This is a genomic window from Streptomyces silaceus, from assembly GCF_001419745.1.
GTDB classification, from domain to species: Bacteria; Actinomycetota; Actinomycetes; order Streptomycetales; family Streptomycetaceae; genus Streptomyces; species Streptomyces silaceus.
Genome location: NZ_LIRJ01000193.1, coordinates 1 through 54,630, shown reverse-complemented (window position 1 = coordinate 54,630; position 54,630 = coordinate 1). Strand labels below are relative to the sequence as shown.

At 71.4% G+C, this 54,630-nt stretch carries 52 protein-coding genes; 12 read left to right on the top strand and 40 right to left on the bottom strand.

Annotated elements, in window-relative coordinates:
* The 6 genes from AOK22_RS19335 to hisI all read right to left on the bottom strand — a co-directional run.
* Nucleotides 1-546, bottom strand: a 546-nt coding sequence (locus tag AOK22_RS19335) for an indole-3-glycerol phosphate synthase TrpC (protein WP_055699933.1), incomplete at its 3' end; no start/stop codon positions are given.
* A 144-nt stretch (nt 547-690) separates the two neighbouring features.
* Complete coding sequence (locus AOK22_RS19330) at nt 691-1,116, bottom strand: DUF2752 domain-containing protein (RefSeq protein WP_055699932.1); 426 nt, start codon at nt 1,114-1,116, stop codon at nt 691-693.
* A 158-nt stretch (nt 1,117-1,274) separates the two neighbouring features.
* Nucleotides 1,275-1,496, bottom strand: a complete 222-nt coding sequence (locus tag AOK22_RS19325) for an HGxxPAAW family protein (protein ID WP_055699931.1) — start codon at nt 1,494-1,496, stop codon at nt 1,275-1,277.
* A 106-nt stretch (nt 1,497-1,602) separates the two neighbouring features.
* Nucleotides 1,603-2,250, bottom strand: a complete 648-nt coding sequence (locus tag AOK22_RS19320) for a TIGR02234 family membrane protein (protein WP_055699930.1) — start codon at nt 2,248-2,250, stop codon at nt 1,603-1,605.
* Between the two features lie 7 nt (nt 2,251-2,257).
* Complete coding sequence (locus tag AOK22_RS19315) at nt 2,258-3,766, bottom strand: anthranilate synthase component I (protein WP_055699929.1); 1,509 nt, start codon at nt 3,764-3,766, stop codon at nt 2,258-2,260.
* Between the two features lie 11 nt (nt 3,767-3,777).
* On the bottom strand, nt 3,778-4,164 hold the full coding sequence (hisI, locus tag AOK22_RS19310; RefSeq protein WP_055699928.1) for a phosphoribosyl-AMP cyclohydrolase: 387 nt from the start codon (nt 4,162-4,164) through the stop codon (nt 3,778-3,780).
* Nucleotides 4,165-4,246: 82 nt separating this feature from the next.
* Here hisI and AOK22_RS19305 point away from each other — a divergent pair, with 82 nt between their 5' ends.
* Complete coding sequence (locus tag AOK22_RS19305) at nt 4,247-4,882, top strand: TIGR03085 family metal-binding protein (RefSeq protein ID WP_055699927.1); 636 nt, start codon at nt 4,247-4,249, stop codon at nt 4,880-4,882.
* Nucleotides 4,883-4,918: 36 nt separating this feature from the next.
* On the opposite strand, the gene AOK22_RS19300 is transcribed toward AOK22_RS19305, so the two are convergent.
* The 10 genes from AOK22_RS19300 to hisD all read right to left on the bottom strand — a co-directional run bounded on the left by AOK22_RS19300 (nt 4,919) and on the right by hisD (nt 12,630).
* Nucleotides 4,919-6,169: an MFS transporter gene (locus AOK22_RS19300; protein ID WP_055699926.1), complete on the bottom strand. Its 1,251-nt coding sequence runs from the start codon at nt 6,167-6,169 to the stop codon at nt 4,919-4,921.
* A gap of 11 nt (nt 6,170-6,180) precedes the next feature.
* A complete protein-coding gene (locus AOK22_RS19295) occupies nt 6,181-6,780 on the bottom strand; it encodes an ArsR/SmtB family transcription factor (protein WP_055699925.1) in 600 nt (199 codons plus the stop codon).
* Between the two features lie 126 nt (nt 6,781-6,906).
* Nucleotides 6,907-7,662 carry an imidazole glycerol phosphate synthase subunit HisF gene (gene hisF / locus AOK22_RS19290; protein WP_055699924.1) on the bottom strand — a complete coding sequence of 252 codons (756 nt, stop codon included), beginning with the start codon at nt 7,660-7,662 and terminating at the stop codon, nt 6,907-6,909.
* Nucleotides 7,659-8,057 carry a RidA family protein gene (locus tag AOK22_RS19285; RefSeq protein WP_055699923.1) on the bottom strand — a complete coding sequence of 133 codons (399 nt, stop codon included), beginning with the start codon at nt 8,055-8,057 and terminating at the stop codon, nt 7,659-7,661. The genes hisF and AOK22_RS19285 overlap by 4 nt, the downstream gene beginning before the upstream one ends.
* On the bottom strand, nt 8,054-8,779 hold the full coding sequence (gene priA / locus AOK22_RS19280) for a bifunctional 1-(5-phosphoribosyl)-5-((5-phosphoribosylamino)methylideneamino)imidazole-4-carboxamide isomerase/phosphoribosylanthranilate isomerase PriA (protein ID WP_055699922.1): 726 nt from the start codon (nt 8,777-8,779) through the stop codon (nt 8,054-8,056). Before priA ends, AOK22_RS19285 begins: the two co-directional genes overlap by 4 nt.
* A complete protein-coding gene (hisH, locus tag AOK22_RS19275; protein WP_055699921.1) occupies nt 8,776-9,417 on the bottom strand; it encodes an imidazole glycerol phosphate synthase subunit HisH in 642 nt (213 codons plus the stop codon). Before hisH ends, priA begins: the two co-directional genes overlap by 4 nt.
* A 17-nt stretch (nt 9,418-9,434) precedes the next feature.
* Nucleotides 9,435-9,599, bottom strand: a complete 165-nt coding sequence (locus AOK22_RS41920; protein ID WP_055699920.1) for a hypothetical protein — start codon at nt 9,597-9,599, stop codon at nt 9,435-9,437.
* Between the two features lie 3 nt (nt 9,600-9,602).
* Nucleotides 9,603-10,196, bottom strand: coding sequence for an imidazoleglycerol-phosphate dehydratase HisB (gene hisB, locus AOK22_RS19265; RefSeq protein ID WP_055699919.1), 594 nt, complete (start codon nt 10,194-10,196; stop codon nt 9,603-9,605).
* A 5-nt stretch (nt 10,197-10,201) separates the two neighbouring features.
* The gene (locus AOK22_RS19260; RefSeq protein ID WP_055699918.1) at nt 10,202-11,308 is read right to left on the bottom strand and encodes a histidinol-phosphate transaminase; all 1,107 of its coding nucleotides are present in this window, start codon (nt 11,306-11,308) and stop codon (nt 10,202-10,204) included.
* On the bottom strand, nt 11,305-12,630 hold the full coding sequence (hisD, locus tag AOK22_RS19255; RefSeq protein WP_055699917.1) for a histidinol dehydrogenase: 1,326 nt from the start codon (nt 12,628-12,630) through the stop codon (nt 11,305-11,307). Before hisD ends, AOK22_RS19260 begins: the two co-directional genes overlap by 4 nt.
* A gap of 253 nt (nt 12,631-12,883) precedes the next feature.
* Between hisD and AOK22_RS19250 the strand changes: the two genes are divergently transcribed.
* The 4 genes from AOK22_RS19250 to ybaK all read left to right on the top strand — a co-directional run bounded on the left by AOK22_RS19250 (nt 12,884) and on the right by ybaK (nt 16,956).
* Nucleotides 12,884-14,398, top strand: coding sequence for an oxidoreductase (locus AOK22_RS19250; protein ID WP_244164881.1), 1,515 nt, complete (start codon nt 12,884-12,886; stop codon nt 14,396-14,398).
* 320 nt (nt 14,399-14,718) lie between these two features.
* Entirely contained in the window at nt 14,719-15,690 is a 972-nt protein-coding gene (locus AOK22_RS19245; protein ID WP_055699938.1) for a hypothetical protein, read from the top strand.
* Nucleotides 15,691-15,701: 11 nt separating this feature from the next.
* The gene (locus tag AOK22_RS19240) at nt 15,702-16,439 is read left to right on the top strand and encodes an LON peptidase substrate-binding domain-containing protein (protein ID WP_055699915.1); all 738 of its coding nucleotides are present in this window, start codon (nt 15,702-15,704) and stop codon (nt 16,437-16,439) included.
* Between the two features lie 16 nt (nt 16,440-16,455).
* A complete protein-coding gene (ybaK, locus tag AOK22_RS19235) occupies nt 16,456-16,956 on the top strand; it encodes a Cys-tRNA(Pro) deacylase (protein WP_055699914.1) in 501 nt (166 codons plus the stop codon).
* A gap of 232 nt (nt 16,957-17,188) precedes the next feature.
* On the opposite strand, the gene AOK22_RS19230 is transcribed toward ybaK, so the two are convergent.
* The 4 genes from AOK22_RS19230 to AOK22_RS19215 form a co-directional block, all read right to left on the bottom strand.
* Nucleotides 17,189-17,875 carry a DUF2567 domain-containing protein gene (locus tag AOK22_RS19230; RefSeq protein WP_079036673.1) on the bottom strand — a complete coding sequence of 229 codons (687 nt, stop codon included), beginning with the start codon at nt 17,873-17,875 and terminating at the stop codon, nt 17,189-17,191.
* A gap of 34 nt (nt 17,876-17,909) precedes the next feature.
* The gene (locus tag AOK22_RS19225) at nt 17,910-18,731 is read right to left on the bottom strand and encodes an ABC transporter permease (protein ID WP_107101973.1); all 822 of its coding nucleotides are present in this window, start codon (nt 18,729-18,731) and stop codon (nt 17,910-17,912) included.
* 99 nt (nt 18,732-18,830) lie between these two features.
* Nucleotides 18,831-19,865, bottom strand: a complete 1,035-nt coding sequence (locus tag AOK22_RS19220; protein WP_237773198.1) for an ABC transporter ATP-binding protein — start codon at nt 19,863-19,865, stop codon at nt 18,831-18,833.
* A 63-nt stretch (nt 19,866-19,928) separates the two neighbouring features.
* Nucleotides 19,929-21,167, bottom strand: coding sequence for an NYN domain-containing protein (locus tag AOK22_RS19215; protein WP_055699912.1), 1,239 nt, complete (start codon nt 21,165-21,167; stop codon nt 19,929-19,931).
* A gap of 318 nt (nt 21,168-21,485) precedes the next feature.
* On the opposite strand from AOK22_RS19215, the gene AOK22_RS19210 reads away from it, so the two are divergent.
* On the top strand, nt 21,486-21,665 hold the full coding sequence (locus tag AOK22_RS19210; RefSeq protein ID WP_055699911.1) for a hypothetical protein: 180 nt from the start codon (nt 21,486-21,488) through the stop codon (nt 21,663-21,665).
* An 81-nt stretch (nt 21,666-21,746) separates the two neighbouring features.
* Here AOK22_RS19210 and dnaE read toward each other — a convergent pair whose 3' ends face one another.
* Nucleotides 21,747-25,289, bottom strand: coding sequence for a DNA polymerase III subunit alpha (gene dnaE / locus AOK22_RS19205; protein ID WP_055699910.1), 3,543 nt, complete (start codon nt 25,287-25,289; stop codon nt 21,747-21,749).
* A 205-nt stretch (nt 25,290-25,494) separates the two neighbouring features.
* Here dnaE and AOK22_RS19200 point away from each other — a divergent pair, with 205 nt between their 5' ends.
* The 4 genes from AOK22_RS19200 (at nt 25,495) to AOK22_RS19185 (ending at nt 30,301) form a co-directional block, all read left to right on the top strand.
* A complete protein-coding gene (locus AOK22_RS19200; protein ID WP_055699909.1) occupies nt 25,495-26,823 on the top strand; it encodes a DUF2252 domain-containing protein in 1,329 nt (442 codons plus the stop codon).
* 76 nt (nt 26,824-26,899) lie between these two features.
* Nucleotides 26,900-27,586, top strand: a complete 687-nt coding sequence (locus AOK22_RS19195) for a hypothetical protein (RefSeq protein WP_055699935.1) — start codon at nt 26,900-26,902, stop codon at nt 27,584-27,586.
* A gap of 41 nt (nt 27,587-27,627) precedes the next feature.
* A complete protein-coding gene (locus AOK22_RS19190) occupies nt 27,628-28,446 on the top strand; it encodes a thioredoxin domain-containing protein (RefSeq protein WP_055699908.1) in 819 nt (272 codons plus the stop codon).
* 133 nt (nt 28,447-28,579) lie between these two features.
* On the top strand, nt 28,580-30,301 hold the full coding sequence (locus tag AOK22_RS19185) for an alkaline phosphatase D family protein (protein WP_055699907.1): 1,722 nt from the start codon (nt 28,580-28,582) through the stop codon (nt 30,299-30,301).
* Nucleotides 30,302-30,371: 70 nt separating this feature from the next.
* Here AOK22_RS19185 and AOK22_RS19180 read toward each other — a convergent pair whose 3' ends face one another.
* Entirely contained in the window at nt 30,372-30,941 is a 570-nt protein-coding gene (locus tag AOK22_RS19180; RefSeq protein WP_055699906.1) for a dienelactone hydrolase family protein, read from the bottom strand.
* A gap of 44 nt (nt 30,942-30,985) precedes the next feature.
* On the opposite strand from AOK22_RS19180, the gene AOK22_RS19175 reads away from it, so the two are divergent.
* A complete protein-coding gene (locus tag AOK22_RS19175; RefSeq protein ID WP_055699905.1) occupies nt 30,986-32,083 on the top strand; it encodes a mechanosensitive ion channel family protein in 1,098 nt (365 codons plus the stop codon).
* Between the two features lie 18 nt (nt 32,084-32,101).
* On the opposite strand, the gene AOK22_RS19170 is transcribed toward AOK22_RS19175, so the two are convergent.
* From AOK22_RS19170 to AOK22_RS19150, 5 genes are all read right to left on the bottom strand, one after another.
* On the bottom strand, nt 32,102-33,688 hold the full coding sequence (locus AOK22_RS19170) for a Na+/H+ antiporter (RefSeq protein ID WP_055699904.1): 1,587 nt from the start codon (nt 33,686-33,688) through the stop codon (nt 32,102-32,104).
* A gap of 141 nt (nt 33,689-33,829) precedes the next feature.
* Nucleotides 33,830-34,327: a GNAT family N-acetyltransferase gene (locus AOK22_RS19165; protein WP_055699903.1), complete on the bottom strand. Its 498-nt coding sequence runs from the start codon at nt 34,325-34,327 to the stop codon at nt 33,830-33,832.
* Nucleotides 34,324-35,265, bottom strand: a complete 942-nt coding sequence (locus AOK22_RS19160; RefSeq protein WP_055699902.1) for an RluA family pseudouridine synthase — start codon at nt 35,263-35,265, stop codon at nt 34,324-34,326. The genes AOK22_RS19165 and AOK22_RS19160 overlap by 4 nt, the downstream gene beginning before the upstream one ends.
* A 60-nt stretch (nt 35,266-35,325) precedes the next feature.
* Nucleotides 35,326-36,027 (bottom strand): signal peptidase II, encoded by a 702-nt coding sequence (gene lspA, locus AOK22_RS19155; RefSeq protein WP_055699901.1) that lies wholly within the window; start codon nt 36,025-36,027, stop codon nt 35,326-35,328.
* Nucleotides 36,028-36,105: 78 nt separating this feature from the next.
* A complete protein-coding gene (locus AOK22_RS19150; protein ID WP_055699900.1) occupies nt 36,106-37,143 on the bottom strand; it encodes a TraR/DksA family transcriptional regulator in 1,038 nt (345 codons plus the stop codon).
* 594 nt (nt 37,144-37,737) lie between these two features.
* Between AOK22_RS19150 and ileS the strand changes: the two genes are divergently transcribed.
* A complete protein-coding gene (ileS, locus tag AOK22_RS19145; RefSeq protein WP_055699899.1) occupies nt 37,738-40,881 on the top strand; it encodes an isoleucine--tRNA ligase in 3,144 nt (1,047 codons plus the stop codon).
* Nucleotides 40,882-41,132: 251 nt separating this feature from the next.
* Here ileS and AOK22_RS19140 read toward each other — a convergent pair whose 3' ends face one another.
* The 13 genes from AOK22_RS19140 to AOK22_RS19080 form a co-directional block, all read right to left on the bottom strand.
* On the bottom strand, nt 41,133-42,230 hold the full coding sequence (locus AOK22_RS19140; protein ID WP_079036670.1) for a DivIVA domain-containing protein: 1,098 nt from the start codon (nt 42,228-42,230) through the stop codon (nt 41,133-41,135).
* A gap of 52 nt (nt 42,231-42,282) precedes the next feature.
* Nucleotides 42,283-42,573, bottom strand: a complete 291-nt coding sequence (locus AOK22_RS19135; RefSeq protein ID WP_055699898.1) for a YggT family protein — start codon at nt 42,571-42,573, stop codon at nt 42,283-42,285.
* An 80-nt stretch (nt 42,574-42,653) separates the two neighbouring features.
* On the bottom strand, nt 42,654-43,289 hold the full coding sequence (locus AOK22_RS19130; RefSeq protein ID WP_055699897.1) for a cell division protein SepF: 636 nt from the start codon (nt 43,287-43,289) through the stop codon (nt 42,654-42,656).
* Between the two features lie 124 nt (nt 43,290-43,413).
* Nucleotides 43,414-44,133: a YggS family pyridoxal phosphate-dependent enzyme gene (locus AOK22_RS19125; RefSeq protein ID WP_055699896.1), complete on the bottom strand. Its 720-nt coding sequence runs from the start codon at nt 44,131-44,133 to the stop codon at nt 43,414-43,416.
* Nucleotides 44,134-44,139: 6 nt separating this feature from the next.
* Entirely contained in the window at nt 44,140-44,850 is a 711-nt protein-coding gene (pgeF, locus tag AOK22_RS19120) for a peptidoglycan editing factor PgeF (protein ID WP_079036672.1), read from the bottom strand.
* A 17-nt stretch (nt 44,851-44,867) separates the two neighbouring features.
* Nucleotides 44,868-46,097 (bottom strand): cell division protein FtsZ, encoded by a 1,230-nt coding sequence (ftsZ, locus tag AOK22_RS19115; RefSeq protein WP_055699894.1) that lies wholly within the window; start codon nt 46,095-46,097, stop codon nt 44,868-44,870.
* A gap of 275 nt (nt 46,098-46,372) precedes the next feature.
* Nucleotides 46,373-47,164 carry a cell division protein FtsQ/DivIB gene (locus AOK22_RS19110; protein WP_055699893.1) on the bottom strand — a complete coding sequence of 264 codons (792 nt, stop codon included), beginning with the start codon at nt 47,162-47,164 and terminating at the stop codon, nt 46,373-46,375.
* 14 nt (nt 47,165-47,178) lie between these two features.
* Entirely contained in the window at nt 47,179-48,273 is a 1,095-nt protein-coding gene (murG, locus tag AOK22_RS19105; RefSeq protein ID WP_055699892.1) for an undecaprenyldiphospho-muramoylpentapeptide beta-N-acetylglucosaminyltransferase, read from the bottom strand.
* A 6-nt stretch (nt 48,274-48,279) separates the two neighbouring features.
* Nucleotides 48,280-49,590, bottom strand: coding sequence for a putative lipid II flippase FtsW (ftsW, locus tag AOK22_RS19100; protein WP_055699891.1), 1,311 nt, complete (start codon nt 49,588-49,590; stop codon nt 48,280-48,282).
* Nucleotides 49,591-49,639: 49 nt separating this feature from the next.
* Nucleotides 49,640-51,079, bottom strand: coding sequence for a UDP-N-acetylmuramoyl-L-alanine--D-glutamate ligase (murD, locus tag AOK22_RS19095; protein ID WP_055699890.1), 1,440 nt, complete (start codon nt 51,077-51,079; stop codon nt 49,640-49,642).
* Nucleotides 51,061-52,131: a phospho-N-acetylmuramoyl-pentapeptide-transferase gene (gene mraY, locus AOK22_RS19090; RefSeq protein ID WP_055699889.1), complete on the bottom strand. Its 1,071-nt coding sequence runs from the start codon at nt 52,129-52,131 to the stop codon at nt 51,061-51,063. The genes murD and mraY overlap by 19 nt, the downstream gene beginning before the upstream one ends.
* Nucleotides 52,128-53,543, bottom strand: a complete 1,416-nt coding sequence (locus tag AOK22_RS19085) for a UDP-N-acetylmuramoyl-tripeptide--D-alanyl-D-alanine ligase (RefSeq protein WP_055699888.1) — start codon at nt 53,541-53,543, stop codon at nt 52,128-52,130. Before AOK22_RS19085 ends, mraY begins: the two co-directional genes overlap by 4 nt.
* A gap of 4 nt (nt 53,544-53,547) precedes the next feature.
* On the bottom strand, nt 53,548-54,630 hold a 1,083-nt coding region (locus AOK22_RS19080), incomplete at its 5' end, for a UDP-N-acetylmuramoyl-L-alanyl-D-glutamate--2,6-diaminopimelate ligase (RefSeq protein WP_055699887.1).

Genomic DNA, 54,630 nt, shown 5'->3' with positions numbered 1-54,630 from the left:
GACGCGGGCGCCCGCGTCCACGGCCCGCTCGGCCTCGTCCTCGTCGTGCACCTCGACGATCGGCGTGAGGCCGATCGACTCGGCGCGCTCGATGAGCGATTCGAGGGCGGGCTGCTCCAGGGCGGCCACGATCAGCAGCGCGAGGTCGGCGCCGTACGCCCTGGCCTCCCACAGCTGGTACGAGGTGACGATGAAGTCCTTGCGCAGCACCGGGATGTCGACCTTGGCGCGGACGGCCTCCAGGTCGGCGAGCGAGCCGCCGAAGCGGCGCTCCTCGGTGAGCACGGAGATGACGGCGGCGCCGCCCGCCTCGTAGTCGGCGGCGAGGCCGGCCGGGTCGGCGATCGCGGCGAGCGCGCCCTTGGAGGGGCTGGAGCGCTTGACCTCACAGATGACCTTGACGCCGTCGCCCCGCAGGGCCGCCGCGCCGTCCTTGGCCGCGGGAGCCTTGGCCGCACGCTCCTTGAGCTCGTCGAGGCTGACGCGCGCCTGCCGCTCCGCGAGGTCGGCACGGACTCCGTCGATGATCTCGTCGAGCACACTCACGCGAGCGGCCCCCTTCCCTGACGGTTGAAGAAGCTGACGTTCAAGCTGGTCACTGCGATGGTATCCGCAGGAGGGCGAAGGCCCCGCATCCGGTTGACGCCCGTCCCACGAAATGGACATCCATCGGGCTCGCAGCCTGCGGATTCAAGGGTGCAGCCACGACCCGAACGGCAGGTTGCGGACGAGCGTGAACAGCGCGACGACCACCCCGACGGCCCACAGCTGCGCCGTGCCCAACTCGATTCGCACCGGCCTCCCTCGCACCAGCCGGACCACCCACGCGGTCCACACGACCGCGAACAGGCCGTACCCGACGACGGCGAGCGCGTTGGCGCCGAGGGCCGCCGTGACGTCGCCGTGGATGAAGGCGTGGGCGCTGCGCAGACCGCCGCAGCCGGGGCAGTAGATGCCGGTGAGGCGCAGGAGCGGGCAGGCGGGATAGTGGCCCGGTTCGTTCGGGTCGACGGCGCCGACGTAGGCGAAGGCCCCGGCGACCGCGGCGAGCACACCGGCCGGCACGAGCAGGCGGGTCAGGACGGCGGGCGCGGCGCTCTCGGTGTCGGCGGTCACCCGTGCATTCTGCCCCGCGCGGGGGCGTGTCGCCCGATGGACGCGGGCGCCGGACGGCGGAGCCACACGACCGGACGGCGCGGCCACGCAGCCGGACGCGGACGCACGAAAGAGGCGGCCCGGCTGTCGCCGGACCGCCTCTTCGCGTACGAGGAAGGTCAGCTCTCGGAGCCCGCGACCTGGCGCTGCGGGCGCTTGGCCTGGCCCAGGCCGGCCATGCGCATGGCGCCGCCCACGAGGCCGCCGATCGCGATGATCGCCATGCCGGCCCAGAAGCCGGGCACGTTGGCCATCACCATGAAGGCACCCGCGACGCAGAAACCGATGAAGGCGATGATGACACCGGTCCAGGCGGCCGGGGTGTGTCCGTGGCTGGCCATGACTTGCTCCTCGTTGCTGTATGCGGGGTGATGGGTGGATGGCCCATCGCGAGTCGGACGCTCGGCTCCATTGTCCCGTACTCGGGCGTATGCCTTGAGCGCGGGGTCACGCTTCGCGCGTCGGGTCCTCGCCCCGGTCGAGGGCCTTCCACAGCTCCTCGGGCCGGTCGGGGTCGGGGGCGCGGCGGGCCTTGCGGGGCGTCGGCGTGCCGTCGCGTTCGTAGCGCCCCGACATGGCGGGCCAGGAACGGCCGCAGGTGAGCGCGACCACCCCGGCGACCAGGAGCAGCGCGCCCGCGGCGGCCGCCGCGTAGGGCCAGCCGGTGTGGCTGAGGTCACCGATGGTGGCGGCGGCGTCGCCGGAGGCCGTCGCGGCCTTCTCGTCGAGGGCGTCGCGGTCACCGGCGCCGAGCAGGGCGGCGGCCACCGTGCCCGCGCCGCTGAGGGCGAGCAGCAGGGAGACCAGGACGCGGCCGGCGCGGCGGACCGCGAAGACCGCGACGAGGGCGGCGAGGCCCACGACGGCGAGCGCCGCGGGCACGCCCGTGACGTCGCCGCCCTTGGCGGTCAGCGGCAGGTCGCCTCCGGCCACCGAGACGGTCCCGTGGGCCCAGGCCTGGCGGGACGCGAGCAGCGCGAGGGCCGCGCCGACGGCGCCGAGCAGCAGCGCGACGGCGATGCTGCGCCGGCTGCCGCGCCGGTCCGGGCTCTCCGACGGGTTCTCGGTACGGGGCGGTGGTACTGCAGAAGTCACCCGTCCACTATCCCTCACGGGTCGAACCGGTGTGCAGGCGGTTCGCCGTGTGGATGGCGCGGAGCACGGCGGCGGCCTTGTTGCGGCACTCGGTGTCCTCGGCGACGGGGTCGGAGTCGGCGACGACCCCGGCCCCGGCCTGCACGTATGCCGTGCCGTCGCGGAGGAGGGCGGTGCGGATGGCGATGGCGGTGTCGGAGTCGCCGGCGAAGTCGAGGTAGCCGACGCAGCCGCCGTACAGGCCGCGCCGGGACGGCTCCAGTTCGTCGATGATCTGCATCGCGCGCGGCTTGGGGGCGCCGGAGAGCGTGCCCGCGGGGAAGCAGGCGGTGAGCACGTCGAAGGCGGTGCGGCCCTCGGCGACCTCTCCGGTGACCGTCGACACGATGTGCATGACGTGGGAGTACTTCTCGATGGACATGAAGTCGACGACCTCGACGGAGCCGGGGGTGCAGACCCGGCCCAGGTCGTTGCGGCCGAGGTCGACGAGCATCAGGTGCTCGGCGCGTTCCTTGGGGTCGGCGAGCAGCTCGTCGGCGAGCGCCTGGTCCTCCTGCGGGGTGGCGCCGCGGTGCCGGGTGCCGGCGATGGGGTGGACCATCGCGTGCCCGTCCTCGACCTTGACGAGGGCCTCGGGCGAGGAGCCGACCACGTCGAATCCGTCGAGGCGGAAGAGGTACATGTACGGCGAGGGGTTGGTGGCCCGCAGCACGCGGTAGACGTCGAGCGCACTGGCCGTGCACGGGGTCTCGAAGCGCTGCGAGGGCACGACCTGGAAGGCCTCGCCGGCCCGGATGCGCTCCTTGATGTCCTCGACGGCCTCCTGGTACTGCACGCCGCCCCACAGCGCGGTGTACTCGGGGAGTTCGGAGGGCGGCAGGGCGGCCGGGGGCTGGGAGACGGCGCGGGAGAGGTCGGCCTCCATGGCGTCGAGGCGGGCGACCGCGTCGGCGTAGGCCTCGTCGACCCCGGTGTCGAGGTCGTTGTGGTTGATCGCGTTGGCGATCAGGAGGACCGAGCCGTCCCAGTGGTCGAGGACGGCGAGGTCGCTGGTGAGCAGCATCGTCAGCTCGGGGAGCCTCAGGTCGTCGCGCTCCCCCGGGCCGATCTTCTCCAGGCGGCGCACGATGTCGTAGCCGAGGTAGCCGACCATGCCGCCGGTGAAGGGCGGGAGTTGGTCGGCGCTGACGACGTCGCGCGGGGTGTGCAGCATCTCGACGGTGGCGCGCAGCGCGGCGAGCGGGTCGCCGGAGGTGGGGACGCCGACGGGCGGGCTGCCCAGCCAGTGGGCCTCGCCGTCGCGGACGGTGAGGGTGGCGGCGCTGCGGACGCCGACGAAGGAGTAGCGGGACCAGGAACGGCCGTTCTCGGCGGATTCGAGGAGGAAGGTGCCGGGGCGCTCGGCGGCGAGCTTGCGGTAGAGGCCGACGGGGGTGTCGCCGTCCGCGAGGAGCCTGCGGCTGACGGGGATCACGCGGCGGTCGGCCGCCAGCTTGCGGAAGGTCTCGAGGTCCATGGCGTCAGACCCTACTGACCGGGCGACGGCACGCCCGACACCGGAAGCACGTCGGAGTCGAAGCAGGTGCGCGTGCCGGTGTGGCAGGCCGGGCCGACCTGGTCGACCTGGACGAGGACGGTGTCCGCGTCGCAGTCCAGGGCGACCTCCTTGACGTACTGGAAGTGGCCGGAGGTGTCGCCCTTGACCCAGTACTCCTGGCGGCTGCGCGACCAGTAGGTGCAGCGCCCCGTGGTGAGGGTGCGGTGCAGCGCCTCGTCGTCCATCCAGCCGAGCATCAGCACCTCACCGGTGTCGTACTGCTGGGCGATGGCGGGGAGGAGGCCGTCGGCGCTGCGCTTGAGGCGGGCGGCGATCTCCGGGTCGAGGCTGCTGCTGGGCGGGGGCACGCTGGTCATGGGCCCATTGTGCCGCGCCCGCCGGGGCCCTCCCGAAGGCGTCCACTGTCCGGACGGGGTGGGCGGTCGTAGGCTGGCCGGCATGTCGACCCATGCGAAGCGTGAACGACTTCTGCTCGCCGATCTCCTGGAGGCGCAGGGCCCGGAGGCCGCGACCCTGTGCGAGGGCTGGAAGACCCGTGATCTCGCGGCCCATGTGGTGGTGCGCGAGCGCCGCGTGGACGCCGCGGGCGGGATCCTGGTCAAACAGCTCGCGGGGCGCCTGGAGCGGGTGCAGGCCGAGTTCGCCGCGAAGCCGTACGAGGAACTGATCCAGCTGATCAGAACGGGGCCGCCGCGCTTCTCGCCGTTCGCCCTGAAGCAGGTCGACGAGCTGTCGAACGCCGTGGAGTTCTACGTCCACACCGAGGACGTGCGCCGGGCGCAGCCGGACTGGACGCCGCGCGAGCTCGACCGGGTCTTCTCGGACTCCCTGTGGTCCCGGCTGGAGCGCACGGCCCGGCTGGTGGGCCGCAAGGCGCCGGTGGGGCTGGTGCTGCGCCGCCCGGACGGGCAGACGGTGGTGGCGCACCGGGGCGCGCCGGTGGTGACGGTGACCGGCGAGCCCGCGGAGCTCCTGATGTTCGCGTACGGGAGGCAGGAGGTCGCCGACGTCCAGCTGGAGGGCGACAAGGAGGCGGTCGCGGCGCTGCACGAGACGAAGCGGCTGGGGCTGTGAGCGCTCCTCCCGCCGGGTCCCGCTGAACGGCCATGCTCAGCGCGGGAGTTCCGCCTGCCTCAGCGGCTTCGAGCACAGGCCGATCACGCCGCCGGCCGCGCTCAGCGCGGCGCACGCCACGAACACCGGCTCGATGCCCCAGACGCCGATCGCGGCGCCCACGACGGGGTAGCAGAGCGGGGCGACGCCCAGGGTGAAGAAGCTGATCACGGCGGTGACGCGGCCCAGGTAGGCGGGTTCGCCGACGGTCTGGGCGAGTGCCCCGCACAGGGCGCCGCACAGTCCGAGGAGCGCCCCGAGGACGAGGGCGGCGACGACCGCGCCCGCCACCGAGGGCACGAAGCCGAGCGCGGCGAGTGCCGCCGTGCCGGGGAAGGCCACCCAGGACAGCACGGCCCCGGCGCGCGGCACCCGGCCGCGCACGGCGAGCAGCAGCGAGGCGAGCCCGGCGCCCGCGCCGAAGCCGGCGACGATCCAGCCCTGCCCCGAGGCGCCCCAGCCGCGCTCGTCGGCGAGCAGCACGAGGCCGATGTTGGCGGGCCCGGAGAATCCCAGCTCGCCGACGGCTATGACGACCACGAGCGGGGCGAGGACGCGGTGGCCGCGGATGTAGCGCAGCCCGTCGGCCAGGTCGCGCCGGGCGGAGGTGGGCCCGTTGACGGTGTCGTCGGCGGGCAGCTCGCGTACGCGTACGGCGAGCAGCAGCGCCAGCGATCCGGCGAAGAGCACCCCGGCCAGCCCGAAGGCCGCCGCCGAGCCGCCCGTCGCGACCGCGATGCCGCCCAGCGGGCCGCCCGTGACGGTGGCGACGCGGGCCGCGACGCCGCGCATGCCCTGGACCCGGGCGAGCTGCCCCGGTGCGGTGATGCGCGCCGGCAGGGCGCCCACGCTCGGCATGAAGAGCGCGTCCACCGCGCCGAAGACGAGGGCGACCGCGCCGAGGACCCAGATGCCGGGCGTGGTGGCGAGGAGCAGGGCGGCCGTGCCGAGGATGACCAGGCACCGCACGGCGTCGCTGCCGATGACGACGCGGCGCGGCCCGAAGCGGTCGGCGACGACTCCCCCGCCGAGCATGAGGAGCGCGCGCGGCACGGCACCGACGGCGAGGACGAGGCCGGCCTGGGCGGGGCTGCCGGTGCGGGTGGCCGCCCAGGACAGGGCGAGGAAGTAGACGCTGTCGCCGATCATCGAGGCGGCGTAGGCGGTCAGCCAGCGCAGGACGTTGCCGTCGCGGTGGGCGGGGCGCTCGACGGCGGTGGGGGCCGGGCGTATGCCGGTGGCGGTCACGGCCCTCCCCCTCACAGCGACCGGAAGGGGAAGGAGTGCATGAACAGCAGGACGTTCTCGCGGCCCTCGGTGTCGCCGGCCTCCTCGGCGTCCTTGGCCCGTGCCTCGTACCTGCGGACCACCGCGTGCAACTCCTCGGTGAGCGCGGTGAGTTCGTCGGCGGTGAAGCGGGCGAGGAAGTCGGAGTTGTCGGCGGCGTTGCGCCACTCGGGGGTCCAGGCCGAGCGGTGGCCGAGCCAGACGTCCAGGAGGTCGGTGCGCTGCGCGTGCAGGGCGCGGGTCACGGCGGTCAGCGTGGCGGCCTTCTCCGGGGTGTCCTGGAAGTCCTCGGTGTGGAACGAGAGCGTCTCCTGCGCCGGGGTCCACCAGCGCTCGCGGCCGTCCCCGCGCTGCGCCTGCGGGGCCTCCTCGATCAGTCCGTGCTCGGCGAGCTTGCGCAGGTGGTAGCTGACGAGCGAGACGGCCTCGTCGACCTCGTCGGCGAGCCGGGAGGCGGTGGCGGTGCGGCCGGGGGCGACCTTCAGGGCGCCGTAGAGCCTCAGGCGCAGGGGGTGGCCGAAGGCCTTGAGGGTGCCGAGGTCGGTGACGCGGCGGCGCTGCTGTCTGCTCATGCCTCCACCGTAGATACGAAAGAAAAGTTGCACAACAAATATTGCGCAACTTTCCTTTTGCGATGTGGCGGACAAAGGCCCCGGCCACCTCGTCGGTGACCGGGGCCCGATGAGCCTGCCGCGGGGCTACCGCACCGGGTGCCCCGCCTCCCGCAGCGTCTCCTTGACCTCGCCGATCCGCAGATCGCCGAAGTGGAAGACCGAGGCGGCGAGGACGGCGTCCGCGCCCGCCGCGACGGCCGGCGGGAAGTGCTCCAGCTTCCCGGCGCCGCCGGAGGCGATCACCGGGACCGTGACGTGCTTGCGCACGGCCTCGATCATCTCGATGTCGTAGCCGTCCTTCGTGCCGTCGGCGTCCATCGAGTTGAGCAGGATCTCGCCCGCGCCCAGCTCGGCGGCCCGGTGCGCCCATTCGACGGCGTCGATCCCGGCGGACTGCCGGCCCCCGTGGGTCGTCACCTCGAAGGACCCGGACCCGGTCCGCCGCGCGTCGACCGAGAGGACCAGCACCTGGCGCCCGAAGCGCTCCGCGATCTCGCGGATCAGGTCGGGCCTGGCGATGGCCGCGGTGTTGACCCCGACCTTGTCCGCGCCCGCGCGCAGCAGCTTGTCGACGTCCTCGGCGGTACGCACGCCGCCGCCCACGGTCAGCGGGATGAAGACCTGCTCGGCGGTGCGGCGGACCACGTCGTACGTCGTCTCGCGGTTGCCGGACGAGGCCGTGATGTCCAGGAAGGTCAGCTCGTCGGCGCCCTCGGCGTCGTAGACCTTGGCCATCTCGACGGGGTCGCCCGCGTCGCGCAGGTTCTGGAAGTTGACGCCCTTGACGACCCGGCCGTTGTCCACGTCCAGGCAGGGGATGACTCGGACGGCGAGCGTCACGTCGTTGCTCCTCGGAATGCTTCTAGCTCTACTTCGACCAGGATGCGCGGGTCCACGAACCCGGAGACGACCAGCAGGGTCGCGACCGGGCGCACGGCGCCGAACAGTTCCCGGTGGGCGCGGCCGACCTCGTCGACGTCCCGCGCGTGGGTCAGATACATCCGCGTACGGATGACGGCGTCGGGGCCGAGCCCGAACCCGCCGAGCGCCTCAAGGGCGTTGGTGAAGGCCACCCTGGCCTGTTCGTACGGATCGCCCTCGCCGTACAGGACACTGCCCTGGAACGACGTGGTGCCCGCCACCAGGACCCGGTCGCCCGCCGCGACGGCGCGTGCGAAACCGATGGACTCCTCCCAGGGGGACCCGCTCTGCACGCGCCGCACGGCTTCGCTCATGACGACACGGCCTCCAGGGCCTCTTCGAGGGTGAACGCCTTGGCGTAGAGCGCCTTGCCGACGATCGAGCCCTCGACGCCGAGCGGGACGAGCTCGGCGATGGCGCGCAGGTCGTCCAGCGACGAGACGCCGCCGGAGGCGACGACCGGGCGGTCGGTGGCCGCGCAGACGTTCTTCAGGAGCTCCAGGTTCGGGCCCTGCAGCGTGCCGTCCTTGGCGATGTCGGTGACCACGTAGCGCGCGCACCCCTCGGAGTTGAGGCGCTCCAGCGTCTCGTAGAGGTCGCCGCCGTCGCGGGTCCAGCCGCGGCCGCGCAGGGTCGTGCCGCGCACGTCGAGGCCGACCGCGATCTTGTCGCCGTGCTCGGCGATGACCTTGGCGACCCAGTCGGGGGTCTCCAGGGCCGCCGTGCCGAGGTTGACGCGGGTGCAGCCGGTGGCGAGGGCGGCGGCCAGCGAGGCGTCGTCGCGGATGCCGCCGGACAGCTCGACCTTGATGTCCATCGCCTTGGTGACCTCGGCGATCAGGTCGCGGTTGTCGCCGGTGCCGAACGCGGCGTCCAGGTCGACCAGGTGCAGCCACTCGGCGCCCGACCGCTGCCAGGCGAGGGCGGCCTCCAGCGGCGAGCCGTAGGAGGTCTCGGTGCCGGACTCGCCGTGGACGAGGCGTACGGCCTGGCCGTCGCGGACGTCGACGGCGGGAAGGAGTTCGAGAGTGCTCACAGGGTTCCGATCCAGTTGGTGAGGAGCTGGGCGCCGGCGTCGCCGGACTTCTCGGGGTGGAACTGGGTGGCGCTCAGCGCGCCGTTCTCGACGGCGGCCACGAAGGGCTCGCCGTGCGTGGACCAGGTGACGCGCGGGGCGCGCATCACCGGGTTCGCGACGTCGAGGGACCAGGTGTGCACGGCGTAGGAGTGCACGAAGTAGAAGCGGGCGTCGTCGTCCAGGCCCTCGAAGAGCGTGGACCCCGCGGAGGCCTGGACGGTGTTCCAGCCCATGTGCGGGACGATGTCCGCCTTCAGCGGCTCGACCGTGCCGGGCCACTCGTCCAGGCCCTCGGTCTCCTCGCCGTGCTCGATGCCGCGCGCGAAGAGGATCTGCATGCCCACGCAGATGCCCATGACCGGGCGGCCGCCGGACAGCCGGCGGCCGACGATCCAGTCGCCGCGCGCCTCCTTGAGCCCCTTCATGCAGGCGGCGAAGGCGCCGACGCCGGGGACGAGCAGCCCGTCGGCGTTCATGGCCTTGTCGTAGTCGCGCGTTATCTCGACGTCGGCTCCCGCGCGCGCCAGGGCTCGCTCGGCGGAGCGGACGTTGCCGAAGCCGTAGTCGAAGACGACGACCTTCTTGGGAGAGCTCATCTCGCGTACGCCTCCCGTCAGTTCCAGTAGTCGAGCCGCAGGATGCCCGCGGCCAGGCACATCACGGCGCCGATGGAGAGCAGCGTGATCAGGCTCTTGGGCATCCCCTGCTTGACGAAGGAGATGACGCCGCCGATCAGGAAGAGACCGACGACGATCAGGATCGTGTTGAGGCCGTTCATCGGTTACAGCGCACCCTTCGTGGAGGGCAGGATGCCGGCCGCGCGCGGGTCGTGCTCGGCGGCGTACCGCAGGGCGCGGGCGAGGGCCTTGAACTGGCACTCCACGATGTGGTGGGCGTTGCGCCCGTACGGTACGTGCACGTGCAGGGCGATCTGCGCCTGGGCGACGAAGGACTCCAGGATGTGCCGGGTCATCGTCGTGTCGTAGGAGCCGATCATCGGCGCCATGTTCTCGGGCTCGGTGTGCACGAGGTAGGGACGGCCGGAGAGGTCGACGGTCACCTGGGCGAGCGACTCGTCCAGCGGGACCGTGCAGTTGCCGAAGCGGTAGATGCCGACCTTGTCGCCGAGCGCCTGCTTGAAGGCGGCGCCGAGCGCCAGCGCGGTGTCCTCGATCGTGTGGTGCGAGTCGATGTGCAGGTCGCCCTCGGTCTTGACCGTGAGGTCGAAGAGGCCGTGGCGGCCGAGCTGGTCGAGCATGTGGTCGTAGAAGCCGACCCCGGTCGACACGTCGACCCTTCCGGTCCCGTCGAGGTCGATCTCGACGACGACGGAGGTCTCCTTGGTCGTTCTTTCGATTCTGCCGACACGGCCCACGCGAGTCATGCGCTCTGCTCCTTCTTGAGTTCGCGTACCGCATCGAGGAACGCGTCGTTTTCGGCGGGGGTGCCCGCGGAGACCCGCAGCCACCCCGGCACGCCGTTGTCCCGGACCAGGACGCCCCGGTCGAGGATCCGCTGCCACACGGCGTGCGCGTCGGCGAACCGTCCGAACTGCACGAAGTTGGCGTCGGAATCGGTCACTTCGTAGCCCATCGCGCGCAGCTCGGCGACGAGCCGGTCGCGCTCGGCCTTGAGCTGCTCCACGTAGCCCAGGAGGGTGTCCGTGTGCTCCAGGGCGGCGAGCGCGGTGGCCTGCGTGACGGCCGACAGGTGGTACGGCAGGCGCACCAGCTGCACCGCGTCGACGACCGCGGGGGCGGCGGCGAGATAGCCGAGGCGCAGCCCCGCGGCGCCGAACGCCTTCGACATGGTCCGCGAGACGACCAGGTGCGGCCGTCCCTCGATCAGCGGGAGCAGCGAGTCGCCGTGGCTGAACTCGACGTACGCCTCGTCGACGACCACCATCGACGGCTTCGCGGCCTGCGCCGCGTCGTACAGCGCGAGGACGGTCTCGGCCGGGACGGCGTTGCCCGTGGGGTTGTTGGGGGTCGTGATGAAGACGACATCCGGCTGGTTCTCGGCGATGGCCTTCGTGGCCGCCTCGACGTCGATCGTGAAGTCGTCGTGGCGCGGCCCCGAGATCCAGCCGGTGCCGGTGCCGCGGGCGATGAGCCCGTGCATCGAGTACGAGGGCTCGAAGCCGATGGCCGTGCGGCCGGGCCCGCCGAAGGTCTGCAGCAGCTGCTGGATCACTTCGTTCGAGCCGTTGGCCGCCCAGACGTTGGCGAGCGCGACCTCGTGCCCGGTGGTGCGGGTGAGATAGCGCGCCAGCTCCGTGCGGAGCTCCACGGCGTCCCGGTCGGGGTAGCGGTTGAGGTCGCGGGCGGCCTCGCGCACCCGCTCGGCGATGCGCTCGACGAGCGGCTCGGGGAGCGGGTAGGGGTTCTCGTTCGTGTTCAGACGGACGGGTACGTCGAGCTGGGGCGCCCCGTAGGGGGACTGGCCGCGCAGTTCGTCGCGGACGGGAAGGTCGTCGATGGTGGTCACTTGCTCTCCGGCACCTTCCACCCGAAGCGGGCCTTGATCGCCGCGCCGTGCGCCGGCAGGTCCTCGGCCTCGGCGAGCGTCACCACGTGCTGCGCGACGTCGGCGAGCGCCTCCCGCGTGTAGTCCACGACGTGAATGCCGCGCAGGAACGACTGGACGCTGAGCCCCGAGGAGTGGCAGGCGCAGCCGCCGGTCGGCAGGACGTGGTTGGAGCCCGCGCAGTAGTCGCCGAGGGAGACCGGCGCCCAGGCTCCGACGAAGACGGCGCCCGCGTTGCGCACGCGGTCGGCCAGCTCGGCGGCGTTGCGGGTCTGGATCTCCAGGTGCTCGGCGCCGTACGCGTTGACCACGGCGAGGCCGTCCTCGACGGAGTCGACGAGGACGATCGCGGACTGCTCGCCGCGCAGGGCGGGCTCGATGCGCTCCACGCGGTGCTTGGAGACGGCGACCTGGGCGGCCAGCTCCTCCTCTACCGCGGCGGCGAGCTCCGCGGAGTCGGTGACCAGGACGGAGGCGGCCAGCGGGTCGTGCTCGGCCTGGCTGATCAGGTCGGACGCCACGTGCGCGGCGTCCGCGGTGGCGTCGGCGAGGACGGCGATCTCGGTGGGACCGGCCTCCGCGTCGATGCCGATCCTGCCGGTGAAGTAGCGCTTCGCGGCGGCCACCCAGATGTTGCCGGGGCCGGCGACCATGTTCGCCGGGGCGCAGGTGTCGGTGCCGTACGCGAACATCGCGACGGCCGTGGCGCCGCCGGCCGCGTACACCTCGTCGATGCCGAGGAGCGCGCAGGCGGCGAGGATCGTCGGGTGCGGAAGGCCGCCGAACTCCTTCTGCGCCGGGGAGGCGAGCGCGATGGAGGGCACACCGGCCTCCTGCGCCGGGACCGCGTCCATGATCACGGAGGACGGGTAGACGGACCGGCCGCCGGGCGCGTACAGGCCCACGCGGTCGACGGCGACCCACTTCTCGGTGACGACACCGCCGGGCGCGACCTCGGTGCGCTCGGTCGTGCGGCGCTGGGCGCGGTGGACGGTGCGGGCGCGCCGGATCGACTCCTCCAGCGCGGCGCGGACCTCGGGGTCGAGGCCGTCCAGCGCCTCGGTGAGCGCGGCGGCGGGCACGCGCACCCGGTCCAGGCGCACGCCGTCGAATTTCTCCGCGTACTCGATCAGCGCCGCGTCGCCACGATGATGCACGTCCTCGCAGATGGGCCGCACCTTCTCCAGGGCGGCCGCGACGTCGAAGTCGGCACGGGGCAGCAGGGCGCGCAGGGCGGGACCCTCGGGGAGGGCTTCGCCGCGCAGATCGATTCGAGAGATCACATGGCCAATTCTCTCAGACCTTCTTTCGGCACCGGACGCCCGTATCACTGGCTGATATGGAGCGCGGGAGACACCGTGCACCACTAGCGTTCAGCCGGTCACCGAGCGGGCATTAAACGGGTGTACGAGGAACAGGTGTGCCCATCCGGTATGCGGACCGGACGGGCCGCCGGCAACGGGGAGGACGACAGCAGTGGTCGACGACGTCGGCACCGGCGACCCGCCGGACGGGCTGACCGCCGCCGAGATCGGCATGTGGCAGGCCTTCCGCAACGGCAGCGTCTACGACCTCAGGTCGGGCGACGCCGCCGCGGACGACCCGCACGGCGGGCATCCCTGGGGTCCCGAGCGCAGTGTGCGGGCGCGCATCGTGTGCTGGCTGCTGCTCGACGGGCCGCCCGCGCTGGCCGGCCGGGTCTCCTCGCTGAAGCTGGCGGGCGTGCAGATCACCGACGTGCTCGACCTCGCGGGCGGCACGGTCGTCCCGTATGCCGAGATGAAGCACTGCCGCTTCGAGAAGGAGGTCCTCCTGCCCGAGGCCCGCTTCACCACGCTGCGGCTCGTCAACTGCTCGGTCCCGCGCGTCGAGGCGGCCCGGCTGCACACCGAGGGCGACCTCCATCTGCCGCGCTGCCGCGTCCACAACGGCATCCGCCTGACCGACGCCCACATCGGCACCGACCTGCTCCTGAACCAGGCCGTGGTCTACCGCGACCGGCGCGGCCGCTCCATCACCGGCGACGGCCTGACCGTCGGCCAGGACCTGCAGGCCGAGATGATGGAGTCGCACGGCGAGCTGAGCCTGCGCGGCGCCAAGATCGGCGTCTCGCTCAGCCTGCGCGGCAGCAAGCTGGTCAACCAGTACGGCAGACAGGCGCTGAACGCCCCGCAGCTGACCGTCGAGCGCACCCTGTACCTGACGCCCGCCGCCGTCGGCAATCCCCCGCAGACCAGCGGCACCACCCCCGCGCGCGGCACCCGCGTACAGCGCTTCGAGGCCGAGGGCGGCCTCCGCCTGGACGACGGACGCTTCGGCGACGCCATCGACTTCGCGCAGGCCCGCTTCGCGCTCCAGAACGACCAGGAGATCTCGCTGCGCCGCGTCCAGACGCCCGAGCTGCGCTTCCTGGGCGAGGCGCCGCAGCGCGGCAAGGTCGTGCTCTCCGGCGCGAAGATCGTCAACCTGATCGACCGGGCGGCGAGCTGGCCGGGGCCCGGCGGCCTCCAGATGGGCGGCTTCACCTACGAGAACCTCGTCCCCCAGGGCAGCTTCCCGCTCTCCCGGCGCCTGGCCTGGGTGGCGGCCGCGACCGCCGAGTACAACCCCGAGCCGTACGAGAAGCTCGCCACCGTCCTGCGCAACGGCGGCGAGGACGCCGACGCCCGCGAGGTGCTCCTCGCCAAGCAGCGCCGCCGCCGCGAGACGCTGCCGCTGGCGGCGAAGCTGTGGGGGTACGCGCAGGACTGGACGGTCGCGTACGGCTACCGCCCCGGCCGGGCCGCGGTCTGGATGGCGGTGCTGTGGGCGGTCAGCACGGTGGCCTTCTCGCGCGCCGCGCACCCGGCGATCAAACCGGGCGAGCACCCGAACTGGAACCCCGCGCTCTTCGCCCTCGACCTGCTGCTCCCCGTCATCGACCTCGGCCAGGACAACTACTGGCAGCTCAACGGCGGCTGGCAGTGGTTCTCGACGGTCCTGATCCTGCTGGGCTGGATCCTGGCGACGACGGTCGCGGCGGGGGCGACGCGGCTGCTGCGCCGCAGCTGAGGCCGTCGCCGGCGCGGCGCCCCTCGGCACGGCCGTCGGCCGGAATCCGACGGGTGGCGGCGCCTTCGGCCCCGTGACGGCGGGGCGGCCGAGGCCCGGCCACTCCCCCGTCGCACCGCCCCGCGGCCGGAAATCGCCGCCCCGGACACCGTCGCCGGACCGTTATGCGACGGCAGGCAACCTTCACCGCCCTTTGACCGTCATCCCTGCGCAACCAACAATTGAGCAACCATCACGGTGACCGGCACCCCGCGCCAGCGGGCGCCGGTTGAGGCGCAAAGGAGGGCACGGTGCTGCGTGCCTTCATCCGTACCGCCCGCATGGTCCGGCACACCCCGCGGCTCGCCGCCGGTCTGCCGCCGGACGACGAGGTACTCCTCGACGTGCCCGACGACCGGCTCGCCCCCGCGCTCGTGGCCGCGGGCCGGGGCGACCACGGCCCGGCCGCCAAGGTCCTCGCCACCACCCGCGAGGCCGCCGAGTGGGAGAACCGCGACCGCTACACCATGCGGCTCGCCGCGTTCGCCCGCTCCCGCCCCGAGTGGTTCGACGCCTGGCTCGGCGCGTCCCCGCACGACCCGGACGCCCTGCTCGTCAAGGCCGAGCTCGCGGTCGTCCGCGGCTGGGAATCACCGGCCCGCGCCGAACTCCTGCGCGAGGCGGGCCCGCTGCTGACCGCCGCCGCCGAGGCCGACCCGCGCGACCCGGTGCCCTGGCGGATCGCCCTCGACCACGCGCGCGGCACGCACGCCTCGCACACCGTCTTCGAGCGGCTGTGGGAGGAGGCGGTGCGCCGCTCCTCGTACCACTACGGCTGCCACGCCTCCGCCCTGCAGTACCTGTCGGCCGCCTGGTACGGCTCGCACCGCGAGTGCTTCGACTTCGCCGAGCGCGCCGCCGCCGACGCGCTGCCCGGCTCGTTGATACAGGTACTCCCCGCCCGTGCCGCCTTCGCCTATCTGACCAGCCCCTCGGGAAAGGTGCCCCGCGACCGCCTGGACGCCGCCGCCGACCTCGCGATCGGCCTGTCCCGGGAGTACGCGGCCGGGGACCCCTGGCCCGCCGAGGTCCGCAACCTCCTCACCTACGTCCTGGTCCGCCTGGAACGCTGGGAGGACGCCCTCGAACAGCTCCGCCTGATCGGCCCGTACGCGACGTCCTTCCCGTGGGACCGGATGGCGGAGGATCCGCTCGGCCAGTTCCTGGAACTGCGCGACGGCGTCCGCATCGAAGTGGCGTCGATGACCCCGCTGCGCACTCCGGGCGGACGTGACCGCTCCGACGAGCATTAGGCTTTCCGGTCGTGACGACCCGGCTTCCGCTCTTCCCGCTCAACTCGGTGCTGTTCCCCGGCCTCGTGCTGCCGCTGAACGTCTTCGAGGAGCGATATCGCGCCATGATGCGCGAACTGCTCAAGACCCCCGAGGAGGAGCAGCGCCGCTTCGCCGTGGTCGCGATCCGCGACGGCCTGGAGGTGGCACCGAGCGCGCCCGGGTTCCCCGACCAGACGGCGCTGCCCGAGCACGGGCCCGCCGCGGGCTTCGGCGAGGACCCGCTCAAGGCCTTCCACGGCATGGGCTGCGTGGCGGACGCGGCGACGATCAGGGAGCGCCCCGACGGCGGCTTCGAGGTCCTCGCCACGGGCACGACGCGTGTGCGCATCCGCTCGGTGGACTCCTCCGGCGCCTTCCTGACCGCGGAGGTCGAGGAGGTGCCCGAGGAGGCCGGCGACGGCGCGGGCGCGCTGGCCGAGGGGGTCCTGCGGGCCTTCCGCTCGTACCAGAAGCGGCTGGCCGGGGCGCGGGAGCGTTCGCTGTCGACGGGGGCCGAGCTGCCGGACGACCCGTCGGTCGTGTCGTACCTGGTGGCCGCGGCGGCCGTCCTCGACACCCCGACCAAGCAGCGGCTCCTGGAGGCGCCGGACACGGCGGCGCGGCTGCGGGACGAGCTGAAAATGCTGCGCGCCGAGACCGCGATCATCCGTAATCTGCCGTCGCTGCCCGCGATCGACCTCACCCGCGGGACGACCAGCCTCAACTGACGAAGGCACCGGTACCTTGGCGAAGAAGCAGAAGAAACAGCAGGCGGGGGGCACCCCTGCGACGGTCGCCCTGACCGCGGCGGGCACCGACTTCACCGTCCACTCCTACGAGCACGACCCGTCCCACCCCTCGTACGGCGAGGAGGCCGCCGAGGCGATGGGCGTCTCCCCCGACCGGGTCTTCAAGACGCTGGTCGCCGAGGTCGACGGCGAGCTCACCGTGGCCGTCGTGCCCGTCGCGGGATCCCTGGACCTGAAGGCGCTGGCCGCCGCGGTCTCGGGCAAGCGCGCCGTGATGGCCGACCCGGCCGCCGCCGAGCGCACCACGGGGTACGTGCGGGGCGGCATCTCCCCGCTCGGCCAGCGCAAGAGGCTGCGCACGGTCCTGGACGACTCGGCGTCGGCGCACGCCACCATCTGCGTCTCGGCGGGCCGCCGGGGCCTGGAGGTGGAGCTGGCGCCGGGCGACCTCGCGGCGCTCACGGGCGCGGTGCTCGCCCCGATCGGCCGGGCCTGACGGGCCGCGTGCGCCGCCTCGCGCGCGTACGTACGTACGACGTGAAAGCGCCCTCGACACCGGCCCCGCGCGGGACTAGTACCGAGGGCATGTCGAAGAAGACGCGCATGCGCAAGTGGCGGGCCAAGAAGCGCAAGGCCAACCACGGGAAGCGGCCCGCCTAGGGCGGGCTCGCACCTCCTGTCCCCGTCCTCACTGTCCTCACGGGACTCGCTGTCCTCACCGGACTCACTCAGGAACCCGGGTTCATGCCCTCGGGGTAGTCGTCGCTGCGGGGGCCTTCATAGGCCGTCGGCGGCACGGCGTAGGGATCCGGGTCCCGCGGACCGAACAGCGCGGTGAGGCCGAGGTGCACGGCCAGCGCGGCCACCGGCCAGGCGAGGAGCGTGCCCTTGGCCTTCAGTTCGAGCGGCGCGTCGAAGACGACGCCCTTCCCGATGGCCTTGGCGTGCGCCACGACGTCCGTCTCGGGGCCGAGCAGGATGCCGGCCCACCAGGCCAGGAGCGCGCCGAGCAGGCTGCCGAGCGCGAGGCCGACGACCAGCGGGATGCCGCCGCGCTTGCGCAGCAGGAAGACGACGGCGCCGCTGACGGCGCCGAACCCCAGCGCGAGCATCGTGAACGTCCCGTCCACGCCGATCGCCTGCTCGCCCTCGGTGTCCTTGAGGTACACCGCCTCGCCGTCCGAGATGAGCGGGACCCGCGGGGCGAGCCACATCCACAGCAGTCCGAGCAGGATGCCGCTCGCGGCCACCGCGACCGCGATCACCGCGGCCTGCCGCACTTCGGTCTTCATACCGGGACCGTCCTCCTCGTGTCCGTGAGGAGGCATGCCTCCCGACGGCTGCGCGACTGCCTGCCAGGGGTCGTGCGGGGGTTGGTGGTGCGGCGGTTGGGAGGGTGTCAGCGGTGCGGTCACCCCCACATCGTGCCAGCACTCCCTGTGGGGCGCGTCACCGGACGGCCGCCCGGCGGTACGCCCAGGTGGCGACGGCCAGCGAGACCACCCCGACCCCCGCGCAGACCGCCAGATCGAGGGCGACGACGGCCCAGTCGGGATCCGGTCCGAACGTACGGGCGAAGGCCTCCACGCCGTACGTCGAGGGCAGCAGGTCACGCGCGTACTGGAGCAGCGCCGGCATGCGGTCGGCCGGCAGCACGCCGAGCAGCAGCGCCGCCGACATGCCCATCTGACCGAGCAAGGTGGCCAGTTCGGGGCGGGGCGCGAGCAGCCCGAGGGCCGCGCCGAGCCCGGCGAGGGCGGCACCGGCGAGCGGGATCACCGCGACGAGCACCCACAGATGGGTGAGCGGCAGCCCGAAGAGCGCGCACCCGACGATCGCCGTGACGAAGGTGCCGGGCACCGTGAACGAGGCGTACGCGGCAGCGGCGCCCAGGACCACGGCGGCGGGCGGCACGGGGAGCGTGGCGTAGTGGTCGAGGCCGCCGTCGGCGCGGAGCTGCCCGAAGTACTGGGCGAGCAGGTTGAGCGCGACGAAGGCGACGACGAGCACGGACGACCCGGCGACGACCGCGCGCGCCTCCCCGCCCCCGTCGACGACGCCCCGCATCAGGATCATGATCCCGACGGACTGGAAGGTCGCCACGAAGAGCAGCGGGATCCGCGCGACCCGCGCCCGGGACAGCTGGGCCCTGTACACGGCCGAGAGCGCGGGGAACAGCCGCACGGGAGGCCCGAGCGGCGCCGGCCCTCCGACGTCCTCCGCCCGGCCCACGTCGGCTCGCACCGCGGCCTCCAGGGGAACCGCACTCACCGGACAACCCTTCTGTAGCTCTTCCTGCTCATCGAGACGAGCTCTTCCTGCTCGTCGGGACGCGCACCACGATGCGCGCCGACGGACCGGCAGCGGTGGTCACGCCTTCACCAGCCCCCGTCCGCTCCCGCCCAACGCGAGATAGACGTCCTCCAGGCTCGGCGTGGCCAGCGTGAAGTCGTCCAGGGCGGCGAACGCGGCCCCGCCGGTCACCGCGGCGACGGCGGCCCGTGCCTCGTCGGGCGCGAGCCGCAGGGACCAGCGCCTGCCCGACTCCACCGCGGAGGACCGCAGCGCGGCGACCTCGGGGACGTCGAGCGGCGCCCGCTCCCGCCACACCAGCTCCACCCGCACCTCGTCCGCGACCTTCTCCTTGAGCCCCGCCGGGGTGTCGCAGGCGATGACCTTGCCCCGGTCGAGCACCGCGACCCGGTCGAGCACGGTCTCGGCCTCGATGACGTTGTGGGTCACCAGGAGCACCGTCGTCCCGCGCTCGGCCCGCCGCCGGTCGATCGCCGACCAGACGGCGCGGCGCGCGACGGGGTCCATCCCGGTGGTCGGCTCGTCCAGGACGAGCAGCTGCCGCTCCCCCACCAGCGCGGTGGCGAAGCAGGCGAGCCTGCGCTGTCCGCCGGACAGCTTCTTCAGCGGACGCGAGGCCAGCGGCGCGAGCCCCAGCTCGTCGAGGACCCCGTCCCGTTCGGCCCGCGCCTGCCGCACGTCGAGCCCCCGCAGCCGCCCGGTCGTCTCGACGGCGAGCGACACGGTCAGCTCGTCGAGCGCGGTGGACTCCTGCCCCAGATAGGCGAGGATCCGCGCGGCCCGCTCGGGGTGGCGCACGATGTCGTGGCCGAGGATCTCGACGGCCCCGCCGTCGGGCCGCATGAGGCCGGTCAGCTGGCGTACGAGGGTGGACTTGCCGGCGCCGTTGGGCCCGAGCAGTCCGAAGATCTCGCCGCGCCCGACCGTCAGGCAGATCCCGTCGGTGGCGCGGACCTCGGGCGTGGCGGGCCTGCCGCGCCGGGACCGGGCGGCGGGATACGTCTTGACCAGGTCGCGCACCGTACAGACGGCGTCGATGCCGTGTTCCTTGCGGAGCCCCTGTCGGACTGCCGGTGCCGGGCGCGTACTCACGAAGGACGAGACTACGGGGTCCGCGGCCATGAACGACGCCCGGGGCGCCCCGTACGCCCCGTATCAGTCACCTGCCCGGTCCCCCGCGGGCGCGTGCTCGGCGGCCGTCCGCACGTCGATCTCCCGCCAGAAGCCGGCCCGGATCGCATAGCGGTCGTGCTCGTCGATCTGGTCGTCCTTGTGCGCGAGCAGGCCGAATCGCGCGGCGTAGCGCAGCAGCTCGCCGTCGATGCGGTGCGGGATGCGGGGGTACATCGTCGACAGCTTCTGCAGGTTGTGCTGCTCCGGGAGGCGCGCCATCCAGCGCCGCGCGAACACCTGTCCTACCTCGTAGGGGTCTCCGCCGACGGTGGTGATGTCCTCCTCGCGGTCGGCCCAGCGCTGCTCGGCCGTCGTCAGCTGGGCGAGCGTGGGCAGGGCGGCCGCCTCGGGGCTCTCGGAGGCGCCGCCGGGCCGCTCGACCCATCCCTTGTCGGAGGACCAGCGCAGCGTCGCGTTCGTGGGGTGCTGGGCGGACGGGGCGCCGGGGCCGCGCAGGGCGGCCAGGTCCTTGGGGGTGGGGACGCCCTTGCCGGCGGGGATGCGGTGCTCGCCGCCGCCCCGGCCGTTGGCCGCGGGGTCGGTGTGCGGGACGGGGGTCTCCGTCTCGGCGTGCTGCGCGGCGGCGGCGAGCGCGGACTCCGGCAGCGGCGCGGAGAGGATCGCGGCGATCTCGGGGCGCGGCGCGGGCGGCGGGGCGCAGATGCCGGTGAGCTCCTTGGGGCGTACGGCCTTGGTGATCCACGCCCGGTCGAGGACGCGCCGCTCGTCGGCCTCGGCGACCAGGTCCTCCGACTGGTTGTAGTCGCCGTCGGCGGCCTGGACGGCCCACAGGTGGACGGCGACGCCGTGCTCCTTGGCGGCCATCATGCCGGGCAGCAGGTCGCCGTCGCCGGTGACGAGGACGACGTCGGAGCAGGCGCGGTTGCGCGCGAGCTCGGTGAGCTCGGCGTGCATCGCGGCGTCCACGCCCTTCTGCGCCCACCGGCCGTCGCTGCGGGTCAGGGCGCCGAGGCGGACCGTCACGCGCGGCATGACGCGCAGCCGCCGGTGCTCGGGCTGCGGGACGCGGTCGGGGGCGCCGTCGAACCAGTAGATGCGCAGGAGGGGGCGCTCGGTGTCCGCTTCCGCGCGCTCGCGCAGTCCCTGGATCAGGGCGGTGTGGTCGACGGTGATCCGGGACCTGGACGGCTCGCCCGCGAGGAGACTCGCGGCGGCACCCAGCAGATACCCGGCGTCCACCAGGACGATGCAGCGGTCCACGCGATCCACCCTCTTTCCCTGGAGTTCCCTGAAGATTCCCGAAAAGTGCCCGGAGGTTCCTGGACGTTCCCACGAAGGCCCACGAAGACACCCTGTAAGGACAACGAATCAAGGTGCGGGTCCGCGTCGGGTTCCCTTCGAGTCTGCCCGACCGGGCGGAGGTTAACGGCCCGAGCTCGATCTTCGGCGTGGCGCAGCGGCGGACGTCGCTCCGACGGCCCTGTCACACACGGTAATTCTCCGAAATGCACACCTTGGCGCCATATGTGAATCTGGTCGCGTCCTGGCCCCCAGATCCCCCTCAGGAGGAAGATCACCATGGCCAAGAACAAGAACCGCAAGCAGGGCGGCCAGCAGAACCGCGCCTCGCAGGCCGAGCAGGCGCAGGAGCAGGCCAGGTCGGCCGCGTCCGACGCCCAGTCGGCGGTGCAGTCGCAGGCGCAGGGCAGCCCTGCCGATGTTGCCCGTAAGCACCAGCGTCGCTTCGGCCACAACTGACACACCCCCAGGCACACATGAGGGGCGCACCCGGATCGGGTGCGCCCCTCGGCGCTGTGGGTGAAGCGGTGCCGGAGGAGGTCAGCCCGCCAGGCAGGACGGGCCGAGCAGCACCTTCAGGTCACCGAAGAGCGCCGGGTCCGGCTTCACGCGGTGCCGGTCGAGCCGCAGCACGGTGGTCTTCTGCGCCCCCTGGAGCTTGATCCGCACCTCGCTGTTGCCCCGGTGGTGGCTGAGGACCTCGCCGAGGCGGGTGATCATCGGCGGGCTCACCTTGACCGTCGGGATGGTGATGATCACGGGCGCGTTGGTGCCCGCGTTCGACAGGTCGGGGACCTGCATCTCCATCGCGACGAGCCGCGGCACGTCCTCGCGCTTGTCGAGACGTCCCTTCACGAACACCACGGCGTCCTCGACGAGTTGGGTCGAGACGAGCTGGTAGGTCGCCGGGAAGAACATGCACTCGATGGAGCCCGCGAGGTCCTCGACCGTGGCGATCGCCCAGGCGTTGCCCTGCTTGGTCATCTTGCGCTGGAGGCCCGAGATGATGCCGCCGATGGTGACGACCGAGCCGTCGGAGAAGTCACCGCCGGTGAGCTGTCCGATGCCCGCGTCCGCCTTGTCGGACAGGACGTGCTCCAGGCCGAAGAGCGGGTGGTCGGAGACGTACAGACCGAGCATCTCCCGCTCCTGGGCGAGCAGGTACGTCTTGTCCCACTCGTCCTCGGAGAACTCCACGTCGAGCCCGAAGCCCGGCTCGTCGCCGCCGGTCTCCTCGCCCATCCCGCCGAAGAGGTCGAACTGGCCCTCGGCCTCCTTGCGTTTGACCGCGACCACGTTGTCGATCATCGGTTCGTACTGCGCGGTCAGGCCCTTGCGGGTGTGGTTCATGGTGTCGAACGCGCCCGCCTTGATGAGCGATTCGGTGGTGCGCTTGTTGCAGGCGGTCGCCTCGACCTTGTCGAGGTAGTCGGGGAAGGAGGTGAACTTCCCCTTCGCCTTGCGCGACCGGATGATCGACTCCACCACGTTCGTACCGACGTTGCGGACGGCCTCCAGGCCGAAGAGGATCACGTCGTCGCCCTGGGCGGCGAAGTTGTGGACCGACTCGTTCACGTTCGGCGGGAGCACCTTGATGCCCATGCGCCGGCACTCGTTCAGGTAGACGGCCGACTTGTCCTTGTCGTCCTTCACCGAGGTGAGCAGCGCGGCCATGTACTCGGCCGGGTAGTTCGCCTTGAGGTAGGCGGTCCAGTAGGTGACCAGGCCGTACGCGGAGGAGTGCGCCTTGTTGAAGGCGTAGCCGGCGAAGGGGACCAGGACGTCCCACAGGGCCTGGATCGCGGCGTCCGAGTAGCCGTTCTTCCGGGCGCCCGCCTGGAAGAGGACGAAGTTCTTCTCCAGCTCCTCGGGCTTCTTCTTGCCCATCACGCGGCGCAGGATGTCGGCTTCGCCGAGCGAGTAGCCGGCGACGATCTGCGCGGCCTTCTGCACCTGCTCCTGGTACACGATGAGGCCGTAGGTGAGGCCCAGCGTCTCCTTCAGGGGCTCTTCGAGCTCCGGGTGGATCGGCGTGATCTCCTGGCGGCCGTTCTTGCGCTCGGCGTAGTTCGTGTGCGAGTTCATGCCCATCGGGCCCGGCCGGTACAGGGCCGAGACGGCGGAAATGTCCTCGAAGTTGTCGGGCTGCATCTGGCGCAGCAGCGAGCGCATCGGGCCGCCGTCGAACTGGAAGACGCCGAGCGTGTCACCGCGGCAGAGCAGTTCGAAGGTCTTCGGGTCGTCGAGCGGGAGCGAGAGCATCTCCAGGTCGATGCCCTTGCCGGCCCGCACCATCTTGACGGCGTCGTCCATGATGGTGAGGTTGCGCAGGCCCAGGAAGTCCATCTTGAGCAGGCCGAGCGACTCGCACTGGGGGTAGTCCCACTGCGTGATGGTCACGCCGTCGGTGTGGCGCACCCAGATCGGCGCGTGGTCGACGATCGGCTCGCTGGACATGATCACGCCGGCCGCGTGCACACCCATCTGCCGGACCAGGCCCTCCACACCCTTGGCGGTGTCGATGACCTTCTTCACGTCCGGCTCGTTCTCGTACATCCCCCGGATCTCGCCCGCCTCGCTGTAGCGGGGGTGCTTGGGGTCGGTGATGCCGGAGAGGTCGATGCCCTTGCCGAGGACGTCGGCGGGCATGGCCTTGGTGAGGCGGTCGCCCATCGCGTACGGATATCCGAGCACGCGCGCGGAGTCCTTGATGGCGTTCTTCGCCTTGATCTTTCCGTACGTGCCGATCATGGCGACCTTGTCGGCGCCGTACTTCTCCGTCACATACCTGATCACTTCGACGCGCCTGCGCTCGTCGAAGTCGATGTCGACATCGGGCATGGAGACGCGCTCGGGGTTGAGGAACCGCTCGAAGATCAGGCCGTGCGTGATCGGGTCGAGGTCGGTGATGCCCATGGCGTACGCGACGATCGAGCCGGCCGCGGAGCCTCGGCCGGGGCCCACCGCGATGCCGTTGTTCTTGGCCCACATGATGAAGTCGGCGACCACGAGGAAGTACCCGGGGAACCCCATCTGGATGATGATGTCCATCTCGTACTCGGCCTGCTTCTGCCGGTCGTCCGGGACACCGTCCGGGTAGCGGCGCGCCATGCCGCGACGGACCTCTTCCTGGAACCAGGTGACTTCGGTGAAGCCCTCCGGGATCTCGAACTTCGGCATCAGGTCGCGCTTCTCGAACATGCCGGTGGTGTCGATCTGCTCGGCGACCAGAAGCGTGTTGCGGCAGCCCTCCTGCCACGCGTCCGAGGAGTCGATGGCGTACATCTCGTCCGTGGACTTCAGGTAGTAGCCGGTGCCGTCGAAGCGGAAGCGGTCCGGGTCGGAGAGGTTCTTGCCGGTCTGGATGCACAGCAGCGCGTCGTGCGCGGTCGACTCGTGCGCGTACGTGTAGTGCGAGTCGTTGGTGACCAGCGGCGGGATGCCGAGCTTCTTGCCGATCTCCAGCAGGCCGTCGCGGACCCGGCGCTCGATCTCGATGCCGTGGTCCATCAGCTCCAGGAAGTACCGGTCCTTGCCGAAGATCTCCTGGTACTCCGCCGCCGACTTCAGCGCCTCGTCGAACTGGCCCAGGCGCAGGCGGGTCTGCAGCTCACCGGAGGGGCAGCCGGTGGAGGCGATGAGGCCCTCGGACCACTGGGAGATCGTCTCCTTGTCCATGCGGGGCCACTTCTGCAGCCAGCCCTCCGCATAGGCGTCCGAGGAGAGCCGGAACAGGTTGTGCAGGCCCGTCTTGTTCGCCGCCCAGATCGTCTTGTGGGTGTAACCACCCGAACCGGAGACGTCGTCGCGCTTCTGGTGCGGCTGGCCCCACTGGATCTTCCGCTTGTTGCGCCGCGACTCCGGCGCCACGTACGCCTCGATCCCGATGATCGGCGTCACGCCCGCCTTCTGCGCCGAATGGAAGAAGTCGTACGCCCCGTGGAGGTTGCCGTGGTCGGACATCGCGATGTGCGTCATGCCCATTTCATTCGCCGCGTTGAACATGTCCTTCAGCCGGGCGGCACCGTCGAGCAGCGAGTACTGGGTGTGCACGTGCAGGTGCGTGAAGGGCGGCTTGGTCACGGCGGAAGGCCTCCGGAGAACGCTGGGCGACAGGCTGCGGGCAGTCTGGGGGGACAGCGTGGAAGTCTAATCCGGAGCACTGACAGACGGCGGGCACTCGGCGGTACGGTCGAACGTTGGAAGGGGCGGAACATCTGTCCCCGTGGGACGGATCACCCGTCCCCCCCCTTGTCACGCACCACCCCGCACCAGGAGGCACCCAGCGATGTCGGTCCCGCAGCCCACCGCCGAGCAGCGCGGCGAGCAGATCCTCGCCGTCTTCGACACGGCGTTCGGCGAGCTGCTTGCCGCGGACCCCGCCGCGTTCCGGGTGAAGTTCCGGAAGATGGCCTCCTCCGCCTTCGCGTTCTACCGCGGCACGGCCTGCCTCTTCTACGCCGACCTGGAGCGCGAGCAGCACGGCGGCCCCTACCTGGACGACCGCACCGGCCGCGTGTGGATCCACGGCGACCTCCACGCCGAGAACTTCGGCACGTACATGGACGCCCAGGGCCGCCTGATCTTCAACGTGAACGACTTCGACGAGGCGTACGTCGGCCCCTTCACCTGGGACCTGAAGCGCTTCGCCGCCTCCGTGGCCCTGATCGGCTACACCAAGGCGCTCAGCGACGGGCAGATCACCGACCTCGTGCGGGTCTACGCCGCGGCCTACCGCGAGCGGATCCACGACCTGGCGACGGGCGCCAAGAGCGACGAGGTGCCGCCCTTCACGCTGGACACCGCCCAGGGGCCCCTCCTGGACGCGCTGCGCGACGCGCGCTCCCTGACCCGCTTCGGGCTGCTCGACTCGATGACCGAGATCCGCGACTTCGAGCGCCGCTTCGCGCCGGGCGGCGGCTCCATCGAGCTCGACGCCGCCACGCGCTACAAGGTCCTCGCGGCCTTCGACGGCTATCTGGAGACGCTGCCGGAGTCCTCCCTGACCCGCCCCGACTCGTACCGCGTGAAGGACGTCGTCGGCCGCCGCGGCATCGGCATCGGCTCCGCGGGCCTGCCGTCGTACAACATCCTCCTGGAGGGCAACAGCGACGCCCTGGAGAACGACGTCGTGATCTACCTCAAGCAGGCCCAGACCCCGGCGGTCTCGCGGCACATCACGGACCCGGCGATCCGGGACTACTTCCAGCACGAGGGGCACCGCACGGTCATCTCGCAGCGCGCCCTCCAGGCGCACGCGGACCCGTGGCTCGGCTGGACCGAGCTGGACGGCGCGGGCCAGCTGGTCGCCGAGGTGTCGCCGTACGCGGTGGACCTGGACTGGTCCGACATCGACGACCTGGAGGAGATCTCCTCGGTCGTCGCCGACCTGGGCCGCGCCACGGCCACGATGCACGCGGCGGCGGACGACGAGAGCGGCCACTCGGACCTGGTGCCGTTCTCCACGGAGCGCGCCATCGACGCCGCCATCGCGGGCGACGAGTCGGGCTTCGCGGACCTGCTCGTGGACTTCGCGCACACGTACGGGGCACGCGCGCGTGCGGACCACCAGATCTTCGTCGACCTGTTCCGCAACGGCCGGATCCCCGGTCTGTAGGCCCCACTAGGCCACAGTGGAACCAGTGGCCCCCATGGGGGACCTCCCACAGGAACACATGGCACACTCCTCGGCGATGGACATATCAGGGACCCAGCTCAGAGCCGTGCGCGCGGCGCTGTTCACGGCACTCGTCGTGACGCTCTCCACCGCGTCGCACGTGCTGCTGTCCCGTGTTCCCCTGCCGCTGACCACGGTCGCGGCGATCGCCGCCGCCGTCTTCGCGCTCGCGTACGCGCTGGCGGGACGCGAGCGGGGCTACGGCCGCATCGCCGCCCTGCTGATCCCGCTGGAGCTGGCCGCCGACACGGTGTTCACCGCCGGCCAGCACGTCTGTTACGGCGAGGCGGGCGGCCCGGTCGCGGGCCCGCTGCGCTCCGTCGGCTTCGACGTGCTGTGCGGCGGCACCCCGCTCGGCACCCCGCTGGCACAGATGGCCGGCGACGGGCACAGCAGCGCGGCCGCCGTGCTCGCCGAGGCCGAGCCGGGCGCCTCCTGGCTGCTGCTCGGCGCGCACGTCGGGGTGGGGCTCCTCGCGGCGGCCTGGCTGCGGCGCGGCGAGCGGGCACTGGCCCAGCTCCTGCGCGCGGTGTCCGCCGCCACGTTCCGGCCGCTCCTGATCGCGGTCGCCGCGGTGACCCCGTCCCGCAGGCCCGTACGCCGGACGCCGCGCCCCGAGCGCCGGACGCGGACGGCGCGTACGCGGCTGCTCGTGCACTTCGTGGGGCGGCGTGGACCGCCGTGCTCGGCCGCTTTCGCCTGAGCACAGCACCCCACGCAGTTCACCCACACGGAGAAAAGATCATGAGCAAGCGCAACAGCCAGGCGGCCAAGGCAGCGGCCCGCGAGCGGATCCGCGCCCAGCAGGAGGCCGAGCGCAGGCGCGAGAAGCGCAAGCGGGCGGCCATCGTCGGCGTCTCGATCGTCGGCGTCCTCGCGATCGCCGGCGGCGTCGGCTACGCCGTCATGCAGTCCAACAAGCCCGGCTACTGGGACGCCGCCAAGGACGACAAGCTGGTCAAGCCCGCCAACACCACGGGCAAGAACGGCACGACCGTCGTCCTCGGCAAGGAGTCCGCGAAGAAGACCCTCAAGGTCTACGAGGACCCGCGCTGCCCCGTCTGCGCCGCCTTCGAGCAGAACGTCGGCCCGACGGTCGAGAAGGACCTGGCGGACGGCAAGTACAAGATCCAGTTCATCGGCGCCACCTTCCTCGACCGGAACATCCCGGGCGAGGGCTCGCGGAACGCCCTGAGCGCGCTCGGCGCGGCGCTGAACGTCAGCGACGACGCGTTCCTGGAGTACAAGAAGGCCCTGTTCTCGGCGAAGTTCCACCCGTCGGAGCAGGAGGACAAGTTCAAGGACGACTCCTACCTGGAGAAGGTCGCCAACACGGTGCCCGAGCTCAAGAAGAGCGCGACGTTCAAGAAGGACGTCGAGAAGGGCACCTTCGACCGCTGGGCCCTGGAGATGTCGAAGACGTTCGACGACAACAAGGACGGCGTCGAGGGCACCCCCTCCTTCGTCATGGACGGCAAGCAGCTGACCGGTCCCGGCTCGAAGAACGCGCCTGCCACGGTCGAGGACTACAAGAAGGCGATCGACGACGCGCTGAAGGGCTGACCGGACACAGTCGGACATGACCGTCTGAAACGGTACACAACTCCGCGCGCGGACAAGGCGCATGGCGAAAGAGCGGGCGAACTCATCGTGTTCGCCCGCTCTTTGCGATTACCGATCAGTAAGGTGATCGCCCGTGACCAGCCGAAATGATGTCCAGTCGTCGCTCGCCCCGCAGACCCCCGACACCGCGGAGCACGCCTCCCGGACGCTCGGGCTCCGGACCCCGAGCCGCCGCACCGTCGTCAAGGCCGCGGCCGCCACCGCCGCGTTCGCCGCCCCGCTCGCCGCGCTCCCGGCGCACGCCGCCGACGGACCGTCCTTCCGTCACGGAGTCGCCTCCGGGGACCCGCTGCCCGACGGTGTCCTGCTGTGGACCCGTGTGACGCCCACCCCGGACGCCGTGCCCGGCTCCGGGAAGGGCCCCGACACCGAGGTGCGGTGGGAGATAGCCGAGGACAAGGGGTTCACCCGGGTCGTCGGCCGGGGCAGCACCACCGCGCGGGCGGCCGCCGACCACACGGTCAAGGCGGATGTAAGGGGCCTGCGCCAGGCGACCACCTACTACTACCGCTTCTCCGTAGAGGGCGGTTCCGACGGCTCCCCGGTGCACTCCCCCGTGGGCCGCACCCGCACCACCCCCGCGCACGACGCGTCCGCGCACGGCGTCCGCTTCGGCGTGGTGTCCTGCGCCAACTGGGAGGCCGGCTACTTCTCCGCGTACCGCCACCTCGCGGCCCGCACCGAGCTCGACGCGGTGCTGCACCTCGGGGACTACATCTACGAGTATCAGAGCGGCGAGTACCCGGCCGCGAAGTACGTCGTACGCCCCCACGAGCCCAAGCACGAGATCCTCACGCTCGCCGACTACCGCACCCGGCACGGCGTCCACAAGACCGACGCCGACGCGCAGGCGATGCACGCCACGCACCCGGTCATCGCGATCTGGGACGACCACGAGTTCGCCGACAACGCCTGGTCGGGCGGCGCGGTGAACCACACCCCGGGGACCGAGGGCGACTGGGCGCGGCGGATGGCGGCGGCCAAGCAGGCGTACTTCGAGTGGATGCCGGTGCGCGCCTCCACCGAGGGCACCGTCTACCGCCGCGTCCGCTACGGCAAGCTGGCCGATCTGCACCTGCTCGACCTGCGCTCCTTCCGCTCCGAGCAGGCGGGCTTCGGCAGCGGCGACGTGGACGACCCGGACCGCACGATCACGGGCCGCGCCCAGCTGGACTGGCTGAAGTCGGGCCTGGCCTCCTCGGACGCGTCCTGGAAGCTGGTCGGCACCTCGGTCATGATCTCGCCGGTCGCCTTCGGTTCGCTGCCGGCCCACCTCCTGGAGCCCCTCGCGGAGCTGCTGGGCCTGCCCAAGGAGGGCCTCACCATCAACGCCGACCAGTGGGACGGCTACACGGACGACCGCAAGGAGCTCATCTCCCACCTGCGCGACAACAACATCCGCAACACCGTCTTCCTGACCGGCGACATCCACATGGCCTGGGCGAACGACGTGCCGGCCAAGGCGGCGACGTACCCGCTGTCGTCGTCGGCGGCCACGGAGTTCGTGGTCACCTCGGTGACCTCCGACAACATCGACGACATGCTGCACATCGCCCCGCACACGCTCTCCGTCGTGGCGGCGGGCGCGATCAAGGCCGCCAACCGCCATGTGAAGTGGCTGGACATGGACTCGCACGGCTACGGCGTCCTCGACGTCACCGCCGAGCGCTCGCAGATGGACTACTACGTGGTCTCCGACCGGACCGACCCGAAGGCGACGTCGTCGTGGGCCCGTTCGTACCGCACGCTGAACGGCACGCAGAAGGTCGAGCGGGTGCACGAGCCGGTGCGCTGACGCGGCCGCACCGGCCGGGCGGGGAGCGCCGGGCCCGGCGTGTTTCGCGGGCCCGGCGCGCCTCCGGGAATCAGAGCGTCTCCAGGAAGCCGAGCGCCGTGCGCCACGTCGCCTCCGCCGCCTCGGCGTCGTAGTCGTCGAGGTCGGGGTCGGTGTAGAGGTGCCCGGCGCCCGCGTAGCGGTAGATCTCGACGTCGGCGCCGGCCCGCCCCATCCGCAGGTACCACGCGCTCAGCCAGTCGTCGGGCTCGAACGGGTCGGGCTCGGCGACGTGCAGCTGCACCGGCAGCTCGTCCACGGAGGCGGTCTCCGCGATGTCGGAGGTGCCGTGCAGGAGCAGCAGGCCGCGCGCCTTGTCGTCGCCGAGGGCGAGGGTCTGGGCGGTCGCGGCGCCCAGCGAGAAGCCGGCGTAGACGAGCCCCCGCTCCGAGTACGGCGCGGCGGCGAGGATGGCCCGCTTGAGGATCTCGTCCTTGCCGAGCTCGCTCTGGTAGGCCCTGCCTTCCTCGACGTCGTCGAAGACGCGGCCCTCGAAGAGGTCGGGGGTCCACACCTCGTGCCCCGCGGCACGGAGCCGGTCGGCCGCCGCGTGCACCGCGGGCCGCAGACCGTACGTCGAATGGAAAAGCACGATGTTCATGGGGCCATCGTGCCATCCGTGGCCTGCCCCCTACTCTCTGAGGCATGGAGAACGTACTGCGTCCGTTGATCGTCATCGGCGGCTCGGTCGTGCTCACGGTGGTCGTCGGCTGGCTGGTCGACGTGCTGTTGCGCCGGACCGACGAACGGCACCACGAGACCCCGCTGTGGGGTCTGCTGCGCCGCTGCCGTGTCCCGCTCCAGGTCGTCCTGGGCACGGCCCTGCTCAGAGGCGCCTACCGGCAGGCCAAGATCGCCAAGGATCACGAGGCCGTCATCGGCCGGGTCCTCACCCTCGTCCTCATCGGCTCCACCGCCTGGCTCGTGGTGCGGATCGCCACGGCCATAGTCGAGTCGTCGTACGCGCGCTACGCCGCCGCCCACCGCGACCCCGCGCGGGTCCGCAGGGTGCGCACGCAGGTGACGCTCATCCAGCGGGTGGTCACTGCCGTCGTCGGCGTGGTGGCCGTCGCCGCGATGCTCCTGACCTTCCCCGCGATGCAGGCCGCGGGGGCCTCGCTGCTCGCCTCGGCGGGCATCCTCGGCATCGTCGCCGGTGTCGCCGCCCAGTCCACCCTCGGCAACCTCTTCGCGGGGCTGCAGATCGCCTTCGGGGACATGGTGCGGCTCGGGGACACGGTGGTGGTGGACGGCGAGTGGGGCACCGTCGACGAGATCACCCTCACCTTCCTGACCGTCCGCACCTGGGACGAGCGCCGGATCACGATGCCGGTCTCGTACTTCACGTCCAAGCCCTTCGAGAACTGGTCGCGCGGCAGCGCCCAGATGACCGGCACCGTCTTCTTCCAGCTGGACCACTCCGCGCCGATCGCGCTGATGCGGGAGCACCTCCACGACATCCTGCGCGACTGCGCGGCCTGGGACGGCCGGGACTGGGGTCTCGCGGTCACCGACACCACGCCGACCACCATCCAGGTCCGCGCCCTGGTCACCGCCAAGGACGCGGACGACATCTGGACGGTGCGGGTCACGGTCCGCGAGCAGATGGTCCGCTGGCTGGCCGACCACCACCGGTACGCGCTGCCGCGGGTCACCACCGCGGTGGCCGAGCCGCTGTCCAACGGCCACCGGCCGCGGCCCGAGCCGCTCACACCGGACGCGCCGCGGACCGGCCGCGGCTGAGCGCGGCCCGCGCGCCGCTCACCGCAGGCTGCGGACGTCCAGGTGGTGCAGCACCCGGTCGACGATCTCCGGATCGGCGCCGGGCTCGCTGCGCGCGGCGAGCACCTCGTGGCGGGCGGCGGACATCATCTCGCGCTGGATGCGCTGGACGGCCTTCCAGCGGTCCACGCGCTTGGCGTACCGCTCGCGGCGCTCGTCGTCGACCAGGTCGGGGCTGATCCTGGCCCCGATGTCGTACGCGCCGCGCTGCAGCCGCTCGGCGACGTCCTCGGGGAGCTCCTCGACCTCCTCGATCTCCTTGAGGCGCCGCTTGGCGGCCTTGGCGGCGCGCAGCGCGAGGTCGCGCTCCAGCTCCCGCTCCGCGTCGGCGTCGGCGCGCACCCCGAGCCTGCGCACCAGCCAGGGCAGCGTGAGGCCCTGGGCGACGAGGGTCGCCATGATGACGCAGAACGCGATGAAGATGATCTCGTCGCGGGCCGGGAACGGCGCCCCGTCGTCCGTCTTGAGGGGGATGGCGAGCGCCAGCGCCACGGACGCCACGCCCCGCATCCCCGACCACCACATGACGACGGTCTCGCGCCAGCTGGTCGGGATCTCCTCGTCGACGTCCCGCCGCTTGTGCAGCCGCTTGGCCAGCCAGGTCGCGGGCAGCAGCCACATCAGGCGTACGCCGACGACGACGGCGACGATCGCCGCGCCCCAGCCGAACATCTCCCACGCGCGGCCGCTCGCGATGCCGAAGACGTTGTGCAGCTCCAGGCCGATGAGCCCGAACGCGATGCCGGTGACGAGGGTGTCGACGATCTGCCAGAAGGTCTGCCCGGTGATCCGTCCGAGCACGTCGTCGGCGTCGACGGCGTTCTCCGCGAGGTAGAGCGCGGTGGTGAGGACGGCGAGCACGCCGGAGCCGAGCAGCTCCTCGGCGAGGACGTAGCTGACGAAGGGCACGAGCAGCGTCAGGCCGGTCTGCAGGGTGGCGTCGCCGAGGAGCCCCATGAGCTTGTTGGTGAGCCAGCCGAGCACCAGGCCGACGGCGACGGCGACCACGGCCGACAGCACCAGCAGGCCCGCGGCGGACGGCCAGGAGAAGCTCCCGCTCACCGCCGCCGCGATCGCCACGTGGTAGAGCACGATCGCCGTGACGTCGTTGAAGAGCCCCTCGCCCTCCAGGATGGACACGAGCCTGCGGGGCAGTCCGAGCGACCCGGCGACGGCGGTCGCGGCGACGGGGTCGGGCGGCGCGACGAGCGCGCCCAGCGCCACGGCCGCCGCGATCGGCAGCCCCGGCACCACGGCGTTGGCCACGGCGGCGACCGCCGCCGTCGTCACGAACACCAGCGCCACGGCGAGCAGGAGGATCGGCCGTACGTTGGCCGTGAACTGCCGCCACGAGGTGCGCTGCACGGAGGCGTAGAGCAGCGGCGGCAGGACCAGCGGAAGGATGTAGTCCGGGGGAATCTCGACGTTGGGCACGAACGGCAGCAGGGCCATGCCGATGCCCGCCAGCGTCATCAGGACCGGGGCGGGCAGCCCGAGCCGGTCCCCCAGCGGCACGGTGACCACGGCACCGAGCAACAGGATGAGCACCAGTGCCAGTTGATCCACGGTGCGGCCTCCGGAGGGTCGAGAAGGGGACGATCAAGACCTCAACCCTGCCACGCATTCACCGCGAACCGGACCAATGCCCCCTGTCGCCGCCTCGCGGCGACGGCGTCGTTCCCCGCGGCGAGAGCCCTCGCGACCGGCTCAGCCCTCGTCGGAGCGGTCCGCGTCCCGCTGCCCCAGCGCCTTGCGCATCGCCCGGTGCGGGATGCCGGCGTCGGGGAACTCCGGGCCGTACACCTCGTACCCCAGGCGCTCGTAGAAGCCCAGGGCGTGCGTCTGCGCGTGCAGGTCCACCGCCGTCAGGCCACGCGCGCGTGCCGCGTCCTCGATGGCGCGGACCAGGGCGGCCCCGACACCGAGCCCGCGCGCGGCCCGCGTCACCGCGAGCCGGCCGAGCGCGCCCACGCCGGCGTCCCCGCCGTTCTTGGCAACGGCCGCGGCGCCGGTCAGGAGCCGGCCCGTGCCGAGCGCGACGCCGTCCGCGCCGACGGCCAGGACGTGCACCGCCCCGGCGTCGTACGCGTCGTACTCCAGGTCTTCGGGGACCCGCTGCTCGGCGACGAAGACCTCCTTGCGGACCGCGAAGCAGGCCTCCAGGTCGTCCGCGCCCTCGGCGACCCGGACGGTCACCTCGCTCACGAGCTCTCCGCCCGCACGCGGTCAAGGGCCTTCTGGAGGTCCTCGGGGTAGCCGCTCTCGTACTCCACCCACTGGCCGTCGCCCGGGTGCTCGAAGCCGAGGCGGACCGCGTGCAGCCACTGGCGCGTGAGGCCGAGGCGCTTGGCGAGCGTGGGGTCCGCGCCGTACGTCAGGTCGCCCACGCAGGGGTGCCGGTGGGCGGACATGTGGACGCGGATCTGGTGCGTGCGCCCCGTCTCCAGCTTGATGTCGAGCAGGGAGGCCGCGCGGAAGGCCTCGATGAGGTCGTAGTGCGTCACGGAGGGCTTGCCCTCGGCCGTGACCGCCCACTTGTAGTCGTGATGGGGGTGCCGGCCGATGGGGGCGTCGATGGTGCCGCTCATCGGGTCGGGGTGGCCCTGCACCAGCGCGTTGTAGCGCTTGTCGACCGTGCGCTCCTTGAACTGGCGCTTCAGCGAGGTGTAGGCGCGCTCCGACTTGGCGACCACCATCAGGCCGGACGTGCCGACGTCCAGGCGGTGCACGATGCCCTGGCGCTCGGCGGCGCCGGAGGTCGAGATGCGGTACCCGGCCGCCGCGAGGCCGCCGATCACGGTGGTCCCGGTCCAGCCCGGGCTCGGGTGCGCGGCCACGCCGATCGGCTTGACGATCACGACGATGTCGTCGTCGTCGTGCACGATCTCCATGCCCTCGACGGGCTCGGCGACGATCTGCACCGGAGCGGGCGCCTGCGGCATCTCCACTTCCAGCCAGGCCCCGCCGTGCACGCGCTCGGACTTGCCGACCACCGAGCCGTCGACCGTGACCTTCCCCGCCGCGGCGAGTTCCGCGGCCTTCGTGCGGGAGAACCCGAACATGCGCGAGATGGCGGCGTCGACGCGCTCGCCCTCCAGGCCGTCGGGCACGGGCAGGGTACGGATCTCGGGAATCGTGCTCACCCATTGAGTATGCAGGAGCCCACCGACACTCCCGCACCGCAGGCCCCCGCCGCCGGGGGCTCAGTCCTTGTGGACGGTGCCGTCCGGGTCGAGGCCGCGGAAGGACAGCAGCACGATCAGGATGCCGCCGCAGACGATCGCCGAGTCCGCGAGGTTGAAGACCGCGAAGCCCTTCGGGGCGATGAAGTCGACGACCGCGCCCTCGAAGACGCCGGGCGAGCGGAAGAGGCGGTCCGTGAGGTTGCCCAGCGCGCCGCCGAGCAGCAGGCCGAGCGCGATCGCCCACGGCAGGCTGTAGAGCTTGCGCGCGAGGCGGGCGATCACCACGATGACCGCCGCGGCGATGCACGTGAAGATCACGGTGAAGGCCTCGCCGAAGCCGAAGGCCGCGCCCGCGTTCCGGATCGCCGACAGCCGCAGCCAGTCGCCGATGAGGTCGATCGGCTCGTGGTGCTCCAGCTTGGCGACCACGATCATCTTGCTGACCAGGTCCAGGGCGTACGCGAAGGCGGCCACCGCGAACAGCACGGCGATCTTGCGCTTGCCCTTGGGCCTATCGCCGCTGTCGCGGCTGTCGCCGCTCTCGCCCGCGGCATCGCCGGACGCCTCGGGCGTGGCCTCGCCGGGCTTCTCCGGCGTGCTCCCGCCGGACGCGGGCGCGCCCGCCGCCTTCTCGTCGGAGGCCGAGCCGGACTGCTCCGGCTCGGCCCCGGCCGCCTCAGGGATGTCCGGCGTACCGATGATGCGCTCCGCCTCTGCCACGTGAGTCCCTCAACCTAGGTACCTGACTGGGGACGAGCGTACGGCACACGCGTACGGACCCCGGTGCCCAGGCCGCGCTCAGTAGCGCCGTTCCTGCTTCTGCTTGCACTCCACGCACAGGGTCGCGCGCGGGAAGGCCTGCATCCGGGCCTTGCCGATCGGGTTGCCGCAGTTCTCGCAGAGGCCGTACGTGCCCGCGTCGAGGCGCTCCAGGGCGCGCTCGGTCTGCACGAGCATCTCGCGCGCGTTGGCGGCGAGCGCCATCTCGTGCTCCCGCGTGATGTTCTTCGTACCGGTGTCCGCGTCGTCGTCGCCCGCCCCGTCCCCGGAGTCGCGCATCAGGCCCGCAAGGGACTCCTCGGAGGACGCGATCTCGCTGCTGAGGCGCAGCGCCTCGCTCTGGAGCTCCGCACGGGCCTCCGCGACCTCGTCCGGGGTCCAGGGGTCCTCGCCGGGCCGGACCGCGAGTTCGCCGGGGGCGGCGGCACGTGCCTTGGGCACCGCCGTCGGCTTCTTCGCCGCGGTCGCCGTGCCCGGAGTCTTCTTCGCAACCACTGTCGTGGCTCCCGTCGTCTCCGCGGCCTCAGCCGCACCTTCGGCCGCGGACGCGACCGACTTCTTGGCCGTGCTCTTCTTGGCCGTGCTCTTTGTCGCGGTGCTCTTCTTGGCGGCCGTCTTCTTCGCCGGGGCGGCCTTCTCGGCGTCGTCCCCTGCGGGCCGGTCGGCCCCCGCGACCGCCGTGTCCTGAGCGGCCGCCTCCTTGTCCGCCGTCTTCTTGGCGGCGGTCTTCTTGGCCGCCGTCTTCTTTGCGGCCTTCTTCGCCGTGCTCTTCGTGGCCGCGGTCTTCGTAGCCGCGCTTTTCGTGGCCGTGGCCTCCGTGGCCGCCGCCTTCTTGGCCGCGGCCTTCTTGGCCACCGCCTTCTTCGCCGCCGTCTTCTTGGCGGCGGCCCCGTGCCCGGCGGACTCGGTCCCGTCCCCCGGTGGTGTCTTCCCGGCCGCCTTCGCGACGGCTCCGTGGGTGCTCTTCTTGCCGCTCACGTCCTTGGCCGTCGCCGCGGCCGCGCCTGTGGATCTGCCGGACGCCGAATGCTGTACGGCGGTCTTCTTCGCCACCATGGCCGCGGCCCCTTCACATATTGTGATCTTGCTCGCGAATCGTGCTGGGACGATAAATCGACTTCAGGCCCGCGGCAACGGGGCACGCCGCCCGATTCGCCCGCCCCGCGGGTGCCGCGCGGCGAGTCTGCATGCGTTGTGCCCAACTCCCTGCGGGGTAATCCGCCGGCCGCGGCGTGCCCGGATCCGCTCGGTCCGCATGTCGCCATTCGGGTCAGTCCCCACCGCCTGACCCGTCCCCCGGACGGCTCCCGGAAAAGCGGTCGGCCGCCCCTGTGCGGGCGCCGTACACTGGGCTGCAGCGAGAAGCGTGGATGGGGACGAGTAGCGGCGTACGCAGCCTTGAGCGACCCGGGGACGGTGTGAGCCCGGGGGCGAGCGCGACGTGAAGATCACCCCGGAGCCGCCGGAAGAAAGCCAGGGCCCCGAGCCCGGGCCGGTAGACCCGGTTTCGCGACCCCAATGAGGGGGCTCACCGGCACAGACCCCGTTCCGGAGAGCCAAGGAGGGTGGTACCGCGGGAGCGCGCCTCACCGGGCGCGGGGCTCTCGTCCCTCCGACGGAAGGCAGCACATCCGTTGGAGGAGCTCGTTGATGACGCCGCCGCAGTACCGCCAGGTGCCCGCCCAGGTCGATCTGCCCGCCCTTGAGCACGCCGTGCTCGACTTCTGGCGCGAGCAGAAGATCTTCGCCAAGAGCCTCGAGCAGTCCGAGGGCCGCCCCGAGTGGGTGTTCTACGAGGGCCCGCCGACGGCCAACGGCATGCCGGGCGCCCACCACATCGAGGCCCGTGTCTTCAAGGACGTCTTCCCGCGCTTCCGCACCATGCGGGGCTACCACGTGGCCCGCAAGGCCGGCTGGGACTGCCACGGCCTCCCCGTCGAGCTCGCCGTCGAGAAGGAGCTCGGGTTCAACGGCAAGAAGGACATCGAGGCCTATGGCATCGCCGCCTTCAACGCCAAGTGCCGCGAGTCCGTGACCCGGCACACCGACGCCTTCGCCGAGCTCACGACCCGCATGGGCTACTGGGTCGACCTCGACGACGCCTACCGGACGATGAATCCGGAGTACGTGGACTCGGTCTGGTGGTCCCTGAAGGAGATCTTCAAGAAGGACCTCCTGGTCCAGGACCACCGCGTCGCCCCCTGGTGCCCTCGCTGCGGCACGGGCCTGTCCGACCACGAGCTCGCGCAGGGCTACGAGACGGTCGTCGACCCGTCGGTGTACGTCCGTTTCCCCCTCACCTCCGGTCCCCTCGCGGGCGAAGCCGCCCTGCTGGTCTGGACGACGACCCCCTGGACCCTCGTCTCCAACACCGCCGTCGCCGCGCACCCCGACGTCACCTACGTCGTCGCGACGAACGGCGAGGAGAAGCTCGTCGTCGCCCAGCCGCTCGTCGAGAAGGCACTCGGCGAGGAGTGGGAGACGACCGGCGAGACCTTCACCGGCGCCGAGATGGAGCGCTGGACCTACCAACGTCCCTTCGAGCTGGTGGAGTTCCCGGCTCCGGCCCACTTCGTGGTCAACGCCGAGTACGTCACCACGGAGGACGGCACCGGTCTGGTCCACCAGTCCCCCGCCTTCGGTGAGGACGACCTCAAGGTCTGCCGTGCGTACGGCCTGCCGGTCGTGAACCCGGTCCGTCCGGACGGCACCTTCGAAGAAGACGTACCTCTGGTGGGCGGTGTCTTCTTCAAGAAGGCAGACGAAAAGCTGACCGAGGACCTCGCGGAGCGCGGACTCCTCTTCCGTCACATCCCGTACGAGCACAGCTACCCGCACTGCTGGCGCTGCCACACGGCGCTCCTCTACTACGCGCAGCCGTCCTGGTACATCCGCACGACGGCCATCAAGGACCGCCTGCTCCAGGAGAACGAGAAGACCAACTGGTTCCCCGACTCGGTCAAGCACGGCCGCTTCGGCGACTGGCTGAACAACAACGTCGACTGGGCCCTGTCCCGCAACCGCTACTGGGGCACCCCGCTGCCCATCTGGCGCTGCGAGGAGAACCACCTCACCTGCGTCGGCTCGCGCGCGGAGCTCTCCGAGCTCACGGGCACCGACCAGTCGGGCCTCGACCCGCACCGCCCCTTCATCGACGAGGTCACCTTCGCCTGCCCCGAGGAGGGCTGCGGGAGCACCGCCACGCGCGTGCCCGAGGTCATCGACGCCTGGTACGACTCGGGCTCGATGCCGTTCGCGCAGTGGGGCTACCCGTACAAGAACAAGGAGCTCTTCGAGAGCCGCTACCCGGCGCAGTTCATCTCGGAGGCCATCGACCAGACCCGCGGCTGGTTCTACACGCTGATGGCCGTCGGCACCCTGGTCTTCGACAAGTCGTCCTACGAGAACGTGGTCTGCCTCGGCCACATCCTCGCCGAGGACGGCCGCAAGATGTCCAAGCACCTGGGCAACATCCTCCAGCCGATCCCGCTCATGGACCAGCACGGCGCCGACGCCGTCCGCTGGTTCATGGCGGCCGGCGGCTCCCCGTGGGCGGCCCGCCGCGTGGGCCACGGCACCATCCAGGAGGTCGTCCGCAAGACGCTCCTCACGTACTGGACCACGGTCGCCTTCCAGGCCCTGTACGCCCGTACGTCCCAGTGGGCCCCCAGTGAGGCCGACCCGGCGCCCGCCGAGCGCCCCCTCCTGGACCGCTGGCTGCTCAGCGAGCTGCACGCGCTCACCGACCAGGTCACCCAGGCCCTGGAGAGCTACGACACCCAGCGCGCGGGCAAGCTCCTGTCCGTCTTCGTCGACAACCTCTCCAACTGGTACGTGCGCCGCTCCCGCCGCCGCTTCTGGCAGGGCGACAAGGCGGCGCTGCGCACCCTGCACGAGGTCGTCGAGACCGTCACGAAGCTGATGGCCCCGCTGACGCCGTTCATCACCGAGCGCGTCTGGCAGGACCTGATCGTGCCGGTGAGCCCGGACGCCCCGGAGTCGGTGCACCTGTCCGCCTGGCCCGAGGCCGACCTGTCGGCGATCGACCCGGAGCTGTCGAAGCAGATGGTGCTCGTGCGCCGCCTGGTCGAGCTCGGCCGCGCCACGCGCGCGGAGTCCGGCGTCAAGACCCGCCAGCCGCTGTCCCGCGCGCTGGTCGCCGCCTCCGGCTTCGAGTCCCTCAACCCGGAGCTGCACACCCAGATCACCGAGGAGCTCAACGTCTCCTCGCTGGCGTCGCTCTCCGAGGTCGGCGGCTCCCTGGTCGACACCACGGCCAAGGCGAACTTCCGGGCGCTCGGCAAGCGCTTCGGCAAGGGCGTCCAGGCGGTCGCCAAGGCCGTCGCCGAGGCGGACGCGGCCGCGCTGTCGCTGGCCCTGCGCGAGGGCACGGCCTTCGTCGAGGTCGACGGCGAGAAGGTGACGCTGGCCCCGGACGAGGTCATCATCACGGAGACCCCGCGCGAGGGCTGGTCGGTGGCGTCCGACTCCGGCGCCACGGTCGCCCTGGACCTGGAGATCACCGAGGAGCTGCGCCGCGCGGGCCTGGCCCGCGACGCGATCCGCCTGATCCAGGAGGCCCGCAAGAACAGCGGCCTGGACGTCGCGGACCGGATCGCCCTGCGCTGGACCTCCACGGACCCGGCCGTCGTGACGGCCCTGTCCGACCACGCCGGGCTGATCGCGGACGAGGTACTCGCCACGGACTTCGCCCAGGGCGAGGCCGACGACACCTACGGGGAGCCGTTCACCGACGATTCCCTGAAGCTGGCCTTCCGTCTCCGCAAGGCGTAAGCGCCCGCACCGGGGGCGCAGGCCCCCGGACCCGCCGAAGGCCCGGTCCCGCCGAACATCTTGGCGGGACCGGGCCTTCGGCGTTGCGTACCCACGCACAGATGAACGTTTCTGCACCCGCGCCACGGCCGACGCGACCAGCGAGGTGCGACCCGTGGGGCACGACCAGCGCACGCAAAAGGGCCGGGCCCCGGAGAATCTCCGGGGCCCGGCCCTGAACGCTGCCGACGCCTAAGGCGTGGTCACGCCCGTCAGTTGTCGTCCTCGTCGATGAGGAAGCCGCGCATCGGCGACGGAGCCTGCTGCATCGGGGCGGGGCCCTGCGGCCGCACCGGCGCCATCGGCTGGGTCATCGCCGGGGACATCTGCTGCTGGCCGCCGTAGGACGGACCGCCGGCGGGCTGGTTGTTGCCGCCCATCGACTGGTTGCCGCCGTAGGACGGGGCACCCGCGCCGGCCGGAGCCATCGACGGCGCCGGGGACGGCGGCAGCGAGGCGGTGGCCGGAGTGCGCGGCGGGGCCAGCGAGTCGTCGGCCTGGGTCTCCAGCTGGCGCAGCTGCGACTCCAGGTAGGACTTCAGACGCGTGCGGTACTCGCGCTCGAAGCCGCGCAGGTCCTCGACCTTGCGCTCCAGCGTGGCGCGGGCGGACTCCAGGGAGCCCATCGCGACGCGGTGCTTCTCCTGCGCGTCCCGCTCCAGGGCGTCGGCCTTGGCACGGGCGTCACGCTCGAGACCCTCGGCGCGCGAACGGGCCTCGCCGACGATCTTGTTGGCCTCGGAACGGGCCTCCGCGATCGCCTGGTCGGCGGTCTGCTGCGCGAGGGAGAGCACACGGGCGGCGCTGTCGCCACCGGGGCCCTGACCGGGCTGCGGCATCTGCGGACCGTGGCCACCCATGGGACCGCCCATGGGGCCACCCATCGGACCCTGACCCATCGGGCCGGGGCCCTGCGGACCACCCTGCGGGCCGTGCCCGCTGGGGCCTGCGGGCAGCTGCGGCGCACCGCCGGGCAGCTGCGGCGGGCCACCCATCGGGCCGCCCATCTGCTGCTGCGGCGGGACCGGCTGCGGGCCCGATATTGCGGCGGGCACCGGGGCGCCCGGTCCTCGCTGCTGGTCCTGCGGCCCGTCGGGGCCCTTGCGCATACCGCCCTGCTGCTGGTTCTGAGCAGCGGCGCGGGTGGCGGCGGCCAGCTTGGCGCGCAGGTCCTCGTTCTCGCGGAGCAGGCGGGTCAGTTCGGCTTCGACCTCATCGAGGAAGGCATCGACCTCGTCCTCGTCATAGCCTTCTCGGAGGCGGACGGTCGTGAACTGCTTGTTCCGCACGTCCTCGGGGGTCAACGGCATCTCTTCACCTCAACGTAGTCATCGGCAGTCGGCAAGACCGTATCGTCCACGGTCACCTCGCGAGATTGCTCACGACGGTGATCAAGATGTAGACGATGATCATCAGTACGAAGAAGGACAGGTCAAGTGCCACGCCCCCGAGACGCAGCGGCGGAATGAACCGCCGCAGAAGCTTGAGCGGTGGATCAGTGACAGTGTAGGTGGCCTCCAGAACGACCACCATCGCCTTGCCGGGTTGCCATGAGCGGGCGAACTGGAAGACGTAGTCCATGACCAACCGGAAGATCAGCACGATGAGGAAGCACATCAGCGCGATGTAGAGCACCTGCAAGACCACGCCCATGTTCGCGTTTCCCTCTCCCCTGTTACTCGTACTCGTCGTTCCGGTTCTGCATCTACAGCAACTACTGCATCTACTGCGTCTCAGCTCTGGTTGAAGAACCCGCCCTCTGCGATGCGAGCCTTGTCCTCCGCCGTTACATCGACGTTAGCAGGCGACAACAGGAACACCTTCTGCGTCACGCGCTCAATGCTGCCATGCAGACCGAAGACCAGACCGGCGGCAAAGTCGACAAGTCGCTTCGCGTCGGTGTCGTCCATCTCGGTCAGATTCATGATCACCGGAGTGCCCTCGCGGAAGTGTTCCCCGATGGTACGGGCCTCGTTGTAGGTCCGGGGGTGCAATGTGGTGATGCGGTAGGGCTCCCGCTCGGACACGACCTTGGGCATGATCACCGGTGCGTTCTTCTCCAGGCTCTGGCGTTCAGGTGTGATGGATGCCACGGGGGCGATTCGTGCCGGACGTCCGGATTCGGCGGCCAGCGAAGAGGAGTGGGCGGCCGGCTCGCGCTGGGCGGGCGGCTGCACCACTCGTACCGATTCGTCCCGTTGAGGCTGATGGGGCTGGTGCGACTGATGCGGCGGTTCATGCCGCCTGCGGTCGCGCTCGGGCTCCGGCTCGGGTTCGAACTCGTCGTCGGGGTCGAACCCCGGACCGTCGTACCCATCGTCCTCCACGAGGCCGAGGTAGACCGCCATCTTGCGCATCGCGCCGGCCATGCTCTGAGTCCTCCGCTCTGTGGTGGATCGGCTGTCGTCACCAACTGCCCGCGATCCACGAGGTATCCCCGCCCAACAGCGAGAATGACCATATTTTCTGCTGTGGTCCGACTTCTTGGCGACGTTACCCGAGCCCGGGTCGGACTCCGAGTACCGCCGTACCGACGCGCACATGTGTCGCTCCGGCCGCCACGGCCTGTTCGAGGTCCGCACTCATCCCTGCCGACACCATGTTCGCAGCAGGATGAGCCGCGCGCATGAGGGTTGCGAATTCCATCAACCGCTCGAACGCCGCCTGTTGCCGCCCCGCGTACGGGCCGGTGAGCGGGGCGACGGTCATCAGACCGTCGAGCCGCAGTCCCGGCGCCCCGGCCACGAGGTCGGCCAACTCTTCGATTCCGCCGGGGCCCACGCCCCCGCGCTCGCCCCGTCCGTTGACCTCCGCGTCGAGCGCGACCTGGATCAGGCAGCCGAGCTCGCGCTCCGCGCGGACCGCGGCCGCCGACAGAGCTGTGACGAGCTTGGGACGATCCACGGACTGCACCAGATCGGCATAACCGACCACGGAACGGACCTTGTTGGTCTGCAACTGGCCCACGAAGTGCCAGGTGAGCGGAAGGTCGGAGCACTCCGCCGCCTTCGGTGCCGCGTCCTGGTCGCGGTTCTCCGCGACATGGCGCACACCCAGTTCCGACAGGATCCGCACATCGCTCGCGGGGTAGGTCTTCGTGACCACGATGAGGGTCACTTCCTCCCGCTTGCGACCGGCCGCGGCGCACGCCGCGGCGATGCGCTCCTCGACCTCGGCCAGATTCGCCGCGAGTTGAGCCTTACGTTCCGTCATGCCCTATCAGTCCAGCCAGACATAGCCCGCGAGACGACCGGTCGTGCGGTCGCGGCGGTACGAGAAGTGGTCACCGGACTCCAGCGTGCACACCGGCGACTGCTCCCGGTCACGCACCCTGAGCCGGTCCAGTTGGGCGTGCACTCCGGCGGTCACGTCGACCGCGGGCGTACCCCAACTCGTCTCGGCGTGCGCCGTGGGCTCGACGGCGGCGACATCGGCGCGCATCGCCTCCGGCACTTCGTAGCAGCGCCCGCAGACGGCGGGCCCGGTGCGGGCGACGATGCGGGCCGGGTCCGCGCCGAGCGCCACCATCGCCTCGACGGCGGCGGGCACGACGCCCGCCACCATGCCGGGGCGCCCCGCGTGCGCCGCGGCCGCGACCTTGGCGACCGGGTCGGCGAGCAGGACCGGTGTGCAGTCGGCGGTGAGGACGGCGAGGGCGAGGCCCCTGCGGGCGGTCACCACGGCGTCGACGGACGGGATGTCGGCGTCGGACCCCCAGGGACCGTCGACCACGGCGACGTCCCGGCCGTGGACCTGGTTCATCCAGACCACGCGGGCCGGGTCGATGCCGAGGGACGTGGCGGCCAGCGTGCGGTTGGTCCGCACGGCCTCGGGGTCGTCGCCGACCGCGCCGCCGAGGTTGAGCTCTTCGTACGGAACGGCGCTCACCCCGCCCCACCTGTCGGTGAAGGCGAAGTGCGCGCCGCTCACGGTGCTGTGCTTGCTTATCACTTCAAGAAGTCCGGCACGTCCAGCTCTTCGGCCTGGCTGTCCTGGTAGGGACGGGCCGGCGGGACCTGGAGCGGCGCCGTGTTCCCCGAAGGGGTCTCGCTGCCGGCCGGGGCCGGCTCCGCGGGCTCGGGCGCCGGGGGCTCCTCGCGCGGCGTGACGCTGCCGAGGCCGCCGAAGGCGGGCCGGGACGATTCGGCGGGACGGGCGGGCGCCGCGGGCTCCTCGCGCTTGGGCGAGCCGGACGCCGAACCGAGGACGTTGTCCCGCTTGGACGGCGGCTGCCCGCCGTCGAAGCCCGCCGCGATGACCGTGACCCTGACCTCGTCGCCGAGCGCGTCGTCGATGACCGCGCCGAAGATGATGTTGGCCTCGGGGTGGGCGGCCTCGCTGACCAGCTGGGCGGCTTCGTTGATCTCGAAGAGACCGAGGTCCGAGCCACCGGAGATGGAGAGCAGCACACCGCGGGCGCCGTCGATGGACGCCTCCAGGAGCGGCGAGGAGATCGCCATCTCGGCGGCGGCCACCGCGCGGTCGTCGCCGCGGGCCGAACCGATGCCCATGAGGGCTGAACCGGCCTCGGACATGACCGACTTGACGTCGGCGAAGTCGAGGTTGATCAGGCCGGGCGTGGTGATGAGGTCGGTGATGCCCTGGACACCGGAGAGCAGGACCTGGTCCGCCGACTTGAAGGCGTCGAGGACGGAGACCTGGCGGTCCGAGATGGACAGGAGCCGGTCGTTGGGGATGACGATGAGGGTGTCGACCTCTTCGCGCAGCTCCGCGATGCCGTCCTCGGCCTGGTTGGCGCGGCGACGGCCCTCGAAGGTGAACGGCCGGGTGACCACACCGATGGTGAGGGCGCCGAGCGAGCGCGCGATGTTGGCGACGACGGGTGCGCCGCCGGTGCCGGTGCCGCCGCCTTCGCCGGCGGTGACGAAGACCATGTCGGCCCCCTTGAGGACCTCCTCGATCTCCTCGCGGTGGTCCTCTGCGGCCTTGCGGCCGACGGCCGGGTTGGCGCCGGCCCCGAGTCCACGGGTGAGTTCACGGCCAACGTCGAGCTTGACGTCGGCGTCGCTCATCAACAGGGCTTGCGCGTCGGTGTTGATGGCGATGAACTCGACGCCCTTGAGACCGACCTCGATCATCCGGTTGATGGCATTGACACCACCGCCGCCGACACCGATGACTTTGATGACTGCGAGGTAGTTCTGCGGTGCTGCCACGTCGAAGGCCTCTCGCCTCGAGTTACGTGTCGCCGTTTCGCTCTGCTGCGATGCGACGACTGATGCCGAATGGGACGGTCCGAACGCCGACCCGAACCCTAACGCTGAAGTTTAGGGTTACCAGTGTGTCTGTTCCCTGGACTCTTCCGAACAGGACACTAAGTCGACAAGTGGCGCACGTTCAACGAACACGCCGAACCTCCCGTTTTTCTTTTCACCCTATGTGATCAGCCGTAGCGATGCCGAACCAGGGTGCTGGCCTGCGACGATATGCGTCAACTCCCCGATGACGCAGGGGCGGTGGGGACGCTCACATCGAAGTGCCGTGCCTTGGGCGCCGCTTTCATCAGTGCGGTGAGTGTGGCGGCCTTCGTACGCCCCTTCTCGCCGCTGCCCCAGTCGACCGTCCGTTCTCTGTTCAACTCCAACGAGATGGAGTCGTACGAACGGACCTTGACGTTCCGGGTATCGCGGGCCACGGCTTCCGGCAGGTCACCGGCGACCCGCACCGCCTCCCGCAGCAGCCGGTCGGTGCCGAACCGGCGCAGGCTCGCCGCGCCGCTGTCGTGATCCGGCGTCAATTCGAGCCGGGGCACGCCCTTCGGCGCACGTTCGACCGTGGCGAATCGCACTCCCTTGGCGTCCACTTCGACGAACTTTCCGCCCTTTTCGATGAGCAGAACGGGCTTACGTTCCGTCACTTTGAGCCCGATTCCGTGCGGCCAGGACCGGACGACATCAACCGAGTCAATTCGGGGCAATTTCGAGCGCAGCCGCTCTTCGAGCTCGTCGGTGTCGACCGAAATCAGTGGGGCCCCGACGGGGGCGGCGGCGGCCTCCCGCACCTGTTCGGGCGTCAGGACGCGCGTACCGGAGGTCGTCACGCGCTCCAGGCGCAGCCACTGCGAGCCGTAGAGCGCCCAGATGCCGCCGGCGCCGAGCAGCACCGCGAGGACCAGCACCACGATCAGGGTGCGCGAACGCGGCAGCCGCAGGCGCCGGGGGCGTTGCGGGCGGGGCGGGCCGGACTTCTGCTGCTGCCGTTCGGCGGTGGTCGGTCCGGCCACGGTCCCCTGCCTTCTCACGCGCTACGGCGTGACGCAATCGCCTCGTACACCATGCCGACGAGCAGCTCGTCGGCGTCCCGGCGGCCGAACTCCGAGGCGGCGCGGGACATCTCGTACAGCCGGTGGGGGTCGGCGAGCACGGGCAGGACATTGCCCTGGACCCATTCGGGCGTCAGTTCCGCGTCGTCGACCAGCAGTCCGCCGCCCGCCTTGACCACCGGCTGGGCGTTGAGCCGCTGTTCGCCGTTGCCGATGGGCAGCGGGACGTAGGCGGCCGGGAGCCCGACGGCGGAGAGTTCGGCGACGGTCATCGCGCCCGCGCGGCAGAGCATCATGTCGGCCGCGGCGTACGCGAGGTCCATCCGGTCCACGTACGGTACCGGGATGTACGGGGGCATCCCCGGCATCTGCTGCACCTGCGGCAATTCGTTCTTCGGACCGACCGCGTGCAGGATCTGGATGCCCGCCCGCTGGAGGACCGGGGCGACCTGCTGGACGACCTCGTTCAGGCGCCGTGCGCCCTGGGAGCCGCCGGAGACCAGCAGGGTCGGCAGGTTCGGGTCGAGGCCGAACGCGGCGCGCGCCTCGGGGCGGACCCGGGCGCGGTCCAGCGTGGCGATGGTGTGGCGCAACGGAATGCCGATGTAGCGGGAGTTGCGCAGCTTGCTGTCCGGGGTGGCGACGGCGACGCCGTGCGCGTACCGCGAGCCGATCTTGTTGGCCAGGCCGGGGCGCGCGTTGGCCTCGTGCACGACGATCGGCACACCGGCCCGCTTGGCCGCGAGGTAGCCGGGCAGCGCGACGTAGCCGCCGAAGCCGACGACGCAGTCCGCCTTGGTGCGCTCCAGGATCTGCTCGGCCGCCTTGATGGTGCCGCGCAGCCGTCCCGGGACGGTGATCAGCTCAGGGGTGGGCTTGCGCGGCAGCGGTACGGCCGGGATCAGCGCGAGTTCGTAGCCGCGCTCGGGTACCAGTCGGGTCTCGAGTCCACGCTCCGTGCCCAGGGCCGTGATCCCCACGGTCGGGTCCTGCCTCCGCAGGGCGTCCGCGAGGGCGAGCGCGGGCTCGATGTGGCCGGCGGTCCCCCCACCGGCGAGTACGACATGCACCGAAATTCACCGCTCTCCGGACGAACGCGCCTTGACGCGCCGTCGCATCGTGTTCCATCTCACCCGAGGTTGCCGCATGGCCAGGGCCGCCTTCGCCGCGGGGTCCGATCGCGCGAAGGCGATGAGGAGTCCAATGGCGAACATGGTCGGCAGCAGGGCCGAACCCCCGTAGGAGAACAGCGGGAGCGGGACACCGGCGATCGGCAGCAGACCGAGCACCGCACCGATGTTGACCACGGCCTGGGCCGTGATCCAGGTGGTCACACCTCCCGCGGCATACCTCACGAAGGGGTCCTCCGTGCGTCCGGCCACGCGGATACCCGCATAGCCTAGAGCCGCGAACAGAGCGAGCACCGACAGCGTCCCCGCCAGGCCGAGTTCCTCCCCCGTGATGGCGAAGATGAAGTCGGTGTGCGGTTCAGGCAGTTGACCCCATTTTTCCACACTCGCGCCGAGACCGGAACCGAAGAATCCGCCGGAGGCAAGGGCATAGATGCCGTGCACGGCCTGCCAGCACTGGTCTCCGGGGCCGGGATCCGTCGCGCCGATGCACGCCAGCCGGGCCATGCGGTTGGGGCTCGTCTTGATGAGAATCACACCGAGCAGCGCCGCGACGCCGAGCACGCCGGCGAAGAGCCGGGTGGGCGCCCCCGCGAGCCACAGCAGGCCGAAAAGGATCGCGGTGAGGATGATCGCCGTGCCCATGTCGCCGCCGAGCATGATGAGCCCGAGGAGCATGAACGCGACCGGGACCAGCGGCACCAGCATGTGTTTCCACTGGGTCAGCAGACGCTTGTCGTGTTTACGCGCGAGCAGGTCGGCGCCCCACAGGACCAGGGCGAGCTTGCCGAACTCACTGGGCTGCAGTTGGAACGGGCCGCCCAGGTAGATCCAGTTCTGGTTGCCGTTGACGCTGCGCCCTATCCCCGGGATCTGCACGAGGACCATCAGGAAGACGGTCACCGCGAGCATCGGATAGGCGAGCGCCCGGTGCAGCTTGATGGGCATCCGCATCGCGACGAACAGCAGGATCGCGCCGAGCACGGCCGCCACGAACTGCTTGCGGAAGAAGTACGAGGCGGGCAGGTCCAGCTGCAGCGCCTGGATCATCGAAGCCGAGTAGACCATCACCAGGCCGAGCACGGTGATCAGCAGACTGCTGCCGAAAATCAGGTAGTACGCGGTGAGCGGCCGGTCCCAGGCCCGGCGGGCCCTGGTGTAGAGCCGCCGGGGCCCGCTCTCGCCCGGAGGGTGGGAGGCTCCTCTGGCGCGTACCGGAGCCGGTCGTTTGGCGACCCGCACGGAAGACCTGGCCACGTTCCCCTCCCAAGGGTGTGCCCGGCGCCCCGCCGGACAGAAAGCCCGGTCAGGCGCTCGTGGAGCCGAGTTCGCGGACGGCGTCCGCGAACGCTTCACCACGCTTGTTGTAGTTGGTGAACATGTCCATCGACGCGCAGGCCGGAGCCATCAGGACGGTGTCCCCCGGCTGAGCCAGCTCCGCCGCCCGCCGTACCGCCTCGGACATCGCACCAGTGTCGGTGCGGTCGAGGTCGACGACCGGGACCTCGGGCGCGTGTCGCGCGAGGGCTTCGCGGATCAGGCCGCGGTCGGCGCCGATCAGGACGACGCCGCGCAGCCGCGGTGCGGCGCCCGCGACGAGCTCGTCGAAGGTGGCTCCCTTGGCGAGCCCGCCCGCGATCCAGACGATCGACTCGTACGCCGCCAACGACGCCTGCGCGGCGTGGGTGTTGGTGGCCTTGGAGTCGTCGACGTACGCGACCTCGGCCACGTCGGCGACGTGCTCGATGCGGTGGGCGTCCGGACGGAAGGCGCGCAGACCGTCGCGGACGGCCGTCGCCTGTACGCCGAAGGCGCGCGCGAGGGCCGCCGCGGCCAGCGCGTTGGCGATGTTGTGCGGCGCGGGCGGCTGGACGTCGGAGATCTCGGCGAGCTCCTGGGCCTGCTTCTGGCGGTCCGGCACGAAGGCACGGTCGACCAGGATGCCGTCCACGACGCCCAGTTGCGAGGGCGCGGGCGCGTTCAGCGTGAAACCGATGGCGCGGCAGCCCTCCTCGACGTCGGCCTCGCGGACCAGGTCCTCGGTGGCCTTGTCGGCGACGTTGTAGACGCAGGCGACACGGTTGCCCTCGTAGATCCGGCCCTTGTCGGCGGCGTACGCCTCCATGGAGCCGTGCCAGTCGAGGTGGTCGGGCGCCAGGTTCAGGACCGTCGCGGAGTGGGCGCGCACGGAGGGCGCCCAGTGCAGCTGGTACGAGGAGAGCTCGACGGCCAGCACGTCGTAGGCGTCGTCACCCTCCAGGATCACGTCCACGATCGGGGTGCCGATGTTGCCGACGGCGGCCGTGCGCAGGCCCTCCGCCCGCAGGATCGACGCGAGCATCTGCGTGGTCGTGGTCTTGCCGTTGGTGCCCGTGACGGCGAGCCAGGGCGCGGCGTCCGGGCCGCGCAGCCGCCAGGCGATCTCGACGTCGCCGACGACGTCCACGCCCGCGGCGGCCGCCGCCGCGAACAGCGGCGAGGACGGCTTCCAGCCGGGCGAGGTGACCATCAGGTCGGTGCCCTCGGGAAGCGTCTCGGCGTCACCGAGGCGTACGGCGACGCCCTCGGCCTCCAGCGAGGCGGCGCGTGCGCGGTGTGCCTCGCCGGAGCCGCCGTCCACGACGGTCACCGACGCGCCGAGGCCGGCCAGGGCGCGGGCGGCGGAGATGCCGCTCACGCCGAGACCGGCGACGGTGATGTTCCTGCCCTGCCAGTCGGACGCAGTGGTCACTTTTCGGCTGCCCATCCCGCGTAGAAGAGACCGAGGCCGACGATCACGCACATGCCCTGGATGATCCAGAAGCGGACCACCACAAGGACCTCGGACCACCCCTTGAGTTCGAAGTGGTGCTGGAGTGGCGCCATCCGGAAGACGCGCTTTCCGGTCAGGCGGAACGAGCCGACCTGGATGACGACCGACATGGTGATGAGGACGAAGAGGCCGCCGAGCAGCGCGAGGAGCAGCTCCGTGCGGGAGCAGATCGCGAGGCCCGCGAGCGCGCCGCCGAGGGCGAGCGAACCGGTGTCACCCATGAAGATCTTGGCGGGCGAGGTGTTCCACCACAGGAAGCCGAAGCAGGCGCCCATCAGCGCGGAGGCCACGACCGCGAGGTCGAGCGGGTCCCTGACCTCGTAGCACGCCTGGGGGTTCATCAGGGTCGCCGAGTTGGCGCAGGACTCCTGGTACTGCCAGACACCGATGAAGGTGTAGGCGCCGAAGACCATCACGGAGGCGCCGGTGGCGAGGCCGTCCAGACCGTCGGTGAGGTTCACGCCGTTCGACATCGCGAGGATCATGAACAGCGCCCAGACCACGAACAGGACCGGGCCGATCGACCAGCCGAAGTCCGTGACGAACGACAGCTTGGTGGAGGCCGGCGTCTGGTTGCGGTTGTCCGGCCAGTTCAGCGCCATCACCGCGAAGCCGATGCCGACGATCAGCTGGCCGAGCATCTTCGCCTTGGCCCGCAGACCCAGCGAACGCTGCTTGACGATCTTGATGTAGTCGTCGAGGAAGCCGACGAGGCCCATGCCCGCCATCAGGAAGAGCACCAGCAGACCGGAGAGCGTGGTCTCCGTGCCGGTGAGGACCTTCGTGAGGAAGTACGCGATGAGCGTGGCCAGGATGAAGGCGATACCACCCATGGTCGGCGTACCGCGCTTGCTGTGGTGCTCGCGCGGGCCGTCGTCCCGGATGAACTGGCCATAACCCTTGCGGGCCAGGAGCTTGATCAGCAGCGGGGTACCGACCAGGGTCAGGAAGAGCCCGATCACACCCGCGAAGAGGATCTGCCTCATCGGCTGGCGACCTGCCCCTCGGAAGACATCGCGGCGTCGTCGAGCAGCGCCGCGGCGACCCGCTCGAGACCGACCGATCTGGACGCCTTCACCAGTACGACGTCTCCCGCGCGCAGCTCGCTGCGCAGCAGGTCGATCGCCGCCTGTGCGTCGGACACGTGCACCGACTCCTCACCCCACGAACCCTCGTTGTATGCGCCCAGTTGGAGCCAGGACGCTTCCCTGCCCCCGACTGCCACGAGCTTGCTCACGTTGAGCCGGACGGCAAGTCGTCCGACCGCGTCGTGCTCGGCGAGACCCTCGTCCCCGAGCTCGGCCATGTGACCGAGCACCGCCCACGTACGACGCCCCTTGCCCATGGCCACGAGCGCGCGCAGGGCCGCTCGCATGGACTCGGGGTTCGCGTTGTAGGCGTCGTTGACGACCGTCACACCGTCCGGGCGCTCGGTGACCTCCATCCGCCAGCGGGACAGCGTGCCCGCCTCGGAGAGCGCGAGGGCGATCTCGTCCACGGACATGCCCAGCTCATGGGCGACGGCGGCCGCGGCAAGCGCGTTCGACACGTGGTGCTCACCGTACAGCCGCAAGGTCACGTCGCTGCACCCGGAGGGTGTGTGCAGCGTAAAAGCGGGCTGTCCGTTCTCTGTGAGCCGGACATTTTCCGCGCGTACGTCGGCGTCGTCGGACTCTCCGAACAGGAGCACGCGCGCCTTCGTACGCGTGGCCATCGCACGGACGAACGGGTCGTCGGCGTTGAGGATCGCGGCGCCGTCCTCGGGCAGCGACTCGACCAGCTCGCCCTTCGCTTCCGCGATCTGCTCGCGGCCGCCGAACTCGCCGATGTGGGCGGTTCCGACGTTCAGGACGAGACCGATCCTGGGCGGCGTGAGTCCGGTGAGGTAGCGAATATGGCCGATTCCGCGCGCCCCCATCTCCAGGACGAGGAACCTCGTCTCGTCGGTGGCGCTCAGCGCGGTCAGCGGCAGCCCGATCTCGTTGTTGAGCGAGCCCGGCGTCCAGACCGTGGGCGCGTGACGCCGCAGGACCTGTGCGAGCAGGTCCTTGGAGCTGGTCTTGCCGACCGAGCCGGTCAGCGCCACCAGGGTCGCGCCGAGCCGCTCCACGACGTGGCGCGCAAGGGCGCCGAGCGCCGCCTGCACGTCGTCGACGACGATGGCGGGCACCCCGACGGGCCGCGCCGCGAGCACGGCGACCGCGCCCGCGGCGACCACGTCGGCCGCGTAGTCGTGGCCGTCGACGCGCTCGCCGACGAAGGCGACGAAGAGGCTGCCGGGCTTCACCTCACGGGAGTCCCGGACGACGGGTCCGGTCACCTGGACGGCCGGATCCGGTATGTCGTACGTCTGCCCGCCGACGACGCTGGCGATCTCGGCGAGGGAGAGGGCGATCACAACTTCATCCCTGGGTTTGCTGGATAGCTTCGCGAAGCACCTGGCGGTCGTCGAAGGGACGCACCACCCCGGCGATGTCCTGTCCCTGCTCGTGGCCCTTGCCCGCGACGAGCACGGTGTCGCCGGGCTGCGCGCGGGCGACGGCCGCGGCGATGGCGGCGGCGCGGTCCTCGAAGACGGCGACCTCGCCGCGCTCGTGGGCCGGCACGTCGGCGGCGCCGGCGAGCATCGTGGCGAGGATCGCGAGGGGGTCCTCGCCACGCGGGTTGTCGGAGGTCAGTACGGCGGTGTCGGCGAGGCGGGCCGCGGCCGCGCCCATCGGCATCCGCTTGGTCTTGTCGCGGTCGCCGCCGCAGCCGAGCACGATGTGCAGCTTGCCCTCGGTGACCTTGCGCAGGGCACGCAGGACCGATTCGACGGCGTCCGTCTTGTGGGCGTAGTCGACGACGGCCAGATAGGGCTGGCCCTCGTCGACGCGCTCCAGGCGGCCGGGCACGCCGGGCACCGCGGCGACGCCGTCGGCGGCGAGCTGCGGGTCGATCCCGGCGACGGCCAGCGAGACGATCGCGGCAAGGGTGTTGGCGACGTTGAAGGGTCCCGCGAGCGGCGACCTGGCGGTGATCCGCTCGCCCTTGGGGCCGACCGCGACGAAGGTGGAGTCCATCGGTCCGACCTCGACGTCCTCCGCGCGCCAGTCGGCGTCGGGGTGGCCCTCGGCGGAGAAGGTCGTGACGGGCACCTCGGACTCGGCGATGAGCCGACGCCCGTACTCGTCGTCGAAGTTGACCACACCGAGCCGGGAACGCCGCTGCGTGAACAGCTGCGCCTTGGCCCGGAAATAGTCCTCCATGTCGGAGTGGAACTCCATGTGCTCCGGGCTGAGGTTGTTGAAGACGGCGACGTCGAAGACGCAGCCGTCCACCCGCCCGAGCACCAGGGCGTGGCTGGAGACCTCCATGGCCACCGCGTCGACGCCGCGCTCGCGCATCACCGCGAACAGCGCCTGCAGATCGGTGGCTTCGGGGGTGGTGCGCTCCGACTTGATGCGCTCGTCGCCGATGCGCATCTCGACCGTGCCGATCAGGCC

Bases quoted from the DNA above. Each gene is read 5' to 3' on its own strand.
- AOK22_RS19210 (WP_055699911.1), top strand. From the start codon at position 21,486: ATGGCCAAGAACAAGAACCGCAAGCAGGGCGGCCAGCAGAACCGCGCC.
- AOK22_RS19325 (WP_055699931.1), bottom strand. From the start codon at position 1,496: ATGGCCAGCCACGGACACACCCCGGCCGCCTGGACCGGTGTCATCATC.
- AOK22_RS19190 (WP_055699908.1), top strand. From the start codon at position 27,628: ATGAGCAAGCGCAACAGCCAGGCGGCCAAGGCAGCGGCCCGCGAGCGG.
- AOK22_RS19180 (WP_055699906.1), bottom strand. From the start codon at position 30,941: ATGAACATCGTGCTTTTCCATTCGACGTACGGTCTGCGGCCCGCGGTG.
- AOK22_RS19195 (WP_055699935.1), top strand. From the start codon at position 26,900: ATGGACATATCAGGGACCCAGCTCAGAGCCGTGCGCGCGGCGCTGTTC.
- murD (WP_055699890.1), bottom strand. From the start codon at position 51,079: ATGGGCAGCCGAAAAGTGACCACTGCGTCCGACTGGCAGGGCAGGAAC.
- AOK22_RS19250 (WP_244164881.1), top strand. From the start codon at position 12,884: ATGTGGCAGGCCTTCCGCAACGGCAGCGTCTACGACCTCAGGTCGGGC.
- AOK22_RS41920 (WP_055699920.1), bottom strand. From the start codon at position 9,599: ATGAACGGCCTCAACACGATCCTGATCGTCGTCGGTCTCTTCCTGATC.
- AOK22_RS19245 (WP_055699938.1), top strand. From the start codon at position 14,719: ATGGTCCGGCACACCCCGCGGCTCGCCGCCGGTCTGCCGCCGGACGAC.
- AOK22_RS19125 (WP_055699896.1), bottom strand. From the start codon at position 44,133: ATGACGGAACGTAAGGCTCAACTCGCGGCGAATCTGGCCGAGGTCGAG.
- ileS (WP_055699899.1), top strand. From the start codon at position 37,738: ATGACGCCGCCGCAGTACCGCCAGGTGCCCGCCCAGGTCGATCTGCCC.
- hisI (WP_055699928.1), bottom strand. From the start codon at position 4,164: ATGACCAGCGTGCCCCCGCCCAGCAGCAGCCTCGACCCGGAGATCGCC.
- AOK22_RS19200 (WP_055699909.1), top strand. From the start codon at position 25,495: ATGTCGGTCCCGCAGCCCACCGCCGAGCAGCGCGGCGAGCAGATCCTC.
- AOK22_RS19130 (WP_055699897.1), bottom strand. From the start codon at position 43,289: ATGGCCGGCGCGATGCGCAAGATGGCGGTCTACCTCGGCCTCGTGGAG.
- mraY (WP_055699889.1), bottom strand. From the start codon at position 52,131: ATGAGGCAGATCCTCTTCGCGGGTGTGATCGGGCTCTTCCTGACCCTG.
- AOK22_RS19315 (WP_055699929.1), bottom strand. From the start codon at position 3,766: ATGGACCTCGAGACCTTCCGCAAGCTGGCGGCCGACCGCCGCGTGATC.
- AOK22_RS19285 (WP_055699923.1), bottom strand. From the start codon at position 8,057: ATGAGCGAAGCCGTGCGGCGCGTGCAGAGCGGGTCCCCCTGGGAGGAG.
- AOK22_RS19150 (WP_055699900.1), bottom strand. From the start codon at position 37,143: ATGGTGGCGAAGAAGACCGCCGTACAGCATTCGGCGTCCGGCAGATCC.
- hisH (WP_055699921.1), bottom strand. From the start codon at position 9,417: ATGAGCTCTCCCAAGAAGGTCGTCGTCTTCGACTACGGCTTCGGCAAC.
- AOK22_RS19135 (WP_055699898.1), bottom strand. From the start codon at position 42,573: ATGGGCGTGGTCTTGCAGGTGCTCTACATCGCGCTGATGTGCTTCCTC.
- AOK22_RS19175 (WP_055699905.1), top strand. From the start codon at position 30,986: ATGGAGAACGTACTGCGTCCGTTGATCGTCATCGGCGGCTCGGTCGTG.
- AOK22_RS19305 (WP_055699927.1), top strand. From the start codon at position 4,247: ATGTCGACCCATGCGAAGCGTGAACGACTTCTGCTCGCCGATCTCCTG.
- AOK22_RS19295 (WP_055699925.1), bottom strand. From the start codon at position 6,780: ATGAGCAGACAGCAGCGCCGCCGCGTCACCGACCTCGGCACCCTCAAG.
- AOK22_RS19140 (WP_079036670.1), bottom strand. From the start codon at position 42,230: ATGCCGTTGACCCCCGAGGACGTGCGGAACAAGCAGTTCACGACCGTC.